The organism is Streptomyces sp. NA02950, from assembly GCF_013364155.1.
Taxonomy (GTDB): Bacteria; Actinomycetota; Actinomycetes; order Streptomycetales; family Streptomycetaceae; genus Streptomyces.
Genome location: NZ_CP054916.1, coordinates 8,018,512 through 8,075,430, shown reverse-complemented (window position 1 = coordinate 8,075,430; position 56,919 = coordinate 8,018,512). Strand labels below are relative to the sequence as shown.

Genomic DNA, 56,919 nt, shown 5'->3' with positions numbered 1-56,919 from the left:
GCGAACCGCGGCCGGGCCTACGGTCATTCCGCGGCCGGGAAGAAGTGCGAGAGAGCCGGGAAGGGAAGCGTCAGGAGAAAGTCATCGAAAGGTCGACAGAAAATACAGACGATCAGGAGAGCGTCAGGGCGGACCCGACGGCGAAACGCCGTGGCCGGGCAGGATGCCGCCACGCAGGAGTTGTTTGCCGATCACCGATGCCCCCCGTCCCATGATCGGTTCTTACAGGCGCTTCAGTCGGTCCCGGCGCACGCCGCTCGGTCATGTCAAGCGCGACTCACGGGGTCCTGGAACGCACCTTTCCTTCATACCGCACACGACGGCATCCGCGGCAGGTATTGCAGAAAAGACGAAGACGCCCTTCCGCTTAACTCGCACCGCTCCACTGGTTTTCCGGCCAAAAACCATCTGTGAATCCCGTCGCGTACGGCAAATAGACTGGGCGGATGCAATCGCGGCAAGGAATCCTGCTCGGCTTCGGGGCGTACTTCATCTGGGGCCTGTTTCCGCTGTACTTCAAGCTCCTCGAAGACTCCGGCACGGTGGAGATCGTTCTGCATCGGTACCTGTGGGCGTTGCCGGTGTGCGCCCTGGTGATGGCGGTGACCGGGGGCCTCCCACAGCTCCGTGAGGTGCTGCGCACGCCACGGCGGGTGGCCCTGCTCGGGACCGCCGCCCTGTCACTGGCCCTCACCTCGGGTGTGTACATCTACGCGGTGAATTCCGGCCATGTGGTGGAGGCGTCACTCGGGTACTTCATCAATCCCCTGGTGACGGTGGCCCTCGGCGTGGTCGTCCTGCGCGAGCGCCCGCGGCGCGCCCAGTGGTGGGCGGTCGGCATCTGCGCCGTCGCCGTCGCCGTCCTCACCGTCGCCTACGGCCGGCTGCCGTGGATTGCGCTGGGTCTGGCCGGTTCCTTCGGCGTCTACGGGCTGCTGAAGAACCGGGTCGGCGGCGATGTGGGAGCACTCGTCGGGCTCACCGTCGAGACCCTGGCGCTGGCCCCCATCGCCGTGGTGGGCGTCGCCGCCTACGCGGCGAGCGGACACGGCACGTTCACCGCGGACCCGCCCTGGCAGGCGCTGCTGCTCGCGTCGGGCGGCCTGGCGATCGTCGCCCCTCTCCTGCCGTTCGCGGCGGCCGCCCGCCGGGTGCCGCTGATCACGATCGGACTCCTGCAATACGTCACACCGGTGCTCCAACTGCTCATCGGTGTCGCCCTGTTCCACGAGTCCATGCCGGCCTCCCGGTGGATCGGCTTCGGCCTCGTCTGGACGGCGCTGTCCGTACTGACCGCGGACGGACTGCGGGCGCGGGCCCGGTCCCAGGCGGCCCGGAACCGAAGCACGGCCCCTGGCGCCCTCTCCGCGCCCTCCGACAAGGACGCGAAGAGGGCGCCGCAGGGCGCTTGAGGCCGGTCGGGATCGCGCCGGTCAGGGGCTCCGCTCACGAACTCTTCGCAGCAGGCTGTCGTAGTCGGCGGCAGGGGATGACATATCAGCTTCGTTCCTTCGGGGGCTGGTTACGGGGTGCTCACGGCGATCACGCGAGCCACCCGTTGATCCGGGCCGGGACGTGCTGTGTCTGGTAACGCCGCACCCGGGAACAGCGGCGCCGCGCACCGCCACGCTCCTCCTGCGAGCCACGGGATTCGGCGCCTACGACATCACCCGGTGGCGGCCGGCCGCTCACGCCACCAGTCGACCGTCGCCTTCACCTGCGCGTCGACGGCGGTGGCGCGTACCGCGAACGCGGCTTCGTAAGTGCTCGCATCCATCACAAACGGCCGGTCGAACTGGTACTGAATCTCCTTCAGTTCGCGGATCAGCGGGGAGAAGAGCCCCGCGACACCCAGCACGGCCGGCGGCAGCCTGCGCACCGCGACCGGCCCCGTTCCCGCCTGAGCGGCGAGGCGGTCGACCATCTCCCGGACGGACAGTGCGGGTTCCGTCGGGACGTGCCAGGCCCGCCCCCAGGCCCGTTCCTCGCCCGCTACCTCGACCAGGGCCCTGGCCACATCGGGGAGATAGGTCCAGCTGTGCGGGGCGTCGGGATCCCCCAGCGTGGAGACCGGCCTGCCGCGCAGCAGGCGTGGCATGACCCGCGCGGCCAGGTGTCCGCCGTCGGTCACCCCGGGCCCGAAGAAGTCCGAGGCACGCACCTCGACCGCCGTGATACGGCCCTGCTCGTGCAGAGCCCGTGCCTGCTCCCAAACGGCGGCGCGCACCCGCCCCTTGGGGCCGGTCGCCGCGAGCGGCAGTTCCTCGGTCATGGGGCCGTCCACCGGACCGTAACCGTAGAGATTGCCCAGCATGACCAGGACGGCCCCGGTCGCCTCGGCCGCCGCGCACATCGACGAGGCCAGCGGTGGCCATCCACTCGCCCAGCGATGGTAGGGCGGCGCGGCACAGCCGTAGATCGCGGCCGCTCCCTCCGCGGCCGCGCTCAGCCGCCCGCTGTCCGTCGCGTCCGACGCGACATGCTCGATACCCGGCTCCGGGCTCCGGCCCGACCTGGTGATGACCCGTACCGAATGACCCTGTTCGACCAGCAGTCGAGCAGTGGCCGCCCCCGCGGGCCCGTACCCTATGACGACAGAGAAGCTCACGGTCGCACACTAGCGCGAGGGCGGGGTATCGCACGGGATCGTCGGCGGTCGCGGCTGACCGTTCGTGGTACATCGCACACGGCAGCACTGCCGAACGGTTCGACGCGCACTGCGCGGCGGGGACGTGGCTGGGAGAAGACGTGCCGGTCGAGGTCCTTGCGGCGGTCGACGGACGCACTCCGGCTTCGTGGCGTGGCGGGAACCCCGGTGGTTCTTCCACCGCGGTGACGGCGCCGCGTTCCTGGGCCGGGCCGGGGCCGCCGAACTCGCGGCGCACCCTGACGCGATGGAGATGCCGCGACAGGAGACGAGCGGTCGGGACCGGGCGTCGGACCGGGCCGAGCACTGTCCCGGCCGCGGCAACGTCGCGTCCGGCGACCGATTGCCTATGAATCAGCTATGAATCGTTCATGCCTCTTCCCGCTTGAACATGAAAGTGACATCCTCGCCGCCCGGATCGGTGCTTCGTTGAAACGTGCTCGAATTGTCCCTTTTCCCAGCGTTGTCGACCTCTCGGGAGAAGACATGGCGTCCGTGGCGCACGAGGGGGATCTTGTCATCGGTGTCACCCCGTTCGGGGAACCGAACGCCAGACTCACGGTGGCGCTCAGTCGCGCCGGTGGGCTCGGAGTGCTCGATCTGGGTGCCGGTGGCCGTCAGGCGCTGGACGCGCTGGAACGCACCCGGAGCTGGGTGGGCGAGGGCCGGTTCGGGGTCCGGGTGGCGGCGGGCTGCCGCCTCGCGCCCGGAGATCTGGTGGTGCCGCCGACCGGCGCGAGTCCGGGTGCGGCCGGTGTTGACACGCGGCCCGTGGACACGGATCCACGGGCCGCCGGTGTGCACGGGCCGCACACGGTGGTTCTCTGTGGGGACGCCCCGTGGGCGGTCGAGGACGTCGCCGGACGCCACCGGGTCCTCGTGGAGGTCACCTCCGCGGACGAGGCCCTCGACGCGATCGCGACGGGGGCCCACGGCCTGATCGCGCGGGGCAACGAGAGCGGCGGCCGGGTGGGCGAGCTGAGCACCTTCGTGCTGGTGCAGCGGCTCCTCGCCGACCCGGAGGTGACCGTGCCGGTGTGGGCGTGCGGTGGCATCGGCCCGCACACGGCGGCGGCCGCCGTCGTGGCGGGCGCCGCCGGGGTGGTGCTGGACAGCCAGTTGGCGCTGCTCGCCGAGTGCGGGCTTCCCGAGGAGCGCGTGGCCGCGATCCGCTCCATGGACGGTTCGGAGACCGTGGTGGCAGGTGGCCACCGCGTCCTGCGGCGGCGGGTGTCCGCTCCCGGCACCCGCCCCCTCCCCGTCGGCCAGGACGGTTTCCTCGCGGCACGGTTCGCCGAGCGCTGGCGGGACACCGCGCGGACGGTCCGGGGCATCACCGATGCCATCCGCCACGCCGGGACTGTCGTCGTGCCAGATCCGGGCGCGGCGTCGCAGGCCGACGGGGTGTTACGGCCCGACCCGGCGTTAGGGCCCGACCCGGCGTTACGGCCCGGCGCGATGCTGCGGCCCGGCGCGGCGTTACGCCCCGGCGCGGTGCTGCGGCCCGGTTCGCCGATGACCCGTACGACCGGGACCCGGCTGCCGCTCGCCCAGGGTCCGATGACACGCGTCAGCGACCAGGCCGGATTCGCGTCCGCCGTGGCCGACGGCGGGGCGCTGCCCTTCATCGCGCTCGCCCTGGCCGGACGCGACCAGGCACGCACGTTGCTGGAGGAGGCCGGGGCCGCCCTGGCGGGGCGGCCGTGGGGCGTCGGTGTGCTCGGCTTCGCGCCCGAGGAGATCAGGAACGCCCAACTGGAGGCCGTACGCGAGGTCCGGCCCAGCCACGCCGTCATCGCCGGTGGCCGACCGTCCCAGGCCATGGCGTTGGAGCGGGAGGGCATCACCACCTTTCTGCACGTGCCATCGCCGGGGCTGCTCGGACAGTTCCTGCGGGCAGGGGCCCGCCGGTTCGTCTTCGAGGGCTCGGAGTGCGGCGGGCATGTGGGCCCGAGGAACAGCTTCCCGCTGTGGGAGGCGCAGTTAGGGGTGATCGAGGACTTCCTCGACGCCACGGATGGCGCGTCGGGCGCGAACGGAGCGGCAGACGCCAACGACGCGGACGACACGGACGACGCGGACGACACGGGCCAAGAGCATCGCATCGAGGTGTTCTTCGCCGGTGGCATCCACGACGAGCGCTCCGCCGCGATGGTGGCCGCGCTGGCCGCCCCGCTCACCCGGCGCGGTGGCGCCGTGGGCCTGCTGATGGGCACCGCCTACCTGTTCACCGAGGAGGCCGTGACGCGGGGCGCCGTCCAGCCGCTCTTCCAGCGCCAGGTGGTCGCCGCCCGGCGCACCGCGCTGCTGGAGACCGCGCCGGGGCACGCCACCCGGTGTGTGGTCAGCCCCTACGCCGACAGCTTCCACACCGTCCGGGAAGAGCTGCGGGAGCGCGGCACACCGGACCGGCGGATGTGGGAGGAGCTGGAGCGTCTCAACGTCGGACGCCTGCGGATCGCCAGCAAGGGGGTCGAACGCGACCCCGGTGGCGCCCTGGTGGCGGTCGGCGAGGACCGCCAGCTCACCGAGGGGATGTTCATGGCCGGGGACGTGGCGGTGCTGCGGTCGGCCATCACCACCGTCGACGCGCTGCACCGCTCCGTCAGCTCGGCGGCGGCGGACTTCCTCGACCGGAGCACGGCCGCGCTCCGCGAGCGTCTGGGCACCGGTGCGCACCAGCGGACCGTGGAACCGGCGCCACCGCCCCTGGACATCGCCGTGATCGGCATGGCCTGCATGTTTCCGCAGGCCCCCGACCTCGCCACGTTCTGGGCCCATGTGGTGGGTGGCGTGGACGCCGTGACGGAGGTGCCCGCCGAACGATGGGATCCGGCCGTCCACTACGGGGCCGCCGAGGATGGCGCCACCAACTCCCGATGGGGCGGATTCCTGCCCCGGATCCCCTTCGACCCGTTGCGCTACGGCATCCCCCCGGCCGCGCTGGGCAGCATCGAACCCGTTCAACTGCTTGCGCTGGAGGCCGCGCGCCAGGCCCTGGAGGACGCCGGATACGGCGACGGATCCGGGCGCGCCTTCGACCGTTCCCGCACGTCCGTGGTATTCGGCGCCGAGTCGGGCAGCGATCTGTCACACGCGCAGACGCTGCGCGCCGTCCTCCCCTCGTACTTCGGCGAGGTGCCGCCCGGGGTGGCGGAGCAGTTGCCCGCGCTCACCGAGGACGGTTTCCCGGGCATGCTCGCCAATGTGATCGCCGGGCGGATCGCCAACCGGCTGGACCTGGGTGGGGCCAACTACACGGTGGACGCGGCGTGTGCGTCGTCACTGGCCGCGGTGGACGTGGCGTGCAAGGAGCTGGTCGGCGGCACCAGTGACACCGTTCTGTGCGGTGGCGCCGACCTGCACAACAGCATCACCGACTACATGCTGTTCTCGTCGGTCCACGCGCTCTCCCCGACCGGCCGCTCACGCACCTTCGACAGCGACGCCGACGGCATCGTCCTGGGCGAGGGCGTGGCGTGTCTGGTGCTCAAGCGGCTGGCCGACGCCGAACGGGACGACGACCGCGTCTACGGTGTGATCAAGGGCGTGGGCAGCTCCAGCGACGGCCGGTCCCTGGGCCTGACCGCGCCACGTCCCGAGGGACAGCGGGCGGCGCTGGAGCGCGCGTACCGCAACGCCCGCGTCTCGCCCGCGGACGTCGGTCTCATCGAGGCCCACGGGACCGGTACGGTCGTCGGGGACCGTACCGAACTCACCGTCCTCACCGAGGTGTTCGGCGCGGCCGGGGCCCGGCCGGGCGGCTGTGCGCTCGGCTCGGTGAAGTCCCAGATCGGGCACACCAAATGCGCCGCGGGCCTGGCCGGACTGATCAAGACGGTGCTGGGACTGCACACCGGCGTCAAGCCGCCGACCCTGCATCTGAAGCGGCCGAACTCCGCCTGGGACAAGGACAGCAGCCCCTTCGCGTTCCCCGCCGATGCCCGTCCGTGGGCGGCCCCCGCCGCCGAACGTACCGCCGGAGTCAGCGGGTTCGGATTCGGCGGCACCAACTTCCATGTGGTCGTGGCGGCCCATGACGGGGGCGCTCCGCCGCCGCAGGGGCTCAGCACCTGGCCCGCGGAGCTGTTCGTCTTCCGTGGCGCTGATCAGGCGGCTGCGCTCCGCGCCGTGGCGGAGACGCTCCGGCTGGCAACGGCGGGCGACACCGCCACCGGGCCGTGGCGGCTGCGCGATCTGGCGCTGGCCGCGTCCCGGCGGTCGGACGCCGGTCACGCGCCGGTGCGGGTGGCGGTGGTGGCCGAGGACGTGGCGGGGCTGACGGCACGCCTGCGCCGGGTGCTGGCGGGTGAGCACGACCCGGCGGCCGGGATCCACGTGTCCGGAACGCCGGAGGCCGGAGGGCCCCTGGCCGGAGCACCGGAGGCCGACGGCTCCGAGTACGGTGGCCGCACCGGCAAGGTGGCGTTCCTCTTCCCCGGCCAGGGCAGCCAGCGGCCCGGGATATTCGCCGCTCACTTCATCGCCTTCCCCGAGCTCCAGCGCCACCTGGAACTCGGCCGCACCCACGCCGATGTGCTCTATCCACCGGCCGCGTTCGACACGGCGGGGAGGGCCGCACAGCGCGCCGCGCTCACCGACACCCGGGTGGCGCAGCCCGCGCTCGGGATGACCGGGCTGGCCGCGTACGACCTGCTCACCACCGCCGGTGTCAGGCCCGACATGGCGGGCGGGCACAGCTACGGAGAGCTGGTGGCGCTCTGCGCGGCGGGAGCCCTCACCCCCCGCGCCCTGCTGGAGCTGAGTGCCGAACGCGCGGCGGCCATCGTGGCCGCCGCGGGCGACACTCCCGGGACGATGGCCGCGGTGACGGCACCGGCCGAGGAGGTCGTACGGGTACTGCGGGACTCCGGGCTCCATGAGCGGGTCGTCCTCGCCAATCACAACGCCCCGCGCCAGGCCGTGGTGTCCGGGCCGGAGGAGGCGGTGGCCAAGGCGGTGCGCGCACTGCGGGACGCCGGACACTCCGCCAAGACCATCCCGGTGGCCTGCGCCTTCCACAGCCCACTGGTCGCGGACGCCTCGTCACGTTTCGCCGGGGCACTGGCCCGGCGGGAGTTGGCGCCACCGGAGTTCCCGGTCTGGGCGAACCGCACCGCCGCCCCGCACGGCGCTGCCCCGGACACCATCCGGGCGGAACTCGCCGCCCAGATCGGCGCTCCCGTGCGCTTCATGGAGCAGATCGAGGCCATGTACGCGGCGGGCGCCCGGGTGTTCGTCGAGGCGGGACCCGGCACGGTGCTCACCCGGCTCGTCGGGGCGATCCTCGGCGACCGTCCGCACCGCGCCGTCGCCTGCGACGGCGCGCGGGAGGCCACCGGCATCGGCGGGCTGCCCGGTTTCCTCGACGCCCTCGCCCAACTGGCCGTTGCCGGGCTGCCGGTGCGGACCGGCTGGCTGTTCCACGGCCGGGACGCCGTGGACGCGGGACGCGCCGATCCGCCGCGCCGGGCGGGTTGGACGGTCGACGGGCAGCTGGTCCGTACCGCCGCCGGTGAACTTCTCCCCGGTGCGCTCGCACCGGCCCGACGTGTCGTGGAGGCAACGGTGAGCCAGGCGGAGCACACGGAGGGCGCGCGAGGCGACCGGGACGCCCTGATCTCCGAATTCCTCAGGACGAGCCGGGAGATGGTCGCGGCCCAGCGCGATGTACTCCTGACGTACTTCGGTGCCACGCCGGACGCCCGGCCGACCGCACCGGACGCCGTCCACGCGCGGGTGCCGACACCGGTGTCGGCACCGGTGACCGCTTCCGCTTCCGTGGACACGCCCGTTCCCGTGGCAGCGCCACCGGAGCAACCACGTCCCGCGCCGCCCGCCGACGGCCCGGCGCCCGCCCAAGAGCACACCGTGGCGGAGGTGCTCCGCGCCGTATCGGAGATCATCGGTGAACGAACCGGCTACCCACTCGACATGATCGAGCCGGATCTCGATCTCGAGGCCGACCTGAGCATCGACTCGATCAAACGGGCCGAGATCGCGGGAGAGCTGGCCCGGCGTCTGGGCATATCCGGTCCGGGGGCTCTCGGCGACGAGGAGCTGGAGGAACTGGCCAAGGCCCGCACGGCGACGGCCGTCGCCACCTGGCTGACCGCCCGCCTCTCCCCCGCCGCCACCGAACCCGCCACCGCCGAGCCCGTCGAGGCCGCCCCCGCCACCGGCGCCAGCGGCGAACCGGCCCCCGTCCCCGGTGCCCCCGTCGCGGAGGCGGCACCGGCCACCGCCACCGGAAGCGCACCCCGACGGTTCCTGCTGCGTCCGGTGCCGCTCGCCGTTCCCGACACCGTCGGCACCGCGCCCGCGCTGCTGTCCGGCACCCGCTTCGCCCTGCTCGGCGCGGCCGACGACGTGGCCGGCGCCCTCTCCGCGCGGCTGACCGAGTACGGCGCCGAGGTCGTGGTGTTCGACGCGGGACACCTGCTGGCCGAAGGCGACGGCCGGATGGACGGAGTCATCCTGCTCGACCCGCTCAGCGGCTCCGGCGCGCCCGTGCTGCCCGCCGCGTTCCCCGTCGTCCGGGCGGCCCTGCGATGCCGTCCGCGGTGGCTGCTGGCCGCCCGCCACGCCGATCCGCTCGACCTCCGTCCGGCCGGGCTGCACGGGTTGTTCCGCACGGTGGCCAAGGAGTACCCCCAGGTCGCGACGGCTGTGGTCGACTTCCCCACGGACGGGACGGCCACCGCGGCCGCCGTCGCCGACGCGCTGCTCGACGAGGTGGCCGCCACGGACCGCACTCCGGTCGTACTGCGCACCGCCACCGGGCGGCAGGGGCTGGAGGCGGTGGAGACCGGGCCGGGGGCGCTGGCCGCAGCGGGCGCGGGCCCCGCGGGCGAGGGTGCGGCGGAGGCCGCGGCCCTGGGGCTCGACCGGGACGCGGTGGTGGTCCTGGTGGGCGGTGGCCGCGGCATCACCGCACGCTTCGCCGCCGCACTCGCGGCCGCCTCCCGCTGTCGGATCGAACTGCTGGGCCGTACCCCCGAACCCGTGGGCCCCGAGGACCCGGCCACCGCCGGGGCCCGGGACGAGCCCGCGCTGCGCGCCGCGCTCGCCGCCCTGGGCGGTGACCGGACACCGGCGACCATCCAGCGTGAGGCGGCCCGGATCCTGGCACTACGCGAAGTGGCGGCCACGGTCGAGGAGTTACGAAGCCTCGGCAGCCGGGTGCGGTACCGGTCGGTGGATGTGCGCGACGCGGGCGCGGTGCTCCGGGCCGTCAAGGAGATCCACACCGACCACGGACGGCTGGACGGGGTGGTGTACGCGGCCGGTGTGATCGACGACCACCTGATCGAGGAGAAGTCCACGGAGTCGTTCCAGCGGGTGTTCGGCACCAAGACGGACGGCGCGAGCACACTGCTGGACGCGCTGGACAAGGTCTCGGCCGAGCCCTCGTTCGCGGTGCTCTTCGGCAGTGTCTCCGCGGTGTCCGGCAACCGGGGACAGGCGGACTACGCGGCGGCCAACGACGCGCTGGAAGCCATCGGGACCCGGTGGGCGGCCCGCACCGGACGCCGGGTGCTGACCGTCCACTGGGGGCCCTGGGCACCCACAGGCGCACACCACGGGATGGTGACCCCGGAGCTGGCGCGCGCGTACGCCCGGCGCGGCATCGCGCTCATCGACCCGGAGGAAGGCGCGCTGGCCCTGCTGCGCGAACTGGCCTGGGGCGACGAGTCCACCCGTGCCGTCGTCCGCACCGCCTCGCGCTGGTGACCGGGGCCGCGGACCGTGCGGCGGACGGGGCTGCCGGGGACGGCCGTGTCCCGCCGGTGGCCATCGTCGGGATGTCCGTGGTGTTCCCCGGCGCCCCCGGGCTCGCCGCCTACTGGCGGAATCTGCTGAACGGCGTGGACGCCATCACCGCCGTCCCGGACGGGCGGTGGGACGCGGCGTTCTACGCTCCGGGCAGCGCGGGTGGCGGTACGGCGGCCGCCGACCGGGTGTACTGCCGACGGGGCGGGTTCGTGGACGAGTTCGCCGAGGTGGACGCCGTACGGTTCGGGATCACGCCGTCCTCGGTGTCCGGCACCGAGCCCGACCAGATGATCGCGCTGAAGGTGGCCGCGGAGGCCCTCGACGACGCGGGCGGCCCGGACCGGCTGCCCGCCCCGGAACGGGTGGGTGTCGTCCTCGGACGCGGTGGCTATCTCACGCCGGGGCTCGCCCGGCTGGACCAGCGGGTGCGTACCGCCCACCAGTTGACGCATACGCTCGCGGAGCTGCTGCCCGGGCTGCGGGACGATGTGCTGGACCGGGTCCGGGCGGCGTTCGTCGAACGGCTGGGGCCCGATCGACCCGAGGCGGCCATCGGTCTGGTGCCCAACCTGGCCGCCTCCCGGGTGGCCAATCGGCTCGATCTGCGTGGCCCCGTGTACACGGTGGACGCGGCGTGTGCTTCCTCGCTCGTCGCCGTTGACCAGGCCGTGGGTGAACTGGCTTCCGGGCGCTGCGACATGATGCTCGCGGGCGGTGTGCACCACTGCCACGACATCACGCTGTGGAGTGTTTTCGCGCAGCTGCGCGCGCTGTCGCCGAGTCAGCGGATCCGCCCGTTCCATCGGGCGGCCGACGGTGTTCTGATCGGCGAGGGCACCGGGGTGGTGGTGCTCAAGCGGCTGGCCGACGCCCTGCGTGACGGGGACCGTGTCTACGCGGTCGTACGGGGCACCGGGGTGGCGGGCGACGGCCGCGCGGCGGGGCTGACCACCCCCGATCCCGATGGCCAGACACGGGCCGTGCGGCAGGCGTGGCGGGCGGCGGGGCTGGATCCGCGGGAACCCGGCGCGATCGGGCTGCTGGAGGCGCACGGCACCGGCACACCCGCCGGGGACGCGGCCGAACTCGCCACCGTGGCCGAGGTCTTCGGAACCAGTGGCGGTGGCGGGGCGGTCATCGGCTCGGTGAAGTCCATGATCGGCCACACGATGCCGGCGGCGGGGGTGGCCGGACTGGTCAAGGCCGCGCTGGCGCTCCACCACGGACAGCTGCTGCCGACGTTACACTGTGACGACCCGCATCCCGCGCTGGCGGCGACCCGCTTCCACGTCCTCGAGAAGGCCGAGCCCTGGGAGGCCGCGCCCGGTGCCGAGGTGCGCAGGGCCGCGGTGAACGCCTTCGGCTTCGGCGGGATCAACGCGCATGTGGTGCTGGAGGAAGCACCGTCGGCACCACGCTCCGCCCCCTCCCCCGCAACCTCCTCCGCTCCGGGCAGTGCCACTGCCGCTGCCACGACCGTGGCCGAGCCCGAGCCGGTGCTGGCGCTCGCCGCCGCCACCCCTGAAGAGCTGGGCGAGTTGCTCGCGGCGGACGACGCCGCGCTGCGTACCGCCGGGTCGGACGGCCACCGCACACCGGGCCGTGCCCGGCTCGGCATCGTCGCACCGACCGCCAAACGGCTGGCCCTGGCCCGGCGGGTGGTGACGGGCGGCCGGGCGTGGCGGGGCCGCGGTGACATCTGGTTCACCCCGGCCCCGCTGCTCGGCGAGGGCGGCGAACGGCACACCGCTGGCGCGCACCACGAGGGCGGCGGTGGTACGGGAACGGGCCGTCTCGCCTTCGTCTTCCCCGGCCTCGAGGCGGAGTTCGCGCCCCGGGTGGACGGCGTCGCCGCGTACTTCGGGCTCGCCGGCGCGGTGGCCCGCCACTCCGCCGGAGCGGCGCGGGTCGGTGATGTGGGCCGCCATGGCGTCGGCGTCTTCGCGGTGGGGCGGCTGCTCGACGGCGCGCTGCGGCGGATGGGCCTGGTGCCGGACGCGCTCGCGGGCCACAGCGTCGGCGAGTGGACGGCCATGGCGGCGGGCGGGCTCTGCTCCGGGGCGGCCGTCGACGCCTTCCTCGACTCCTTCGACCCCGATACGCTCCGCGTGCCCGGCCTGGCGTTCGCCGCTCTGGGCGCCTCCGCCGAGCGGGTGGTGGCCGCCCTGGCGACGCGGCCGTACGCGGGGACGGTGCTCTCGCACGACAACGCCCCGCGTCAGTCGATGGTGTGCGGGCCGCGCGCGGCTGTCGAGGAGTTCGTCACCGCGATGCGCGCCGAGGGGGTCATCGCGCAGTTGCTGCCGTTCCAGTCCGGCTTCCACACCCCGATGCTCGCGCCCTATCTGGAGTCCATCGAGGAGATCGTGGGGCGGTTCGAGCTGCTGACCCCGGCCACCCCGGTGTGGTCCGGGACGACGGCCGCGCCGTATCCGCACACCGAACCGGCGGTGCGCGAACTGTTCCTGCGCCACCTGCTGGAGCCGGTGCGCTTCCGCGCGCTGACCGAGGCTCTGTACGCATCGGGGGTCCGGGCCTTCGTCCAGGTCGGCACCGGGCAGTTGGCCTCGCTCATCGGGGACACCCTCCAGGGCAGGGAGCATCTGGTGGTGGCGGCGGGTTCGGCCCGCCGTGACGGTGTCGCCCAGCTCCGCCGGGTGGCCACCGCGCTGTGGACCGAAGGCGCCCGTGTCGACCCCGCGTTGCCAAAGCCTGCCGTGCTCGGCCGCGGAAAGCCACGGGCCACCGCGTCGCTGCCACCGGTGCGGCTCGACCTCGGCGGCTCCCTGGTCTCCCTCGGCCAACGCGACGCGGCGGCGCTGCGGGCGGAGCTCTCCGCCGTCCGGCCGTCCCCCTCACCGGGCAACGGGCGGACGGCGCCGGACGGCCTCGGGGCCCTCGCCGGGCGCCACCCCGTGGCCGCCGAACTCGACGCGCTGCTGCGCGAGACGGCGGACTCGGCGGCGGAGGTCATCGCCGCGGCCGGCGCCCGACCGTCCCCGGCGCGCAACCGCCCGGTCACGGCACAGGACACCGCACCGGCCGGGTCGCGGCGGGCCGGACAGGACGCGGCCGAAGACACCGGACGGAGCGCGCAGCCCGGCGCGGAGCCCTCCGCGGAACCCGGCGCGGAACGGCAGGTGACACGCACCGTGCTGCACATCTCCACCCGGGCCATGCCCTATCTGCTCGACCACTGCTTCTTCCCGCAACGCCCCGGCTGGCCCGATGAGACGGACCGGCGTCCGGTGGTTCCGGCCACGACGATCCTCCAGCACCTCATGGACGCGGCGGAGCGGGCGGCCCCCGGGCGGGCGGCAATCGCCGTGCACGGAGCGCGGTTCGACCAGTGGGTGGCGGCCGCGCCACCGGTCGAGGTGCCGGTCACCGTGGCCGTCTCCCCCGGCGCTCCCGACCGGTTCGAGGTCGCGTTCGGGGACGGCGCGCGCGGCACGGTTGAGACGGCCTCCGGCCACCCGGCCGACCGTCCCGCACCGTGGCGTACGGACCCCGCCGACGAGCGGGCCCCCGACCACACCGCGGCCGAGCTGTACCACGAGCGATGGATGTTCCACGGCTCCGCGTTCCAGGGCCTCACCCGGCTCACCGCCATCTGCGCGTCCCATGTGCGCGGCACGATCACGGCACCGTCCGCGCCCGGCGCGCTGCTGGACAACGTGGGCCAGCTGCTCGGCTACTGGATCATGGCCACCCGCACCGAGCGCACCGTGGTCTTCCCCGTCGCCCTGCGCCGGCTGCGCCTCTTCGGCCCGCCACCGGCACCGGGCACCGAACTGGAGTGCGTGGTGCGGATCGTATCGCTGAGCGACACCATGCTGGAGGCCGATATGCAGCTTTGGACCGGTGGTGTGGTGTGGGCGGAGCTGAACGGCTGGCAGGACCGGCGCTTCGACAACCACCCCCGTACGGTGGCGGCCCAGCGCTTCCCGCAGCGCAACACGCTGTCGAGCGCGCGGCCCGGCGGCTGGGTGCTGGTCCATGAACGCTGGCCCGACCTGGCGTCCCGTGACCTGATCATGCGGAACCATCTGGGCGCGGCCGAGCGCGCCGAGTACGAGCGCCACGCACCACGCGGCCGCAGACAGTGGCTGCTCGGCCGGATCGCGGCCAAGGACGCGGTGCGGCAGTGGCTTTGGGGGCGCGGGGAGGGCCCGGTCTTCCCCGCCGAGATCGGGATCCGGGAGGACGAACGGGGGCGCCCGTGTGCCATCGGTGTGCACGGGCGGACGGTGCCGGAGCTGGACGTCGCCCTCGCGCACCGGGCCGAGGCCGGGGTGGCGCTGGTGCGTCCCCGGCCACCGGGCGGCCGCGGTGTGCCGGGCGTCGGCATCGGCATCGAGGCGGTCACGGACACCGGCGGACAGACTCCGGTGGCGGAGGGGGAACGGGAGGCGCTGGCCGCGGTGTGCGACGCGACCGGCGTGTCCAAGGACCGGTGGGCGGCTGCCTTCCGTGCCGCACACCGGGCGGTGACCGGGGCGGAGGGGACATCGGCACACGGCCGGCCACCGGAGTCGGTCATGGTCGCGGCGGGACCCGGGTGGCTCCTGGCCGAGGTGGCCACGGCCTCCGGCCCGCCGCGCCGCTACCGGATGCGATGCGCGCAGACGGCGAACCCGCCCGGGTTGCCGATCAGGGACTACGCCGTGGCCTGGACGACCGGCACGGTGGACAACTACGAGGAGAACGCACTGTGACCATCGGTGAGCAGACGGCCCCACCCGTTGCGGACGAGCGGTCCGTCCTCGAGGACATCGCGGGGATGCTCCGGACCATGCTCGACGAATACGGCGTCGACGACATCGAGATCACCATGCAGACCCGCTTCACCGAGGACCTGGAGCTGGAGAGCATCGACCTGGTGGCCCTGGCGGGCAGCCTGGAGGCGCGGTACGGACAACACGTCAACTTCGCGGAGTTCGTGGCCGATCTGGAGCTCGACGAGATCATCGACCTCAGCGTCGGACATCTGGTCCGCCATGTGGCGCAACGGCTGCGGGCCGCCGAAGGGGGCAGCTGACCATGGCCATGGTCCACACCGGCGGCCCCGGTGACGGTATCGAACTCCATGTCCAGCGGCTGCCCCCGCCCGAGGGCCGCCCGGCCGCCACCACCGCCGTGCTGCTGCACGGACTGCTCACCGACAGCCTGGCGAGCTACTACTTCACCGTGGCGCCCGGCCTCGCAGCCGCCGGGATCGATGTGGTCATGTACGACCACCGGGGCCACGGCCGCAGCCGCCGACCGGCCACCGGCTACCGGCTGGAGTCGTTCGTCACCGATCTGGAACGGCTGCTGGACCGGCTGGAGATCGCGGGCCCGGTCCATCTGGTCGGCAACTGCTTCGGCGGCACGGTGGCCTTCGAGTACGTCATCCGCCACCCGGAACGGGTCGCGGGGCTGGTGGCGATCGAGGCGAGACCCGCCACCGCGTCGTGGGCCGTGGAGATCGACGGCATCTTCCGGCGGATGGTCGGCGAACTGATCGAGCACGAAACCGAGTCGATGGCCTGGATCACCGCGCACCGCGGGGCGCACACGGCCCGGCTGGCGCGGTCGGCGGCACGTCTGGTGCGGGCCACCACCATCGCCCGCGACGTACCGGGGAGCCGGACCCGCGGTGCGGAGCAGGTCCGTTCGGTGCGGTGTCCGGTGCTCGCCGTGTACGGCGCCGAGTCCGAGCTCGCCGGGAACGGGGAGTGGCTGGAGTCCGTGCTGCCGCGCGCCCGGTCGGTCGTCCTGCCGGACCAGGGCCACTCCGTCCTGGCCGAGGCGCCGGGCCCGCTGCTCGACCTGCTGCTGTGGTGGCTCCTCGACCCCACTGGCACACCCCCGCTCCCCGTCCCGGCGGCCGGGCTCGCCCGCGGTCCGGTGGCGGCGGGGGCGGAGCTCCGGTGAGCCGGTTCCTGTTCGTGGTGCCACCGCTCGTCGGGCATATCAATCCCACTCTCGGGGTGGGCGCCGAACTGGCCGCACGTGGCCATGAGGTGGCCTGGGCCGGGCTTCCGGAGGTCCTCGGGCCGCTGACCGGGGGCGGGGCGGCCGTCTTCCCCTGCGCGGGGCCGCGGCTCGGCGCGGGCGGCGCCGCCCGGCCGCCGGACATCCGGGGTCCGGGCGCGCTGAAGTTCCTCTGGGAGCGGTTCCTGGTGCCGCTCGCGGAGGAGATGGCCCCGGGGACGGAGCGGGCGGTGGCCCGGTTCCGTCCGGATGTGGTGGTGGCGGACCAGCAGACGGTCGCCGGTGGTCTGGTGGCGGAGCGGATGGGGGCGCGGTGGGCCACCTCGGCCACCACCTCGGCCGAGTTCAGCGGCGCGCTCGACGGGATGCCCAAGGTCGACGCGTGGCTGGAGGGGCTGCTGCGGGTGTTGCGCGGGCGCATCGGGGATCCGCGGAGCACCGCGGATCCCCGGTTCTCACCGCATCTCGTCCTCGCGTTCACCACCGAGGAGCTCGCGGGCCTGGACACCGGACGGGGCGGCGGGCGGATCCGCTTCGTGGGCCCGTCGGTCGCCGCCCGCCCGGCCGAACCGGCCTTCCCCTGGGACTGGCTGGACACCTCGCGCCGGACCGTACTGGTCTCCCTGGGCACCGCCAACGCCGGTGCCGGGGAACGGTTCCTCGCGGAGTGCCGCGAGGCCGCGCGCCGGAGCGCCGGCCGTCTCCAGATGGTGATCGTCGACCCGGCGGCCGCGCCGGATCCGGACACCGGGGCGGACCTCGATGTGCTTGCGCTGCCGTACGTTCCCCAACTTCCGCTGCTGGAACGGGTGGACGCGGTCGTCTGCCACGCGGGGCACAACACGGTGTGCGAGGCCCTGTGGCACGGGGTCCCGCTGGTGGTGGCCCCGATCCGGGACGACCAGCCGGTGGTGGCAGCGCAGGTGGTCGACGCCGGGGCCGGGGTGCGGGTGCGCTTCGGCAGGGCGACGGCATCCCAGCTGTGCGATGCGCTGGACACCGTGCTCCGGCGGCCCGGCTACCGGGGCGCGGCCGAGCGCATCGGCGCGTCGTTCCGCGCGGCGGGTGGCGCCCCGGCCGCCGCCACATATCTGGAACACCTGGCGGAGCCGGCTGCCGGGGACACCGAGACCACCGAGGAGGAGCGATGAGCGACACCATCGAGGGGGCCGACGGGTCCAAGGAGGCCAAAGAAGCCAAGGGGGCCAAGAGGTCCGCACGCGCCGATCGCGCGGCGCTCGTCGCCGCGTTGCGCCCCCGCTACCTGGCCGATGCGGCCCGGGGCACGGAACGGTTCTTCGAGCCGCGCCGCCGCGACTGCCCGTGGTGCGGATCGGACCGGCTGCGGCGGCGGCTGCGCACGGTCGACCGCTTCCAGCGCAAGCCGGGCCGTTTCACCCTGGACGCGTGCCGGGCGTGCGGCCATGTCTTCCAGAACCCGAGGCTCAGCGGCGCGGGCCTGGAGTACTACTACCGGGACTTCTACGACGGGCTCGGGGAACGGGACCTGGGCAACATCTTCGCCGGTCGGGAGAAGACCTACCGGCGGCGTGCCGAACCGCTCAGACACTGCGCCCCGTCGCCACGTAACTGGCTGGACGTCGGTACCGGCCACGGCCACTTCTGCGAGGCGGCCCGCGCGGTCTTCCCCGACACGTCCTTCGACGGACTGGACTTCACCGACGGCGTGGAGCTGGCGAAGCGGTCGGGGCGGGTGGACCGGGCGATCCGCGGCGCCTTCACCGCACTGGCGGAGGAGCTGGCCCAGGGGTACGACGCGGTGAGCATGTACCACTACCTGGAGCACAGCACGGATCCGCGCACCGAGTTGCGGGCGGCACGGCAGGTCCTGCGGCCCGGCGGCCATCTGCTGATCGAGGTGCCCGACCCGCGGTGCCTGTTCGCACGGCTCTTCGGCCGGTGGTGGCTGCCCTGGCTGCAACCCCAGCATCTGCACTTCGTACCGGTGGCCAATCTCCGCGCGGAGCTGACCCGGCTGGGCTTCACCGTGGTCGTGGAGCAGCACCGCGAACCCCACGACACGGTGGACCTGCTGGGCGCCGTGTGGCTGCTGCTGAACGCGATCGCCCCGCCCGAGGACGCCCCGTGGCTGGACCGGCGGCCGGGCCGACTGCGCTGGCTGGCGCGGTGCGCGGTGCTCCTGGCCGGTGTTCCCGCCCTCATCGCGGCGACCGCACTGGACCGGCTGCTGATCAAGCCGATGGCGGGACACCTCCGCCTGTCCAACGCCTACCGGGTCATCGCGCGCCGCGACTGACCCGACGTGTGGCTGCCGTCGGTGGCGTTGACTAGGCTCACGCGCCATGTTCCCACCGCACACACCCTCCCCCGCACCGAATGCAACGGTCATACGTACCGGCCGCCGCGGCGCCATGACCGGGCTCCCTTGTTCCGCCGTCCTCATAGCGCTCGGCGCCGTAGGCGTCCTCGGCGTGGTCCTCGTGGCCACCGGGAATCAGAAGGGAGAGTCGACCGTCGCGGGATACGTGGGGCTGGCCTTCCTGGTGGCGCTGGGCGTCATCGGCATCATCACCTTCATTCCTGTCTGGGCGAATCGCGGCACCAGGATCCTCATCGACCACACGGGCCTGTGGGTCGAACGGAAGGACCTCCGGAACGTCATCCCCTGGCACACCCTCGCCGGAGCGGGCCTCTACTGGAGCAGGCTCGGACGCAAGGGGAGGTTGTACTCCCTGGAGCTGTACCCCAACGGCCCCATCGACCGCGACGACCCGGTCCTCTGGGCCCTGGTCCGCGACGAGGAGCCACCCCGCCCCGCCCTTCCCCGACTGCGCCACCGCCTCCCCCTCGTCGCCGCCGACCAGCGAGCGGTGGTCGCGGCGGTCCAGCAGTACGTCCCGCAGATCTGGCTCGGCGAATCCCAGCGCCCACCGGGCCATATCGGCCGCCCCGACGTCAAGGGCCACCGGGAGCGCACCCGGGGCCGTACGCCCTGAACGACCTCACGTCCCGGCCTACCGGCCGGACACCCCGGAGGCGGCATCGGTCAGTGAGCGCAGGACCGTCGCGCCCACGAGTACAAGCGCGGACACCGGCAGATTCACCCACCGCGACAGGTCGCGCCGCAGGTCAGGGTCCACCTCGATGGTCACCCGGAGGTATCTGGTGTGCAGGGTGGTGACCTTGGCGGACCGGGGCTCGGCAACGTCCTGCTCGCGCTGCAGTGCCGCGCGGTACATGTCCTTGCGCTGAGTCATGCCGCGTCCTGACGCTTGATGAGTTCCTCGGCGAGTTCCATGTACGCCGAGCCCTCGGTCTTCACGGCGCTCCCGAACGACTGGGCGTACAGGTCGAGCCGCGCGATCTGGGTGTTGAGCACGTCGAAACCCCGCTCGCTGAGCGCGTCGCGCGCGTCGGCATCGGGACCGGTGCGGGTGGCGTCGGGGCGGTTGGTCCGATTCAGCAGGACCGCGATACCGGCCGGCGTCGCGCGCAGGGACTGTACGTCGCCCATCTCGGACCGGATGGGCGCCATGCGGTCCAGTTCGATGGGGGCGGGAGTCACCGGCACGATCCACTCCCCCGCGTACCGCATGATGCTGCGGGCGATGCGCGGATGGTCCTCCAACTGCGGCGCGTCGAGCACCACGGCCTGCCGGTTGCCGAGGAAGTCATTCACCCGACGGTGCACATCGCCCACCGGCAAAGCGACCACCGGAAAGGGAAAGCCATCGGCCAATTCGCTCCAGCGCAGGGCGGAGCCGGCGGGGTCACCGTCGACCAGTAGCGGTGAGAAGCCCGACTCATGCAGCGCATGGGCGAGCCACACGGCACTCGTCGTCTTTCCGACTCCGGGCTTGAGGTTCACGAAGGCAAAGCTCAGCGGCACGAGAGTCAACGTAATGGGTGGGATCAAATAATCTTGACTGACACCAGGGCGGAGTCCTGTCGTTCACTCGTACGCAGTCAGAAACCCCTGTTTCGCCTCGGATCGGCCCGGACGGTATCGGGCCGGAAGGTAGGGCATGCTCCTGGTGCAATCGCCCTACCTCCGGCCGGATGAGGCGGCGCTCCCTCCGGCCGCACCCCGAGTGGGGAGTCATGGGTGCGGGCCCCGGTGGTCGGAAGCGCCGGGCTCCGCGAATCAGCGGTCAGCCGCGGCGAGCCCCCTGGATCAGGGCGTCCAGACCATCGGCCCACCGCCGGTCGACCTTCGGGCCTCCTCGGTGCTGGGCTTCGCGTTCTCGCACGGGGCCGGCGCGGAGCCACCGGACATCAGATCCGGGCACAGGCCCGTGCGGTTGTCCGGCCGTGCGGACCCCCTCTGCGGTACGGTCATCGACCGGCCATGAGCCGCCGGCAGGTCATGTGCTTCACGAGCCGGCGACGAGATCTCGCGCTTGAGGATCGTGCCGGTGGGGCTCTTGGGGAGCTCGGCGGCGAACGCGACGATCCGCGGGTACTCCCGCCGGACTTCGGGACGCCGCTCCCGGCGGGCTAGTCAGCGCGCTGCGCCGGAACCGGCGCGACCGCCTCGTGGAACCGGTGGCGGTCGGCCATCTCAACCCGCCTACGGCCACGGCCCGTGGCCCCGTACGCAGGTACCGCTCCGCGAACGCGAACTCAACTGAGCGGCCTTGCGCTTCGTGTGCTTCAGGGCCGGGCACGTTGCGTAACAGGCTGGGCCGCGGACCGGACATCCGCGGCCGGTGCCGGCCTCAGCGCACGGGCGCGCCCGGGCCGAGCGGGATGCCGAGCAGCCACCAGACGAAGAACGGTGCGGTCCACACCACGTCGTGGCCACGTGGAGTCTCCACGCGGGGCTCGGCGGACCGGGACCGTCCTCCGAAACCGGTATGTCGTCCTGCCTGGACCACGAATCGGCCGCCCTTGCCCGGCTCCCTCTCGACTTCTCCCGTCTGCTCCACGACCCCGCACAGGCCACCGCGCCGCGCCACGCAGTCTCCCACCTGGCCGACCGGCCCTCGATGAGCCGCCCTCAGGTCTCCCGCCACCTGCGGACGCCGCGCGACCTGGATCTGGTGAGCACCGAACGCAACGGCCGCTTCGTGCACTACGGGCTCGACCTCGCCGCGGTCGAACGCATCGGCCGGGACGTCGCCACGGCGTTGCGGTACTGAGCGGCCTCACCGAGGTCCGGTGCGGCTGCGTCCCCGAAGGGACGCGGGGAACTGCGCGATCAGCCCCGAGGCAACGGCGGACGGCACCCCGCGGCACTTTCCGCGGAGCACTCAGCAAGTGCCGACTGAGCAAGACGGCTCAGAGCCGGTCATGGGCGTACGACCTCAGAACCATATGCCCGCCGGTCTGTCCGCCCACGGTCGGACGTTCTTCCATCCCGGCGGTGGTTCCGACCCAACTGCCCCATGCGAAAAGCTGAGTGCGTCCCAACACAGTCTGCTCATAAGGACACCGCACGTGCGAAGCAGATCATTAGCTCATGTCCTGGCGGCGAGCACCCTCGCGGCCCTGGTGCCGGCCCTCGCTCCCACCACCGCCTCCGCCGCCGAAAACCCCCTGGGGCAGTACCTCTCGCAGCGGCCCGCGTGGCACCGCTGTGGCGCCAGCGCCCCGGCCTCCTACCAATGCGCCACGATCAAGGTCCCGTTGGACTACGGCCGTCCCGACGGCAAGAAGGTGAACCTCGCGATATCGCGGCTGAAGACCAGCACCGCGGCCGAGCGGCGCGGTGTGCTGCTGGTCAACCCCGGTGGACCGGGAGGTACGGGGGTCGGCATGCCGCTCTCGTTGGCCTCCGAGCTGCCCACGTCCGTGAAGAAGAGGTACGACCTCGTCGGCTTCGACCCCCGGGGCGTCGGCGAGAGCTCTCCCGTCAGCTGTGGCCTGACCGACAGCGAGCAGAACTGGGAACGCCCCTACCGGGCGGAGAAGTTCGCCAAGGACGTGAAGTGGGCCCGCACCTTCGCCGAGAAGTGCGATGCCGAGGAAGGAGACAGACTGCGCCACATCACCACCCGCAACACGGCCCGTGACATGGATGTGATCCGGGCAGCGCTGGGTGAGAAGAAGATCTCGTACCTGGGGTATTCGTACGGAACCTATCTCGGCGCGGTCTACACGCAGCTCTTCCCCCGGCACGCCGACCGCTTCGTGCTGGACAGCGCCGTGGACCCCGCACGAATATGGCGGGGCATGATCCAGATCTGGGCCGAGGGCGCGGAACCCGCCTTCACGAGGTGGAGCAAGTGGACCGCCCAGCGGCACGGCACCTACAAGCTGGGCAGGACTCCCCAGGCCGTCCGCAAGACCTTCTGGGGCCTGGTCGCCAAGGCCGACCGCAAGCCGATCGAGCTCGACGGCCGGAAGCTGACGGGCGACGACATCCGCAGTGGCAGCCGCGCCGGGTTCTTCAGTGTGCGGGAGGGCGCGGAGGCCATCGCCAAGCTCAAGAAGGCGGCCGACCGGACCCCGGCCCGCACCGGCAAGCCGAAACCGCCCAGCCGTCCCACCCAGCCGGTCTTCGGCCGAACCGTGCCCGACGACAACGGCAACGCCGCCTTCTGGACCGTCGTATGCGCTGACACCCGCGCCTGGCCGCACGACCCCGAGCAGTACCGCGACGACGCGGTGCGGGCGAAGGCGGAGTACCCGCTGTACGGCGACTTCGGATCCACCATCAAGCCGTGCGCGTTCTGGAAAAAGAACGGCAGCGAGCCTGCCACCACGATCGACAACAAGGTCGGCGCGCTCATTCTCCAGAACGAGTGGGACCCCCAGACGCCACTGGCCAGCGGTCTCGGTCTGCACCGGCTGATGAAGGGCTCGCGGATGGTCACCGTTGCCGGAGGCCAAGGCCACGGTATCTACGGCTCCAAGTCCTGCGCGGACAAGAGGGCCACCACCTATCTGACCACCGGCGGCCTCCCGGCGAAGGACACCACCTGCCGGGCCCCCGCGCCCCGGCGCGAAGACAGCGGCACCAAACTGCCGCTTCCCACACCCCCGGGGCTCCCGGGCATGACCGGCCGCTTCTGATCCGGTCAGCGTTCAGCGGGAGAGGTGTTGACGTGGGGCTGCCACCGACTGGAGCCCCACGTCACACCCGCGAGCATGGCCACGACCGCCCGGACGGGGAGCGTGAACAGGGCCCAGCAGCCGATGCCCAGCCAGGCGGCGAGGAGGACCGCGAGGGGGCGGGCGGCGAGCCCGGCGGCCAGGAGATCAGCCCCGTCCGCTCCATCCGGGGCAGCGCGGGTAGACACTGCCGTCACTGACGAGCTCCAGCCCGCCTGCGGCGAGCTCCCGCGCGAACTGGGAGCCGTACCGCGGCCGTTCCACGATCAGCGACGGCAGACACAGGCCGAGCACCCCGCGCGGGAGCCGACTGCGCCTCTGGTCACCGGAGGAAGACAGCTCCCTTGCCATGCGGCACGAGAGGGTCGGGTCAGGCCTTGCGCCGCATGCTCTGCCGTGCGGGGTTGCCCTGCTGCTCCGCCTTCGGGTCCTTCTCGTTCTCCTTGGCGCGCACGCCCTCCTCGATGCGGGCACCGAGGGACTTGTCGACGTTCCGCCAGTACTCAAACGCCCGTTGCAGCACCGGCTCCGTGACACCGTTGAGCAGATGCCCCACGACGTTGTCCACCAGCCGGTCACGTGCGGCGTCGTCCAGCACCTCGCGCACCATCGTCCCGGCCTGGCCCCAGTCGTCGTCCTCCGCGTGCGAGACGTAGGCCGTACGTGTGATCTCGCCGTCGGCGTACCAGCTGGGCGGGGTGCCGTAGCGCTCGGTGTCGGCCGCCGGTCCGCCCTTGGAGTTGGGCGCGTACACCGGGTCCGTGGTCTTGCGATAGGCCATCGCCCCGTCCTTGGAGTACGTGTGCACGGGAGCGATCGGCGCGTTGACGGGCAGCTGCTGGTAGTTGCCGCCGATGCGGTGGCGGTGTGCGTCGGCGTACGAGAAGAGCCGGGCCAGCAGCATGCGGTCGGGGCTCGGCCCGATGCCCGGCACGAGGTTGTTCGGCTGGAACGCGGCCTGTTCGATCTCGGCGTGGTTGTCCGTCGGGTTGCGGTCCAGGGTCATCCTGCCGACCTCGATCAGCGGGTAGTCGCCGTGCGGCCAGACCTTGGTCAGGTCGAACGGGTTGAACCGGTAGCCCGGCGCGTCCTCGTACGGCATCACCTGCACGTACAGGGTCCAGCTCGGATACTCCCCGTCGCGGATGTGTTCGAACAGGTCGCGGGTGTGGTAGTCGGTGTCGGCCGCGGCCATCTGGTCCGCCTCGTGCTGGGTGAAGAACTCGATGCCCTGGTCGGTCTTGAAGTGGTACTTGACCCAGAAGCGCTCACCCGTGGCGTTGACCCACATGTAGGTGTGCGAGGTGTAGCCGTTCATATGGCGCCAGCTGCGCGGGATGCCGCGGTCGCCCATCAGCCAGGTGACCTGGTGTGCGGACTCCGGGGAGAGGGTCCAGAAGTCCCACTGCATGTCGTGGTCGCGCAGGTTGCTGTCGGCACGGCGCTTCTGGGACCGGATGAAGTGCTGGAACTTCATCGGGTCCTTCACGAAGAACACCGGCGTGTTGTTGCCGACCATGTCGTAGTTGCCTTCACTGGTGTAGAACTTCACCGCGAAGCCCCGCGGATCGCGCCAGGTGTCCGGGCTGCCGCGCTCGCCGGCGACGGTGGAGAACCGCGTCACCAGTTCGGTCCTGGTGCCGGGCTGGAACAGCGCGGCCTTGGTGTACGCGCTCACATCGCCGGTCACCTGGAAGTGCCCGAACGCACCGCTGCCCTTCGCATGGGGCTGCCGCTCGGGGATGCGTTCCCGGTTGAACTGGGCCATCTGCTCGATCAGATAGGCGTCCTGAAGCAGGACCGGCCCACCGGGCCCGACGGTGAGGGAGTGTTCGTCGCTTTCGACCGGGATACCGGCATCCGTCGTCGTCGGGATACGGTCCGCGTTCGCCATCGTTGCTTTCTCCTTCTTCTCCGGCGCGGGAAGGACACCGGCCCGTACTGAGATCACGTCTCCTCCCGAGTGGCCTCTGGGGGATGGCGTCAAACATGGCCGTGACAGCAGGCGCGTGCGCAACGCACACTACTCTGTGCGGTGTGGAGAACGACGTAGGACACGAGATCGCGGACGCGCTGGGCCTCCTGCTGCGGCGCACCACCCGCACACAGCTGCACAAACGGCTCACCGAGGGCATGGGCGAGGCCGTGGACGAGGTGACGTACCCGGTACTCAGCGCGCTGGCCCGGACGGGGCCCCGCAGTGCGGCCGATCTGGCTCCCGACGCCGGGGTCGATCGCTCCGGCGTCACCCGCCGCGCCTCCCGGCTGGAGGCCGCCGGCCTCATCCGCCGCGAGGCCGACCCCACCGACCGGCGCGCACATCTGCTCGTCCTCACCGAGCAGGGCGAAGCCGCGGTGGCGGAGCTGCGCGCACGTCTGGCGGCCCACATCATGGCCGGCCTGTCCTCATGGCCGCCCGACGAGGCCGAGACGTTCGCCCGCCACCTGCGCCGTTTCACGGTCGAAGGCCCGTTCGCCTAACGGCGCCGACCCCGCCGGACCGGTGCGGTGGCGCCGTCACCGGTCCGGATTTTTAACGGGGCCGCCGCCCGGGGCCGTCAGGGCGGCCGGGGCGCGCGTCTGTCCTCGCGCTGCTCCAACTCCTCCTCGTCGACGAGGAGGAGCATGGGCTTGCCGGGTGTGCCGGGTCGCCGGGAGGGAATTCGACCAGCAGGGTCATGGCGTGTGCACCGTCCGGAACGACGGGTGATTTCGCCTCCTGGATCACGGTGAGCGCAGTCTTCCAAGCCTCGGAACGATGCCCTTGGTCTGCCTGGTCCGCAGAAGGGTGGGCCGTCGGCTCAGATCGCGCCATCACGCCACCTCCGTGTGGGCGCCGACAGGGACCGCCGACCGCGGTCCGGCGCCGAGCGCCGGAGCGGACAGTCGTCGTACGCGACACTACTGCGCCTCCGCACCGGCCGCGCTGCGGACGTCGCGCCGCCGGGCTTACGGTGGTGAAACGGGACGGGTTCCGGTCCGGAAAGCCACCCCAGCCGCCTCGGGAACCCGAACACTCGACGAAGGGTGCGGCGTCATGAAGTACACAGTCCTGGGGGCAAGCGGTCTGATCGGCACCCAGGTGGTCGAGCGGCTGAGAGCGGCCGGACACGAGGTGGTACCGGCGTCGCTGTCGACCGGGGTCGACGTGGTCAGTGGCAAGGGCCTGGAGGAGGTTCTCTCCGGCACCGAAGTGTTGATCAACCTGACGAACTCCCCCGCGTTCGACGCGTCCTCCATCGACTTCTTCGAAACGTCGATGCACACCATCGGGACCGCGGCGGGGCGGGCCGGTGTACGCCACCTGGTGATCCTCTCGATCGTCGGCGTGGACCAGGTGCCCCAACTTGATTACTACCGGGCCAAGTTCGCCCAGGAGAACGTGCTCGCGAACGGGCCGACGCCGTACTCGATCGTACGGGCCACGCAGTTCTTCGAGTTCGTCGAAGCGATCATGTCCTGGACGACCGACGGCGATATCGTCCGGCTGCCTCCCACCCCCGTCCAGCCGATGGCGTCCGCCGACGTCTCCGCCGCGGTCGTGGGTGCCGCCGCCGGCGCCCCGTTGCGGGGCATTCGCAACGTCGGCGGCCCCGAGGTGTTCCCGCTCGACGAGTTGGGCCGCATCACCCTGGGCGCCCGGCCCGACGGCCGTCGTGTGGTCACCGACGACCAGGCGGGCATGTTCGCCGTGGTCACGGGGGACGTACTCACCGCGCCGGAGGGCGCCGACCTGGCCCCCACCTACTACCGGGACTGGCTCAAGCGCCCTTGAGCACCGCCCCAGGCGCTCCAGCGGTCCTGCTGGGGAACCCCAACGGGGCCCGTGCGGCGCGCTGTTGTCCGTGAGCCGATGCGCCGGCCTGAGGGAGCGCGGTGCGTGCCGCTTGTCCGGCGGGTGGCCATCGGGTCGTCGGGGGCGAGGAGCCACCGGCCATGCCCGACGACGCGTTTCCGCGGGATCCACCGAGCCGGATGCGCAAGGTTCCAGGTTGTGGAGTTCACCGGACGCACCGCCGAGCTGTCGTCGTTACGGCGATGGCGCGATGACGGTACCGGCCTGGCCGTGCGGTGGCTGTACGGCCCGGGCTGGCAGGGCAGGCCCCGGCTCGCCGACCGTTTCGCGCAGGAGCCGGCGGATGACGGCCGGCAGGTCGTCACCGCTGCCCATGGGCCAGGGAGCGTGCTCCACCCACCTGCTGTGGCTGTTCAGCAACGCGCTGCTGCATCGCGCCCATGGACGTGGCGCGTCCGGAGCAGCATTCCGCACCCCGCCCGATGTCATGAACCGTACGTCTCGCGGCTGATCTGCCGAGCAGGGCAGGCGGCTGGCGTTCACCGACGAGGAGGCCCCGATCGCTCCGCGATCTATACCCACAAGCGGTAGAAATAGCTTATGTGCGGAATTCCTGGAAAAGTCCGTCGCGGAATTCACCCTTCGCCCAGGACGTGGCGAGTGCTGAGGGGCTTGCACTCCCTCGTGAGCATGCGCAGCCTGGCCGGCCAGGTGTTCCTTCTGCAACTGACGGTCGTGGTGCTGCTCGTCGCCGCCGCACTGATTGCTCTTGTTGTGCAGGTCCGACACGACAGCATGACGGATGCCCGGCACCGGACGCTCGCCGCCGCACAGGCGTTCGCGAATGCCCCGGGGCTCCTGACGGCACTGGACCGCCCCAACCCGACCGCGGTGCTCCAGCCGCGTGCCGAGGCGGCCCGGAAGGCCGCCGGCGTCGACGCCATCATCGTGTACCGGGTGGACGGGATCACCCTCACGCACAGCGACCCGCGTCAGATCGGCAAACACATCATCGGCCCCTACGCGGAGGCGGCGGCCGGCAAGCCCTTCACCAGGACATTCCAAGGATCGCTGGGCCTCTCCGTGGTCTCCGCGGTCCCCGTCAAGGACACCGACGGCTCGGTTGTCGCCATTGTCGCCGCCCCCGTCACGGTCGGGACGGTGCAGCAGGGGGTGAACCGGCAGCTGCCGGTGCTGATCGGGGGCGCCGCCGGAGCTCTGGCCGTCGCCGCGGGCGGGGCGGGTCTGGTGAGCCGCCGGTTGCGACGGCAGACCCACGGTCTGGGCCCGGCCGAGATGACCCGCATGTACGAGCATCACGACGCGGTTCTGCACGCGGTGCGGGAGGGGGTGCTCATCATCGGGGGCGACGGACGGCTGCTGCTGGCCAACGACGAGGCACGGCGGCTGCTGGACCTGCCGGAGGACGCGGAGGGGCGCCAGGTCACCGGTCTCGGACTGGGGGCGGACCTCGCCGGGATGCTGACCTCCGGTCGCCCGGCCACCGATGAGGTTCATCTGGCGGCCGACCGGCTGCTGGCGGTCAACAAGCGGCTCACCACTCCCCGGGGACCGGTCGGCAGCGTGGTGACGCTACGGGACACCACCGAGCTGCTGGCTCTCTCCGGCAGGGCCGAGCTGGCCCGCGAACGGCTGAGGCTGCTCTACGACGCGGGGGTGCGGATCGGGACCACGCTGGATGTCACGCGCACCACCGAGGAACTGGCGGAGGCGGCGGTCCCCCCGTTCGCCGACGTCGTCACCGTCGAGCTCCTGGACCCGGTCCTGCACGGCGAGGAGCCGTCCGACGCGAACGCCGAGATGCGCCGCACCGCCGTCGTCGGCCTGACAGGTGACCCTCCCCTCTACCCGGTCGGCGAGCTGATCCAGTTCGCTGCCCACCACCCCAGCGCCGCGGCGGTGTCCGCCGGCCGGGCGGTCCTCGTGACCGACCTGAGCACCTGCGACGGCTGGCGGGCCCAGGACCCGGAACGCGCCCGGCGTGTCCTGGGCTACGGCATCCACTCCTTGGTCGTGGTGCCGCTCCGGGCCCGCGGGGTGCTGCTCGGGATGGCGCACTTCTGGCGGATGGGCACCTCTCCGCCGTTCGAGGAGGAGGATGTGTTCTTCGCCGAGGAACTGGCCGCCCGGGCAGCGGTGTGCATCGACAACGCCCGCCGGTACACCCGCGAGCACACCACGGCCGTCGCCCTGCAACGCAGCCTGCTGCCGCGCGGGCTGCCCGAGCAGCCGGCCCTCGATGTGGCCTACCGCTATCTGCCGGCCCGGGCCGGGGTGGGCGGCGATTGGTTCGACGTCATCCCGCTGTCCAGCGTCCGGGTGGCCCTGGTGGTCGGTGATGTTGTCGGCCACGGCCTGCACGCGGCGGCCACCATGGGCCGGCTGCGCACCGCCGTTCACAACTTCTCCGTCCTGGACATGCCTCCGGAGGAGCTGCTGGGCCGGATGGACGAGCTGGTGGCCCAGATCGACGCCGAGGAGGCCGACGCCGGGGACGAGCCGGGAATCACCGGGGCCACCTGCCAGTACGCCATCTACGATCCCACCTCCGGACAGGTGTCCGCCGCCACCGCCGGCCACCCGGGGCTGGCGGTGGTCCACCCCGACGGAACCGTGACCTTCCCTCCGGTGCCGGTCTCCCCGCCGCTGGGCCTGGGCGCCGGCCTGCCCTGCGAGAGCACCGAGCTGACGGTGCCGGAGGGTTCCCGGCTGGTGCTCTACACCGACGGGCTGCTCCAGGGGCGCGCTCCGGACGCCGGTCTGGAGGCCCTGCGTGGCGCCCTGGCCGGGCCCGACCGCGATCCGGAGGCCACCTGCGCCGCGGTGATCGAGGCCATGCTGCCCGCCCAGCCCAGGTATGACACCGCGCTGCTGGTGGCCCGCACCCGTCGGCTCGACCGCTCGCGGATCGCCGAGTGGGACGTGCCCCGTGACCCCGCGGCGGTGGCCCCGGTGCGCACCGCCTGCGTCCGCCGGCTGGCGGAGTGGGGCCTGGAGGAGATCGCCCTCACGGCGGAGCTCATCCTCAGCGAATTGATCACCAACGCCATCCGCTACGGCACCGAGCCCATCACCGTACGGCTGCTCCGTGAGCGCACCCTGATCTACGAGGTCTCCGATGGCAGCAGCACATCGCCCCGCCTGCGGCTGGCCAAGGTCACTGACGAAGGCGGCCGCGGACTCTTCCTGGTCGCCCAGTTCACCGAGCGCTGGGGCACCCGCTACACCCCCACCGGCAAAGTCATCTGGGCCGAGCAATCCCTCCACGACGGCGGCCCGCCGACCGCGGAGGGCATGGGCGACCTCCTGCTCGGCCCGGGGGACGACACGGCCTGGTGAGGGTTGGAGCCGCGCGGCGTCGCTCGCGCCGAATCATTCACTCCGGTGACCCGACGTGCCTGCCGCGGCCAGGAGCCGACCGGTGATAGCGCTCGTTCCTGTGTCCCGTCTTCTGGAGCCATCGTGACCGCACCTCGTGCCCGAGCAGCGGCCCTCTGCGGCTGCCTCACCCTCCTGGTGGTCCTGACCGCGTGCGAGGCGACACCGACCGCCCCGCCCGCGAAGCCGTCGGTGGCCACCTCCGCCGACGACATGGGCGGCATGGACGCGCTGATCGCCGCGGCGAAGGGCGAGGGCAGGCTCAACGCGATCGCGCTTCCGCGCGACTGGGCCAACTACGGAGGTCTGATCGACGGCTTCGAGAAGAAGTACGGAATCAAGGTCTCGGTGGCCAATCCGCAGGGCTCCAGCCAGGACGAGATCGACGCCGTGCGGAAGGGTGGGAGAGGTCGCCGTGCCCCCGACGTGATCGATGTGGCGGACACCTTCGCGCGGGCGGCGGCCCGGCGGAACCTGCTGGCGCCCTACAAGGTCACCGCGTACGACTCGATCCCGAGCAGTCAGAAGGACCCACAGGCCCGCTGGGCCAACAACTACGGGGGCTACATCTCCATCGGCTGCAACGCCAAGCGCGTCAAGATCTGTCCCCGGACCTTCGCCGATCTGCTGAAACCCCGGTACAAGGGCAAGGTCTCGCTGGACGGCGATCCGACCCGGTCCGGTGCCGCCTTCGCGGGTGTGTACGCGGCCGCCCTGGCGAACGAGGGGTCGTTCGATGACATCCGGCCCGGTCTCGACTTCTTCGCCAAGCTCAAGAAGAGAGGCAACTTCAACCCCGCCGAGTCCACTTCGGCCGCGGTCGAGAGCGGTCAGACGCTCATCGGCATCGACTGGGACTACGTCAACCTCGCCTACGCCGACCAGTTCCACGGCAAGGGTGTGAACTGGCAGGTCGCGATCCCCTTCGACGGCAGCTTCGCCCAATACTACGCGCTGGCGGTCAACAAGCGGGCGCCGCACCCGGCGGCTGCCCGTCTGTGGCAGGAGTACCTCTTCAGCCCCGAGGGCGGGAACCTCCGGCTCGACGGCTACGCCCGCCCCGTGCTGTTGGACGCCATGGAGAAGGACGGCACCCTCGACGAGGCCGCCGCCGCGAAGCTGCCGACAGTCGAGGGGACACCGCAATTCCCCACGGACGCGCAGTTGGAGAGGGCGAGGGAGATGGTCGACCGAGGCTGGGCGAAGACCTCGGGCTGACAACCCCACCCGGCGGCCAGCGAGCCGTCTCGCCCCGTGTTCATCAGCCTGCGGCCGACCGCGGCCTGCCCGCCCCGCGTTCCGGGGCGGGCATCGACGTACGGGACGGCGGCCGCGGCACGCGGCCGGGGATCAGCCCTTGCGGGTCTTGACCTCTTCGGTGAGCTGCGGGACGACCTCGAAGAGGTCGCCGACCACGCCGTAGTCGACCAGATCGAAGATCGGGGCCTCGGCGTCCTTGTTGATCGCCACGATCGTCTTCGAGGTCTGCATACCGGCACGGTGCTGGATCGCACCGGAGATACCCGCCGCGATGTACAGCTGCGGCGAGACCGACTTGCCCGTCTGACCCACCTGGCTGGTGTGCGGATACCAGCCCGCGTCCACCGCCGCACGCGACGCACCCACAGCGGCACCCAGCGCATCGGCCAGCGCCTCCACCACGGGGAAGTTCTCCGCACCCCCCACACCACGGCCACCGGAAACCACGATCGCGGCCTCCGTCAGCTCCGGACGCCCGGTCGACTCACGCGCCGTACGCGAGGTCACCTTCGTCCCCCTGGCCTGCCCGGAGAAGGAAACACTCAACGGCTCCACGGTAGCCGCGGCCGCGGCGGCCTCCGGAGCGGCCGAGTTGGGCTTGACCGTGATCACCGGCGTGCCCCTGGAGACCCGGGACCTGGTGGTGAAAGCGGCGGCGAAGACCGACTGGCTCGCCACCGGACCCTCCTGACCCGCCTCCAGATCAACCGCGTCGGTGATGATGCCGGACCCGATGCGCAGCGCCAGCCGGGCCGCGATCTCCTTGCCCTCCGCGGAGGACGGCACCAGCACCGCGCCCGGAGACACCGCCTGGTACGCGGCATGCAGCGCGTCCACCTTCGGGACCACCAGATAGTCGGCGAACTCCGGCGCCTCGGCGGTCAGAACCCTGACCGCGCCGTACTCGGCGAGGGTGGCGGCAGTGGCCTGCGCACCGGCGCCCACAGCCACCGCCACCGGCTCACCGATACGGCGGGCCAGGGTCAGCAGCTCCAGAGTGGGCTTGCGGACGGCACCGTCCACATGATCGACAAAGACAAGGACTTCAGCCATGGGAATCGCTCTCCTGCGAAATGCGAGATGTCGGGGGCGGTAGGGACGGCGCGGCTCAGATGAACTTCTGGCCCGCCAGGAACTCGGCGAGCTGCCTACCGCCCTCGCCCTCGTCCTTGACGATCGTGCCCGCGGTGCGGGCCGGACGCTCCGCAGCGGAGTCGACCGCGGTCCAGGCACCCTCCAGACCGACCTCGCCCCCGTCGATCTCCAGGTCCTCCAGGCCCCAGGAGGTCACCGGCTTCTTCTTCGCCGCCATGATCCCCTTGAAGGACGGGTAACGCGCCTCGCCCGACTGATCGGTCACCGACACCACCGCCGGAAGCGACGCCTCCAGCTGCTCGGTGGCCGTATCACCGTCCCGGCGGCCCCTGACCGTGCCGTCCTCGACCGAGACCTCCGACAGCAGGGTCACCTGCGGAACACCCAGCCGCTCGGCCAGCAGCGCCGGAAGCACACCCATCGTCCCGTCCGTGGACGCCATACCGCAGACCACCAGGTCGTAACCGGCCTTCTCCACCGCCTTGGCCAGCACCAGCGACGTGCCCAGCACATCCGTGCCGTGCAGACCGTCGTCCTCCACGTGCACCGCCTTGTCCGCACCCATGGACAGCGCCTTGCGCAGCGCGTCCTTGGCATCCTCCGGACCCACGGTCAGCACCGTGATCTCCGCGTCACCGTCACCGTCGTAGTCGTCGGCGATCTGCAGGGCCTGCTCGACCGCGTACTCATCCAGCTCCGAGAGCAGGCCGTCCACGTCGTCACGGTCGACGGTCAGGTCTTCGGCGAAGTGCCGGTCGCCGGTGGCGTCGGGCACGTACTTCACACAGACAACGATCCTCAAGCTCACGCCGGCTCTCCTCGCTCAGAGTGTCCTAAGAGCGCCAACGTATGGCACTCAGTTCCCTCTGTAAAGGTACGTAGTGCCAAGAGGGTCCTCGCGATGCTACGTTCCCGGCATGAGCGAGGCGGGCGACGTCACCGGGGCACAGAAGAAGGCACCCATGCGGGAGGCGCTGGCCGAGGCGGCGTTCCAGCTGTACCTGGAGCGCGGCTTCGAGCGGACGACCGTGGACGACATCGTGGCGCGGGCCGGGGTCGGGCGGCGCTCCTTCTTCCGGTACTTCCCGTCCAAGGAGGACGCGGTCTTCCCGGACCACGAAAGCTGTCTGGCCGACATGACCGCGTTCCTCGACACCGTGGGCGACGAACGCGATGCGGTCGCCGTGGTGTGCGACGCCGCCCGGCTCGTACTGCGGATGTACGCCGCGGACCCCGAGTTCTCCGTGCAGCGCTACCGGCTGACCCGTGAGGTGCCGGGTCTGCGGACGTACGAGCTGTCCGTCGTGCGCCGCTACGAGCGCACACTCGCCGGGTATCTGCGCCGGCGCTGGGGCGGTGCCGCGCAGGGGGCACTGCGCGCCGAGGTCGTCGCCGCGTCCGTGGTGGCCGCGCACAACAACGGGCTGCGTTCCTGGCTGCGTTCGGGCGGCGACGGCGACGCCGAGGCCGCCGTGGACCAGGCGCTCGATCTCGTACGACACATGTGGGGCGAGGCAGCGCAGCCGTCTGCCCCCGACTCCGCGGAGGACGAGGTCATCGTCATGGTCGCGCCGAAGGGCGCCCCCATGTGGCGCGTCATCCAGCAGGTGGAATCGGCCCTGCGGGACGACTGAATCTCCATCGAATGGCACTCGGTATCTTTATTTCACGGCACTGAGTGTCATACGCTACGGAGACGCCGTGGCCACCGCCCGGCGCGCGCCGTGCGAGTGCGGAGGGCCGAGGGATGTCAGAGATGTCCAGCAGCGGGATCGGCGTCATGACGCCGACGGAAGCCGATACGGGATTCGCCTATCAGCGGTGCCGCTGGTGCGCCACCGCGTCGTTCCGGCGGCTGCTGTGCCCGGTCTGCGCGTCGAGCGATCTGAAGACGGAGCACAGTGCGGGGCCGGGCGTCGTGATGCAGTCCCGGGTCGTTCAGCGCGGCACCGGACCGGTGCGCAGCCAAGCGCTGGTCCGCTTCCCCGAGGACTTCGTGGTGCCCTGCCGGATCATAGGCATCGCACCCCACCTGGTGTGGACGGGCGCCACGGTGCGGCCCGCGCACGGCGCCCGCACCGACGCCGGGGAAGTTGTCTTCGAACTGTGCAACCCGGCCGAGGACAACACCCGGCCTTGACGGCGTCGGGGCACGGGCGGGCGCACCGCTCGCGCCTACGGCCCGCCCCGGGCGTGACTCAGTCGGGGGCGTTGTTCTCCTCGATGGGCGGCATGTAGGCGCGCAGCCACCGTTCGGTCTGGGCGACATGGGCCTCGGCCGCGCCGGCCGCGGCGCCGGGGTCCCGGTCGGCGATCGCCTGGGCCAGCACACGGTGGTCCTCGTCGCTCTTGCGCCGCAGTTCAGGGCCATCGGGGAGGTTGAAGACCTGGTACTTGCGGGATCGGGCGCGGAAGACGGCGAGCAGGGAGACGAGGGTCGGGTTGCCGCCGATCCGGGCGATCTCGGCGTGGAAGCGGTGGTCGAGTTCGGAGGCCTCGGTGGGGTCGTCGGTCGCCTCCATGGCCTCGATCAGGGAGAAGAGCGTCCCCACCGCTTCCGGGGTGGCACGGGCGGCGGCCTTCGCCGCGATATGGGCCTCGAGCACCCGCCGGATCTCGTAGACCTCCAGCAGACCGGTCAGCGGCAGCAGTTCGAGCGTCAGCGAAAGGCTGCCGATGATGTCCTCCGGCCTGAGCGGAGAGACGAAGGTACCGGAGCCGTGGCGCGGTTCGATCACTCCCAGGGCGGCGAGCATCCGCACGGCCTCACGCAATGACCCCCGCGAGACGCCCAGTTCCTCACAGAGGTCCGCCTCGGGCGGAATGCGCTGGCCCGCGCCGAGGCGCCCCGACGCGATCATGTGCCGTAGGCCGTGGAACGCCTTGTCGACCGCTGACATCCGACTCCTCCCTGACGGGACCGACGGCCTCGCCGACCGGCCTCGGTGCACTGTAGCGATTCAGCGGACACCGCCGGTCATCGGAGTCATCAGATGCCTTACAGGCATCGGCCAGAATTCATCTGATGACTACCTATGCACGCCCCTTGTTTGAGCAAGACACCCTGTGCCAGCATGCGGAGTCATCATACATGTCCTGGTCACGATCCGGTCTCTCATAGGTCGGATCCTGTGGATGGGGAGTCATGTGAGCGAGACCGAGGTCACCACCGCGCCGCGCCCCCTGCTGCTGGCCGACGGCCGGCCCGCCGCCCGGGCCTGGTCGCTGGACCCCGCCCTGCGGCATCTCAACCACGGTTCGTTCGGGGCGGTTCCGCTCGTGGCGCAGGAGCGGCAGAACCAGCTGCGCGAAGAGATGGACCGCTCCCCCGTGGTGTGGTTCCCGGCGCTGCCGCAACGCGTCGCCGACGCCCGGGTCGAACTCGCGGCCTTCCTGCGGGTCTCCCCCGGTGACCTGGCCCTGGTGCCGAACGCGAGCGCGGGCGTCAGCACCGTCTACGCCGCGCTCGACCCGCGCCCCGGCGGGGAGATCGTCGTCACCGACCACGGCTACGGAGCCGTCACCATGGGGGCCGAGCGGCTGGCGCGCCGCTGGGGCGGCCGGGTGCGCACCGCCAGGGTGCCGCTGGCCGCGGACGAGGAGCGGGCGTACGAGGCGGTGATGGCCGAGTTGAGCGAGGCCACCGGTCTCATCGTCCTCGACCACATCACCTCCGTGACCGCGCGCCGGATGCCGGTGGACCGGATCGGCGCCGAGGCCCGGCGGCGCGGCATCCCGCTGCTGGTGGACGGTGCGCACGCCCCTGGGCTGATCGCCGCCCCGCTCTCCGGTGTGATGTGCGACTTCTGGGTCGGCAACCTGCACAAGTGGGGCTGCGCGCCGCGCGGCACCGCGGCGCTGGTGGCCAGCGGCCCGCTGCGTGAGGAGCTCCACCCGCTGATCGACTCGTGGAGCGCCGCCGACCCGTACCCCGACCGCTTCGACCAGCAGGGCACGCTGGACGCCACCGGCTATCTCGCGGCGCCGACGGCGCTCGGCTTCATCGAGCACACCTGGGGCTGGGAGACCGCCCGCCGCTACATGGACGACCTGGCCGGCTACGCCGAGCAGGTCGTCGGTGCCGCGTTCGCCGAACTGACCGGTGTCGGCGGCACGGTCGATGTCGGCATGCCGGTCCCCGGTATGCGGCTGGTGCGGCTGCCCGCGGGCCTGGCCGCCAGCCGCGTCGAGGCCGACGACCTGCGCGACCGGGTGGCCGGGGAGCTGGGCGTGGAGGCGGCCTTCACCAGTTTCGGCGGCGTCGGGTACCTGCGGCTGTCCGCACATGTCTACAACACGGCCGCCGACTACGAGTACTTCGCCGAGTCCTGCGTCCCCGTTCTCGGCGAGTGGGCCACTTCGGCCCGCGGGCGCCACGGCGCGCCGTAGCGACGCGCGGCACGCCCCCACCCCCCGTCCCGAAGCCGCTGCCAGCGCGGCCGTCACCCAAGGAAGAGGTCGGCACGATGAAGAGAAGGACGGCAGCTCTCGCCCTCGGCGCAGCCGCCACGATGGTCCTGACCAGCTGTTCCACCATGAGCCCCGGTGAGAACGGAACGGTCACCCTCAATATGGTCGAGAGCCTGACGAACCCGGCCCGGAGCGACCTGATCAAGAACCTCATAGCGGACTTCGAGCAGCGGAATCCCAAGATCAAGGTCAATCTGATCTCACCGCCCACCGAGCAGGCCGACCAGAAGATCCAGCAGATGCTCCAGTCCGGCAGCGGTGTCGACGTCCTCGAGGTGCGGGACATCACCGTCGGCTCGTGGTCGAACAACGGGTGGCTCTACGACATGAAGAAGGACCTGGGGGGCTGGAAGGGCTGGAAGGCCATGACGCAGAACGCCGTCAAGGCCTCCGAGGACACCAAGGGCAGGACCTACTTCGTTCCGTACGGCTTCTACGGACTGAGCCTGTTCTACCGCACCGACCTGATCAAGGACGCCGGCTTCAGCAGGCCGCCGGCCACCTGGGACGATCTGCTGGAGCAGGCCACCGCCATCCATGACCCGGCGAAGCGGCGGTACGGCTACGCCTTCCGCGGCGGCGCCAACGCCAACAGCAACGCCACCGCCGTGATCGAGGCGTACGTCGCCGACAAGGTCGACACCACCAACGGCTACAAGCTCACCAATGGCAAGACCATCTTCTCCGCGCCCGAGGCACTGGACGCCCTCAAGACGTACCTGAAGCTGTTCAAGGAGGCGTCCCCCAAGTCGTCGGTCTCCTGGGGCTACCCGGAGATGGTCGAGGGCTTCTCCAACGGCTCCACGGGCTTCCTGCTCCAGGACCCCGAAGTGATCGCCACCGTCTCGGAGTCCAAGTCGATCGCGAAGGACCAGTGGGACACCGCCCCTCTGGTGGCCGGTCCCGGCGGCAAGACCGTCCAGCCGCTGGCCACCGCCGGGTGGGGGGTCGCAGGCGGCAGCAAGCACAAGGCCGCGGCCGTCAAGCTGGTGCAGTTCCTCTCCCAGGGCAAGGCGTCGACGTCCTTCACCAAGAAGAACAGCCTGGTCCCGATCCTCAAGTCGGCGATCGACGACCCGTTCTACAGGACCGGCCCCTGGTCCAGCTACGTCACCATGACCGAGCACCCGGAAAAGTACCTCAATGTGAGCCAGCCGCGCGGCGTGGCGTGGTGGACCGAGTGGGAGCAGAAGGCCGACGCCGATGTGCAGAAGATGGTGCTCGGCAAGATGTCGCCCAAGGAGCTGCTGGCCGGCTGGGACGCGTACTGGACCAAGAAGTGGCAGCGGGAGAAGTAGACATGCCCGCCGTGTCCGCGATCACGAAGGTGGCGAAGCGCCCTTCCGTCAAGAAGGGCGCCCCGCCCGCTCAGGGACGGGCACGCGGCCGCCGGCGGCGGGAGTTCACCGCGCGCCGCGGCCTGTTGATCGCCGCGTATCTGGCACCGGCCGCCGTCTTCGTGGCGGTCTTCACCTACTACCCGATGGTCGCCGGCAGCCAGATGGCCTTCCGCAACTGGAAGCTGACGGATCTGACCGACACCTCCTGGGTGGGCCTGAAGAACTTCGGTGATGTCTTCGGCGACCCCATCTGGGGAACAATTCTGAGCAACTCCTTCCTCTGGGTGTTCGGCTCGATCGTGCCCCAGCTGGTGATCGGCTTCGCGCTCGCTCTCTGGCTGCGCCGCCGGTTCCGCTTCCGCGGCCTCTACCAGGCGCTGGTCTTCTTTCCCTGGGCGATCTCCGGGTTCCTCATCGGCATCCTGTTCCGCTGGATGTTCAACAGCGAGTTCGGCGTCGTCAACGACCTGCTGCAGAAGGCCGGGCTCATCGACGAGCCCATCGCCTGGCTGGCCGATCCGAAGACGGCGATGATCGCCGTACTGATCGCCAACATCTGGTACGGCGTCACCTTCTTCGCCATCATGATCCTGGCCGCGTTGCAGTCGGTCCCCGACGAGCTGTACGAGGCGGCGGCCCTGGACGGCGCGGGCAAGACGCGCACGCTCTTCCAGGTCACCATCCCCTGCATCCGCACCACCCTGGCCCTGACCGTGCTGCTGCGGATCATCTGGATCTTCAACTTCCCCGACCTGATCTTCGGGATGACGGGCGGCGGGCCCAACAACGAGACACAGATCGTGACCACCTGGATGATCAAGATCACTCAGCAGGGCGACTACGGCAGGGCCTCCGCGCTCGGCCTGCTCGTCGTCGCCACCCTGCTGGTGTTCGCGGTGTTCTTCCTGCTGGCCACGCGCGAGAAGCGAGGGGTGAAGCCATGATCGGCAAACCGACCGCGGCCGGCCGGACCACCCGGTTCGCCTTCCTGGGGCTGTGGCTGGTGTTCACCGTCTTCCCGCTCTACTGGATCGCCATCACCTCGTTGAAGGCGCCCGGCGACATCTTCGCCTTCCCGATCGCGTACTGGCCCGAGCACTTCTCGCTGGAGAACTACCGCGGACTGTTCGGCAAGGCCGACTTCGGGACCTACCTCACCAACAGCCTCATCGTCGCGACCGTCGCCGGCGCGGTCGCCACCGCCGTCTCGATGCTGTCCGCGTACGTACTGGCGCGCTTCGAGTTCCGCACCAAGTCCGCGCTGCTGATGGCCGCCCTGGTCACCCAGATGATCCCGTCCTTCATCGCCCTGGGCCCGCTGTACCTTCTGATGACCGACCTCCAGCTGGTCGACAACCGGCTCGGGCTCATCCTCGTCTACATCGCCGTGTGCATCCCGTTCTGCACGGTGATGCTCCGCGGTTTCTTCGAGAACATCCCGGACGCCCTGGAGGAAGCGGCAATGATCGACGGGCTGTCCCGGTTCGGCGCCCTGTTCCGGGTGCTCCTTCCCGTGATGAAGCCGGGCATCATCGCCGCGTTCATCTTCAACTTCGTCAACTGCTGGAACGAGCTGTTCCTGTCGGTGACGCTGCTGAACAGCGACAGCAACAAGACCGTCCCCACGGCCCTCAACGGGTTCATCTCCAGCTTCAACATCGACTGGGGCTCGATGTCAGCGGCGGCCGTGTTCACCATCGTGCCCACGATGCTGTTGTTCGCCTTCGCCAGTCGCCATATCGTCCAGGGGCTCACCTCGGGCGCGGTGAAGGGCTGAGCCGAGGGGAGAAGTCGAGGTGAAGGGTGGGGACCATGGCCGGGTGCGGATTCAACGGTCCAGGCGGGATCGGCCCTGGCGGTCATCTTCGCGCTGCTCTCACCGGGCGCGGCAGGAGCGGGGACACGCCGCGGTTGTCCCCGCCGTTACCGCCGCCGCTCACCGACGACCGCGGGCGCACGCTCACCCTGCGCGGTTGGAACGTCGAGGACAAGACACACCGCGGCGCCGAGGCGCTGAGCGCCCCCGACATGGCGCGCTTCTACGGTGAGGCCCTCGCCTCCCTGGACCGCTACAGCTCCGGCTGGGCGGGTTATGTGTGGTGCTACGGCGGCGGGTACTGCGCCGTCGGTGAGAACGGCCGCTTCGGCCCCCACAAGGAGCAGACCGCGCGTCCCTTCGCCCCTGCCGTCGCAGGCTCGGTGCGCCGGCAGGGCTATGACCCCGCGGCGCGCACCTACCGCCTTGTCTACGACTCCCCGGGACGGTCCGGCGTCAGCGAGCTGTCCACTCCCCCCACGGCCGTGGGATGGCGGGTGTCGGTTCAGGGCGCGGCGGTGGTCCGGCCGTCTGCCGTGCCGGCGGGAGAGCGGGGCACGGTCCGCGTGCGGACGCGGCCCGGTGGCTCCGGCCAGGTCACGGTGACGGTCTCGGCACGGGAATGAGGCTGCCCCCTGTCCCCGGCCGCGCGCCGATTCCGACTTCTGGCCGGACTTCGTGCGGACACCTCCGCCGGCGGATAGCGTCATGGTCACGGAGAGGGGGGTCCTGATCATGGCAGAACGTGTGATTCCGCCTCGCGTGGTGGCCGCGGAGCGTATCGCCTCCGAGGCGGGGTTCGAGAAGAGTTCCATCCCTGAAGTGGGCAGGCTGCTCAGGCTGGCCGCGGCCGCGAAACCCCACGGGATCATTGCGGAGAGCGGCACCGGCTCGGGGGTGGGCACCGCCTGGCTGCACAGTGGCCTCGGCGCCGGTGCGCGCCTGGTCACCGTGGAGCGTGACGAGGAGCTGGCCCGTCGAGCGGCCGGTGTCTTCGCGGACGACGAGCGCGTCAGCGTGCTCACCGGGGACTGGCGGCTGCTCGAGCGGCATGCCCCCTTCGACGTCTTCTTCTGCGACGGCGGGGGCAAGCGTGACGACCCCCAGGGGGTCGTCGAGCAGCTCGCCCCCGGTGGCCTTCTCATCCTGGACGACTTCACCCCCTCGCCCCATTGGCCGCCTCGGTTCGAGGGCGAAGTGGATGAGCTGCGCCTGTTCTACCTCACTCATCCAGCCCTCGACGCCACGGAAGTACTCACCACACCGGTCAGTTCGGCGGTTGTCGCGGCACGCCGTCTCTAGGGCTCCGGGCCGGGAATGAGGGTGGCTTCCGGCCGTGTTCGGCCGACAGCCACTTTTCCTACCCCCCGCTTCGTCCAGGAGACCTCTCCATGTCAGAGCCAGAGATCGATGCGGTCGTGTTCGATGTGCTCGGCACGCTCGTCGACGAACCCGCCGGTATCCGCGCGGGCATTCGCGCACTCGACCCGTCGCTCGACGATCCCGGGGTCGAGGAGCTGTTGTCGCTGTGGCAGCAGCACATCGACCGCCAGCAACGACTCATGCTCGACGGCGCCCGGCCCTACCTCACCAGCGACGTCCTCGACCGGGAAGCCGCCCGGCTCGTGGCCGACGCCGCCGGAGTCGACGACCCGACCGCCGTAGCGGCGCTGGCCCTCTCAGGCCGCCGGGTCCCGCCGTGGCCCGACACCGCGGCGGGGCTCGCCCGGCTCGCCGAACGGTTCCCGCTGATCGGACTCTCCAACGCGAGCCGGACGGCACTGCTGGAACTCAACGCCCACGCCGGACTGCGCTGGCACCAGGCGCTGTCCGCCGAAGACGTCCGGACTACAAGCCGGACCCGGCGGTCTATCGGCTGGCCGTCACCGTCTCCGGACGACCGCCGGAGCGGCTGCTGATGGTCGCCGCCCACGCCTGGGACCTGCGTGGTGCGCAGGACCTCGGCCTGCGCACCGCCTACGTCGCCCGCCCCGTCGGCGACCCGCCCATCTCCTCGGACCGGTTCGACCTGTACGCTGACGGCCTGGCCGACCTCGCCGACCAACTCGGCAAAGCCGCGTAGCGCACGGCGCCCACCCTGCGACGGTCGGGGTGGGGCCTGGCGGCCATTCGACGGAAGACCGGGTGGAACAGGTTGGGTGTCAGGCCGGGTGGAATACGCACCGGCAGACCGAGAACGTCCACGTACTTCTTCGGGAGGTGGCCACGTTGCATGACGGTGACCAGGAGACACCTCGTGATGAGCAGGAATTCACCCGATCCGCTCCGCACTTCTCCGACCGGATCACGGCCGACGGCCGGGACGGCTGGCCGGTCGAGGGCGGCCGCTATCGGCTGGTGGGCAGCCGGGCCTGCCCCTGGGCCGGCCGGGCGCTGATCTCGCGAAGGCTCCTCGGCCTGGAGCCAGTCCTCTCCCTGGCGATCGTCGACCCCATCCAGGACGAGCGGAGCTGGCGCTTCACCCTGGACGCGCAGGAGAGGGACCCGGTGCTGGGCATCGCGTTCCTCAGCGAGGCGTACGACGCACGTGAGACCGGCTACCCGGGCGGGGTGAGTGTGCCCGCGATCGTCGACATCCCCAGCGGGAAGCTGGTCACCAACGACTACCAGCGCATCACCCTCGATCTCGCCACCCAGTGGACCGCCCTGCACCGCCAGGGCGCGCCGGACCTCTACCCCCAGGAGCACCGCGACGAAATCGACGAGGTGATGGAGGTCGTCTACCGCGATGTGAACAACGGCGTCTACCGGGCGGGCTTCGCCGAGCAGCAGGGCAGGTACGACACCGCGTACCAGCGCCTCTTCGCCCGCCTGGACTGGTTGTCCAAGCGGCTGTCCACGCAGCGGTACCTGGTCGGCGACACCGTCACCGAGGCCGACATCCGGCTGTTCACCACGCTGGTCCGCTTCGACGCGGTCTATCACGGCCACTTCAAGTGCAACCGGAACAAGCTGGCCGAGGACCGGGTCCTGTGGGGTTATGCCCGCGACCTCTTCCAGACCCCGGGCTTCGGCGACACGGTGGACTTCGACCACATCAAGCGGCACTACTACCAGGTCCATACCGACATCAACCCACGGCGTATCGTCCCGCTCGGCCCCGACCTCTCCGGCTGGTCGGCCCCGCACGGACGAGAGGAACTGGGCGGGCGTCCCTTCGGCGACGGCGCACCGCCCGGCCCCGTGCCCGTGGCTGAAAGGGTCCCGAGCGCAGGCCGCATCTCCTGAAAGCACGGTAGCCATGGCCCGCCACCACTCCGGGGGCGGCGCACCGTCGGCCGACCGCTCAGTGGTAGCGCTTCAGCTCTCCCGGCCGCTCGAAGGAGAAACCCCGCGGCCCCGGCTGCCCACCGATCCCTCCGCACAGGCACGGCAACGCCCGTCCTTCGACCAGATCACTGCCGTTGAGAACGGGCCTGCCGTCGAAGCGGCGGCCGGTGGTGCCGAAGAGGTGCGTTCCCCGGCGCAGCCGCAACATCCCCGCCACGACCCGCACCGCCGGAACCGGCAGACCGCCGGATACGAGCGGGACGAGGAAGAAGAGACTCGTCTTCTCCCGCGCCGCAGGGCCGGTCCACAGGGCGACGATCACCGCGGCCTGGTCCGGGTCCGGGATGCTTCCGCGCACGTAGTACGGCTTGGCCACCTGTGTGGCCGTGTAGTGCCAGAGCGCGGCGGCGACGCCACTCTGCGCTCGGGCAAGGCACGGTGGAGAGCAGATCAGCTGTTGATCCAGGACGGGCACTTCCGCATTCCTCCGCAGTAGGCGGTGATGAGGTCAGCGTGCTGAGCGTGACGGCAGGCGCGCCCCGCGCCACCAGAGTGGCACGCGGCGCCAAGCACCTGTCGTCCACCGCGAACGACAACCCGTCGCCCCGATCGGCAGGATCACATCGAGCCGACGGTGTCGGCTCACGACCTAAGGGGCGAACCTGTGATGAGGCAGCAGATGAGGCTCGGACTGGGCGCGGGGGCCATGGCGGTTGTCGGCGCGTTCCTCTTGGCGCCGACGGCGGGCGCCAGCCCGGCCGCACCGGATCACGCACGCGGCACCGCGACCGCTTCGGCGGCGTGCCCCGCGCCGCTTCACGCGTATCAGTACACGAGCTACACCGGTGGCTACAAAAAGTTCTGCACATCGGACATGAAGCTGTCCGACAACCACTTCAACAACGGGGGAAAGGTCAATGATCACATCCGCTCGGTGAAGAACCTCACCCGCGGCTGCTACTGGACCCTGTGGACGGACTACTGGAACCGGGGCCGGAAGAACACCTTCAAGCCGTGGAGCTGGGACGCCAACCTGGCCAACAACAACGTCGGGTACAAGACCAGCTCGCTGTACAAGTGGTGCAACTGACGCCTGATTCCGCCGGGGCGCCTCATGTGGCGTACCACGTGAGGCGCCCCCGTGGCCCACTCCAGGGAGCTGATGCGTGATGCCTGCTCGCCCGGCCACCGCGGCCGCCGTGGCCACCGTGTGTCTGGTCGCCGCTGGATGCTCCGGCGGCGGAGCCGACCCCGCCGGAAGCCCCGGGCGGCACACACCCCGGCCCCCGGCCCCCACACGGGAGGTGAGAAACCTCGTCCTCCCCCTCGACGCCTACACCCTCGACGGCCCTCAGGTGGCACGCATCGTGGTGGCGCAGGACCGTCTGATCGGGTCCTGCATGGCGCGCAGGGGGTTCCACTGGCCCCGGCTGCCCGATCGTGGCGCCGAGTCCTGGCCGAACCGCGGCCGGTACGGGCTGATCGAACCGGAGCCTGCCAAGAGGTACGGCTACCACCCCCTGCCCGATCCCCGCTCCGAAGCCGCCGAGGCCTGGATCACCCGGCGCGAGGGGGGACTCACCCCGAAGGAGCGGGCGGCCGCCTACGGCAAGGACGGCACGTCGGGCTGCGAGAAGCGGGCGGAGCGCGAGTTGCTGCGGAACGTGCCCAAAGTCGACTTCGGTCGGTTGGACCGCATCGCGGAAGGTGCCTACGAGCGCTCCAGACGTCATCCGGACGTGACGAAGGCGTTCGCGCGCTGGAGCGCGTGCATGCGTGCCAAGGGGTTCCGCTACCCGGACCCGATGACGGCCAACAACGACCCCCGGTGGAAAGGGGAATCCCCCTCGGGCACCGAGATCGCCACGGCTCGGAGTGATGTCGCCTGCAAGCACCGTACGTCCGTGGTCCGCATCTGGTGGAGGACCGAGGCCGAACTCCAGAAACGGCAGATCCGGCGGCACGCGACGTGGTTCGCCCGGATCCGCGTCGCGCGCGCCCGCTACCTCGCGAACGTCGACGCGCACGACAACGCCTGAGCGACTGCCACCGACCAGCCCAGGCGCGTCAGGTGAACAACCCTATGTAGGACGAGGCCAGGCTTGAGAGCAGCCAGAACACCCCGTAGGCCATACCGATGATGAGCAGTATCGCCAGTGCGTTGTCTATCTTGCCGACCAGTGTGAGCGGAGGTCGGGGCTCCGGGTCAGGTGAGCTCATTCGCTCAATATACGACAAGAAGTAGGCATGTGCGGAGGCTTGTTGATGTTGCTGCGGCCGCCCGCCCTCACGCGTCCGGCAGCACTCCGGGCCGGAACTTCTCGACGCCGACAACACGGTGGACGTGGTGCGGCTCGATGTAGACCGCCACGCGCACCTCGCCGGGGATCAGCCAGGGGAACGTCTCCGTGCCGAGGTACTTCTGCGCGAGACGGTCCATGACGCGCACGGCCGGCTCTCCCGAAACGAAGCGGACGGCGCGGCCCCGGACCTCCACCCGGTGATACGGGTTCTCGGTGTCCATACAGCAGAGTGACACCCGCGGGTCGCGCCGCAGGTTCTCCTCCTTGACCCGGCCGACCGAAGTGTTGATCACTATCAGGCCGTCCTCCAGATCGGCCCACATCGGTGTCAACTGTGGTGACCCGTCCGGATTCAGGGTGGACACCTGCCAGAACCTGGGTTCATGAAGCCAGGTTCGTGTGATCTCGTCCAGCGTGGCAGCCATGCGGTCTCGCTCCTTTGCTCGTGGACCACACGGCCCAACGCATAAACGATCAACGGGGTTCCGAACCCGGGCGCGGCGGAACGTCCTTGACGAACACGATCCCGTCGTATCCGGCCAGGTGGGCCGGGTCGAGTGGGAAGTAGCCGAAGTAGGGGGACACACGGGGGTCGGGCCGGGAGTCGCCCAGGGCGGTGGCCAGCCGGGGAGTGTCGACGACGCAGCGGTCCTCCGGGAGCGCGTACAGGAGTCCTTCGACGGTGTCCGGTGGCGGGGTGTCCACTCCCTGATGCCGCATCGTGCCGAGAGCCATGGCCAGGAAGGCGTAGTCCTCGCCCAGATGGGCGCCCACGATCGCGCCGGCGCTCCACCACTCCAGCGGCGGCTGGTCCCACATACGCATCGTGCTCTTGTCCCGCTGGAGATGGGCGTTGTGGGCGTGGACCAGTACCGGGCCCCGTTCCACGACGGCGAGGAGGTTGTCGGCCATCATCCGGTCCCGCAGGCTCACCAGCCACGTCATACGGGCCGGTGAGGTGTCGGCCATCCAGTAGTGGTAGTGCAGCAGACCGGTGGCGGTGCGCCCGTACAGGCGCGCCCGGTCCCAGTCGTCCCGCGAGGTCGCCGTGATCAGGTGCGGCGTCTGCACGTCGAGCAGCGCCACCAGATCGTCGGCGAGCAGCCGCAGTTCCCTGGCCTCGGCCGACTGCCCCACGGACTGGGCCGGGTCCATCATCGCGTCGGGAGGGGTCCACCGGTCGTCGGCGCCGAGCAGGCGGTCGAGGGTTTCCGCGGTGCAGGGCAGCAGGTCCGCGTCCACCTGGGCCGCGAGGTAGCCGTGGAGTGCGGTGAGGGCCTGCCGGGGGCTCGCGGCCCCGGTGATCTCCAGCGGGCCGTCGAAACCGGCGAAGCGGACCCGCTCGGACGCGGGCCGGCCGTCGTTGTACGCCCGTAGCCAGCGCACGAGTTCGCGGTTGGCCGCGGACGCTCCCAACCCGTGGCTGAATCCGTGCTCCATGACGTCGTCGAGGGTGCCCGTGCCCGAGGTGACGTAGTCGTCCACGACCAGGCCCAGCACGCAGTCGCTCTCGATCGCGATCGTCCGGTAGCCCTCCTGCTCGACGAGCTGCCGGAAGAGCTCGTTGCGGAGATCGAGCGGAGTGTCCTCGCCGTGGGTGGGCTCGCCCAGAGCGAGCAGCCGCGGCCGGGCCGGGAGCAGCCTCATGATGGCGGCGGCCTCGACGGCATGGGCGGTGTTCTTGATGTCGGTAGCCATGCCTTCAACGGTATCGTTGAACTTTCGATTGAGACTTTCCCGCGATATCGTCAGGCCCATGGGACGGAACCTTCAAAGTAGTGAGCGGCTCAGGCCGGTTGATCTGGCGCGCGGGCACGGTCTGTCCACGCAGGCGATCAGGAACTACGAGGAGGCCGGCATCCTTCCGGCCGCCGCTCGCACCCCCCACGGCTACCGCACCTATACCTCGCTGCACGCGCGGGCCCTGCGCGCGTTCCTCGCCCTGGTGCCCGGCCACGGCCACCGGACGGCGACGTCGATCATGCGGGCGGTGAACGAGGGCGCGGCCGAGGAGGCGTTCCGCCTCATCGACGAGAGCCACGTCCAACTCCTCGACGACCGCCGGACCCTCCAGGCCGTGGAGAGCGCCCTCCGCGACCTGGCGCCCACCACGACGTCCGGACCCGACGCGGCGGTGTCCGCGCCCCGCGGCACATTCATCGGGCCGCTGGCGGAAGAGCTCGGAATCCGGCCCGCGACACTGCGCGCATGGGAGCGCGCCGGACTGGTGCGCCCGCGCCGCGACCCGCTGACCGGGTACCGCGTCTACGACGATGCCGACGTACGGGACGCCCGGCTGGCCCACCAGCTCAGGCGGGGCGGCTACCTGCTGGAGCGGATCGCCCCGCTGATCGCCCAGGTGCGGGCGGCCGGTGGGCTGGAGCCGCTGGAGGGCGCACTGTGCGACTGGCACGGCCGACTGTCCGCCCGCGGGCGGGCGATGCTGACCGGGGCCGCCGAACTGGAGGCGTACCTAAGCCACGAAAGAGCGGCAGACACCTGATTTCTGAGTACGTCTGAGTATGTACCTGAGTATCCGGTCGGATGCGGGGCCCGCCGCGTCCGCCGATTCTTGTCCGCATGAGTGAGACACCGGTCAAGCAACAGAGTACGGCCGCGTTCTACGGTCAGGCCGTCGCCTCCTTCTCCGTCGCCATGGCGGCCACCGCCATCGGCATCTTCCGGCTGAACGCCGACGCCTGGGTCCGTGGCTTCCTGGCCATCGCCGTGCTCTACCTGGTGACCTCGGCCTTCACCCTGGCCAAGGTGATCCGGGACCGGCAGGAGGCCGGGCAGATCGTCAGCCGGGTCGACCAGGCGCGGGTCGAGAGGCTGCTCTCCGAGCACGATCCCTTCGAAAAGCTGTGAGCCGCACCACTGCCGCGCGTGCCACAAGTTAAGCGATCTGTCACGAGCACGTATCCGTCTCGCCGTAGGCATCGACCTGGTGGAGGGGCGGACGTGCGGTTCACCTAGAGTGCCGATCATGTCTCAGCCAAAGATCCTCGAGCCCATCGCCCAGCACCGGCAGTCCACCCGGATGCCGTCCCGACGAACGAAGAAGACCCTGATAGCGGCCGTGGGCATCGGTATCGCCGTCACCCTGAGCGGGTGCAACGAAGACACCGGCAGTGCCACGGACAAGAACACCAAGGCCGCGGACAAGAGCCCCGGCGCCGCGGGGTCGAAGGCACCCTCGGCGGGGTCGTCCCAGTCCTCCGCCCCGGCGAACCCCTCGGACGATCAGCCGTCGGTCGCGGGATGGCAGACGCAGGCCGGACAGAAGCACCACTTCCGCTACGACGTGCCCGCCAAGGCCAAGAAGTGGAAGGTCCTCGAGGAGGCCACGGCCCTTTCCTACACGGACAAGAGCGGCAAGCCGATCGTCGTCATGACCGGAGCGGCCAACTACCGCGAGGGCGGCTGCAAGTCGAGCCCCAACCCGAAGGCACTCGGTGAGGCGGGCAAGGGGCAGCTCGCCACCGTCGGCACCACGGGCGGCGGCAAGGACGGCACCCTCCAGGAGAACGCTCGTAACTGGGCGGGCAACTGGGGCTTCGCCGCGTACGGAGGTGAGGACCACAAGCCCAAGATCAAGGTCACGGAGGCCAAGCCGTGGAAGCACGGCGGTATCGACGGCTACACCGCGACCGCGGAGGTCACGGTCACCCATCGCCCGAGCTCGTGCGTCCCGCCGAAGGCCGTCGTGCACAGCATCGCGCAGAAGCTCCCCGACGGCACGATGCACGGCTGGGTGATCTACGCGGACCAGGGAGTTCCGAACGCGCTGACAGCCGCCGAGATCAAGAAGATCATGGGCACCGTCCGGTCCACGGGCAGCTGACGCCCCTTCGGTCAGGGTCCCTTGTCGCCCGGGCAAGCGGGTGGGTGCGCCACCCGCTTGCCGGGCGGCGGCACCCGCCGCACCCCGGGCGGGCCGCCGCCGAGAGCAAGCGTCTCACCGGCCCAAGCGGGCGGCCTTGATCGCGCGTCGCGCGAAGACATCCTCACGACGGTCTGCCATCTGTCGCAGCGCGTCCTTGCGGTCGCGCGCGGACAGTCGGTCGAGACAGGTGTGACCGAAGAGATGGTCAGTCTCGTGAACAGCCGCAGGTCGACGCCTACCTGGTGGGCGGCCAGACCGGCGCCATCGGCCACATGCATCGCCAGGAAGATGTCGTCGATCAACGCGGACAGTTCCGTGGTGCCGAACGCGACCGCCTCCTGGCACGTGCGGCTCAGGATCTCCTCCCCCACCACCGTGACCCGGCGCAGCGAACCCCGTTCCGCTTCCGGTGGCAGAGCCGGGTAGGGGTCGCGCACGCCCCTGGCGCCTGAGGCAGCGCAACCCCACCGCCGGCGCACCCGCGGAGGAGCGGTTCGGCGAGTTGGCCCGAGGGCTGGAGGACGAGAGCTGGCAGCGATGGCTCGCCCAACGCGATCAAGCGCCGCCGCATGGCGCCACGACGAAGCCTTCAGCGCCATCGCCTACTTGACGCCCGAGGAGATGAGCCGGGTCGCGGACGCCGTCCGACGGGCACTCGCCCCCTACCAGGACCGCGGACAACGCCCCCTGGCGCGGCCCGAGGGCGCCCGTCCGGTGGCCCTCATCACCCGGCTGTTCCCGTTGCTTCCCCACCCGTCGGACGGGACGGACGGGACGGACCAGGCCTGAGTCCGCGCCGCTCGTTACGTCGGGAGTAATCGACGGTGTGACCTCCGATGGACGAGAGTCCTTCCCAGACGCAGCGACACCTCATCGTCCAGGAAGGACACGCCCATGCCGTACTTCGAAGGCTCTGACGGGACAAACCTGTTCTACACCGACTGGGGACAGGGCAGGCCGGTGGTGTTCGTGAGCGGGGCCTGGCTCAGCAGCAGCTCATGGGAGTTCCAGATGCTCCCGCTGTCCGAAGCGGGCCTGCGCTGCGTCGCCTTCGACAAGCGGGGGCACGGCCGCTCGGACTGGGTCGGCCACGGCTTCGACTACGACACGCTCGCCGATGATCTCGCGGCGCTGCTCGAGCACCTGGACCTCCGCGAAGTGACCCTGGTGGCACACTCGATGGGCGGTGGGGAGGTGATCCGCTACCTGTCCCGCCACGGCTATGACCGAGTGAGCCGGGTGGTACTGATGTCGGTCACCGCCCCGTTGATGGCCTGGGCGCCGGACAACCCGGAGGGGATCGGCCAGAACATCTTCGACGCCGTACTGGCGGAGCGGAGCAGAGACCGCCCGAGGTGGATGGCCCAGAACGCACAGGCGTTCTTCGCGACGCACCTGGGCAACAAGATCTCCACCGAGCTCGTGGAGTGGACGGTGCAGAGGTGTCTCGACTGCTCGGCCAAGGCGGCCGTCGAGGTGGTCAAGACAGGGTTTTCCACCGATCTGCGTGAGGAGGCCGTCGCGCTCCAGGTGCCGGCCTTGATCATCCACGGTGACGCCGATGCCTCCGCTCCGATCGATCTCTGCGGGCGGCGGCTGGCCAAGCTGGTGCCGGACAACATCTACAAGGAGTACCCCGGCGCGGGGCACGGCGTCTTCATCACCCACGCTGATGAGCTCAACCAGGACCTGCTCGACTTCGTCGGTGGCACTTCATCCTGAAGCCGCCGGGCGGAACGGCCTACGGCTTCGTCGCCCCGAGGTCCTCGAAGAGCCGTGAGCGCCGGCCGGGGCTGAGGGGCGCGGAGACGGTGTCGAGGGTGCGGCCCGCCTCCTCGTCCGGTCCGGCGGCCAGTGCGGCGCGCACGATGTCCGCCCGGACGGCGGGCGGCAGGGACGGCAGCGTGCGGTGGAGGGCGGTCGCCCATGACCTGGTCACCACAGGTGACCTGGTCACCACGGGGCACGCGCACTACACGCGCGACCCGGACCACCGCGGCTCCCCGCTGCTGACGCTCGCCCCCCCCAGGGGCAGAAGGCCCTCACCCGACCCGGGTCACCGGGCGCGCGCCCTACGCCGCACGCTCTTCGCCGCGCTCCCCGAGAAGGAGACCGCCGCGGCACGGGCCTGTCTGCGGCAGCCGCTCACGGAGCTGGACCGCCACGAGCCCGCCGGCTGACGCGAAGATTCTCTTCGACGGGCGATGAGTTCCGCGGGACAGCGCAGTCCACCCCTACGGAACGCCACAACGAAGAAGGAGACGGCCCGTGTACCAGCAGATGATCTTCGTAAACCTCGCGACGAATGATCTGGAGACCTCGAAGAAGTTCTTCACCGAGCTCGGCTACTCGATCAACCCGCAGTTCACGACGGATGACTGCGCATGCGTCGTCATCAGCGAGACGATCGTCGCCATGCTGCTCACCAAGCAGCGCTACCAGGACTTCACCAGTAAGGAGATCGCGGACTCCACCAAGACCTCCGAGGTGCTTCTCTGTCTGAGCGCCGAAAGCCGGGCCAAGGTCGACGAGCTGGCGGACAAGGCGCTGGCCGCGGGTGGCACGCCCGCCGGAGACCCCCAGGACCACGGCTTCATGTACGGCCGGTCCTTCCAGGACCCCGACGGTCACACCTGGGAAGTGGTGTGGATGGACCCGGCAGCGGTCCAGAGCTGAACCGCCCCCGGACACCCGCACGAAGGCGCTCCGGCCACCCGACGCGGCGGGGCCGCCGGAGCGCCCGCGCCACGGCCCCGCCTCCGCGGCTCAGGGATGCGGGCGGCTCGGCGCGACACCAACCTGTCCGAACAACCCACCGCGCTGCCGATGTTGCGGTCGCGTCGGAGCCCTTGAGCATCAGGGTGGTCTCCTCGACATGGCCGTCGGCGACGAGGCTGCGCACGTGGGTGATGTGCTCCAGGAACTCGGCGCGGTCGGCCCACTCCCCGTCCGTGCGCCGGCGGTACTCCGAAACTGATGCGTGCGCAGCGCACGCTGTCTATCGGAAGCGGGCCCGTCCCACGGCGGCCGCGGCCGTGAGCGGCACCGTCAGCAGCGCGGCCAGCCAGAACAGCGGCCGGTAGGCGTGCGCACCGGCGGCGTGCGCGGTCAGGCCACTGGCCAGGGCGCTGCCCGTGTACAGGGCCACCCCGAACATCGCGACACCCGTCGCACGGGCGGAGGGCGGCGGGACCTCCGTGGCCCACGCCTGGAGGGTGGAGTGCAGGAAGGACCAGCCGCCACCCAGCAGCAGCGCCGTGACGACGAGCGTCGGCACCGACTGATCCCATCCCGCGAGCAGATAGCCCAGCGCCATCTGCGTTCCTCCGGCCACGATGAGCCGTACCGGTGTGCAGCGCCCGGCCAGACGCTTGACCGCCTGCGCCGCCGCCATGGACCCGGCTCCGTAGAGGGCCGCGACCGCACCGGCCACGGCGACGGGCACACCGTGTGCTTCGAGCGCGGGTGCCAGATAGGTGAGGAAGCCCAGCAGGACGGCTCCCTCCAGCAGAGCGACCGCCATGACGTACCACTGTCGGCGCGAGCGCAGCACCACATGGAACGGGGCGAGTGGCGAGGAGGGGCGCTCGCGCGGCGGTTCGGGAAGCCGGCGCAACGCCACGGCCAGACCGCCGGCGAGGAGGCCGGGCAGGGCGAACACCAGCCGCCAGCTGAGGTAGTGGGACATGGCTCCGGCCACGGCGGTGGCCACCGCCGTGCCCAGGGCGAAGGCGGTCATCAGCTCACTGAGCGGGCGCTGCCGCACACCGGCGGGCACGGTGTCACCGATGTACGTCAGCGAGGCGGCGATGGACGCGGCGAAGAAGCCACCGGCGGCGGCCCGTGCGGCGATGAGGGACGGTGCGCCGGGTGCCAGAGCCGAACACAGCGCGGCCAGTGCCGCTCCGGTGAGGGACAACCGCATCACCCGCACCCGGCCCAGCAGATCACCTGCCAGGCCCCAGACCGGCTGCATCAGACCGTACGTCAGGGAGTAGCCACCGGCGGCGAGGACAACGGCGGGCAGGGACACCCCGAGCCGGGACGCGATGACCACGAGCATGGGAGCGATGCAGAAGCGGTCGAAGTTGCTGGTGAATCCGGCGGCGCGGAGCAGCCACAGGGTGGAGGCGGGCAGTGTGCCCACCGGCGGACGGCCGGTGGCGGACGGTCCGGGAACGGGTGGGCAGCCGCCATGTGTCATGTGCGGACGGGATTTCCTCGGCATGCCATCAGCCCACCACCGGACGGGCCGGGGACGGGGCCGCAGACTATTACCATCGCTCACAGCCACGAGCCACGAGCCACGCACCGCGAGCAACGGCAACGACAGCGAACCGGGGGAACTTGCGCCATGAGCGCCGCGCGCACGCCCGCGCCGACCACGCCCCGCCGGGAGCTGGGCGCCTTTCTGCGGTCGCGCCGCGACCGGCTGAAGCCGGAAACGGTGGGGCTGCCGGACACCCCTGGCCGCCGCACACCGGGGCTGCGCCGGTCCGAGGTGGCGGGGCTCGCCGGCATCAGCACGTCCTGGTACACCTGGCTGGAGCAGGGCCGGGTGGGCACCTCCGAGCAGGTGCTGCGGTCGGTGGCGCGTGCGCTGCGGCTGAACTCCGTGGAAACCGCCCACGTGCTGTCGTTCGTCGAGGAGAGCGCACCGCCCACGTGGGCAGCGAGCTGGGCGTCGCCCAACCTGCTGACGCTGGTACGGACGATGGACCCGCATCCGGCCGTGGTCCTGGACCCGCACTGGGATCTGATCGCGTGGAACGCCGGGTACGCGGCTCTCCTCACCGATCCTGCGCGGCTGCGTCCCAAGGAGCGCAATCTGCTGTGGCTGGTGTTCCGTTGGCCCCCGGCTCGGTCCCTGCTGGCGGACTGGGAGCGGGACGCGCGCGCCCTGCTGGGGCAGTTCCGGGCCCGCGCGGCGCGTGTTCCGCAGGACCCGCGGTTCGCCGAGCTGGTCGGTGAGGTGCTGGCCGATCCGCACGCGGCCCACTGGTACGAGCAGCGGGAGACGGCCGGCTATCAGCCCGCGGTGCGCCGCTTCCACCATCCGGTGGCGGGTCCGCTGCGGCTGCGGTACGTGAAGCTGGCCGCCGTGGAGGAGCCCGGCCACCACTTTCTGGCCTATCTGCCCGACGACCCCGCGACCGAGGAAGCGGTACGGATGCTGACGGCGACCGGCTGAGCGACCGGTGCCGGGCGAGCCGTCCGGTCAGGCCGCCGGGGCCGGGGTCTCCGCCAGGAAGTCGGTGAGGTCCCGCACCGCCGGGGTGTCCGCGTGGGAGGCGAAGGCCCGCCGACAGCGACCGAGGATACCGGTGGGGACCCGGTCGAACTGGGACACCGCCCGACGGGCGCTGTCCACGGCCGCGTCGACGTCCCGGAGCGCCAGTTGCGCGTCGGCCACGGACAACAGGTCGCGGGCGACCAGCAGTGGCGGCTGCTCCGGGTCGCCGCCGCCCCGCGGCGGCGTCCGCCGTACGCCGGACAGCAGTGGGGCGAAGTGCTCCAGGGCCCGTTTCGGCTGGCCCGCGTCGAGCCAGGCCCGGGCGGTGGCGATGGACAGCCACGCGTCCCCGACGTTCTGGTAGGGGGCCGCCCCGCCATCCGTGCTTCGGGCCAGGAGCCCGGTGGTGCGGTCCAGGGCCCGGGCGCTGGCGATGAGTTCACCGCACCGGGCGTGGGCGCGGGCCTCCCTGCTGTGCAGGACGACGGCGAGCGAGGGCGGGGGCTCGGGGGCGAGTGAGCGCGCGGCCCTGACGAGGGAGAGCACATCGTCGGGGTCGCCCGCGTCGGCATGGCACCAGGCCAGGTCCGCGAGGCAGACGGCCGTCATGAGGCTGTCGCCCGCCCGGGCGGCGGCGCGGACGGCGGCGAGGTAGTAGCGCGCGGCCCGCGCGTCGTCCCCGGTGCCCTTGCTGACAACACCGCACAGGTGTCCGAGGCGGGCGACAACAAGAAGGAGGCGCGATCCGGTCACCAGGTCGTATCCGCTGTCCGTCACCAATGTCCTGGCCAACTCGAATTCGGCTCGGGCCACTCGGTGCAGCGCAACGGGATTGATGGCCGAGACCAAGCTGTAGAGCGAGGCCGCGCGCTCCTCTAACAGGGCTGCGGTTTCCGGGGTGACGTTGTGGGCATGTATACACGCCGGTACCGGGGGCGGCGGCGGGGCCATGGAGACCATGGCCAGCGTTTCCCGCACGAAGGAAACGAGAGCCGTTCCCGAGACGGCGAGACGGGACCGGCCGTGATAACCGTCCGACCGTTTCGCGTCAGCTCTCGCGCCGCCCGCCCCTCCTCCCCTTTCCTCACGTAAACCGGTGCGCGTGGCGCGCGGCGCGGCGGGTTTGCCGAGATGTAGCCAGTGGGGCCATCCCAGGCGCTGCACCTCTTCCTCGGGCACCTGATGGATATGGGCGATGACGAGCTGGGTGCTGCGGTCGGGCGGAATTCCCTGGGTTTCCCAGCGGGACACCTTCTCCCGGCGTCTTTGCAGTTTCCCGAATCCCAGGGCCTCGTGGGTGTCGGCCACCAGTTCCGCGTAGGAGAGCTGGGTGTCAGCGGTCAGGGCACGCAGCAGGGTGAGGGGATGCCGAGGCCGTGCCATGGTGCGATTCTCCTTCTGGCCTGATGATCTGTAGGTGGGGGGCTTCCACCGCCCTGGGCGAGCGGCGGGTGAGGACTCCTGCCGGCCGTGTGAGGGCCGGTACGGTCAGGCGGGCCGCTGGTGCCAGGCGTCCTCGAAGTTGCGGCGGGCACGGTGCAGCCGGGACCGGACGGTGCCGACCGGCACGGACAGCGTGTCCGCCATCTC

General features: G+C 71.2%; 50 protein-coding genes and 5 pseudogenes (1 of these 55 only partly in view). 36 read left to right on the top strand and 19 right to left on the bottom strand.

What is annotated here, in order from left to right; all coding sequences use genetic code 11:
- Nucleotides 1-446: 446 nt before the first annotated feature.
- A complete protein-coding gene (rarD, locus tag HUT19_RS35110; RefSeq protein WP_176184422.1) occupies nt 447-1,412 on the top strand; it encodes an EamA family transporter RarD in 966 nt (321 codons plus the stop codon).
- Between the two features lie 254 nt (nt 1,413-1,666).
- Here rarD and HUT19_RS35105 read toward each other — a convergent pair whose 3' ends face one another.
- Nucleotides 1,667-2,608, bottom strand: a complete 942-nt coding sequence (locus HUT19_RS35105) for an NAD-dependent epimerase/dehydratase family protein (protein WP_176184420.1) — start codon at nt 2,606-2,608, stop codon at nt 1,667-1,669.
- 64 nt (nt 2,609-2,672) lie between these two features.
- Between HUT19_RS35105 and HUT19_RS44430 the strand changes: the two genes are divergently transcribed.
- The 8 genes from HUT19_RS44430 (at nt 2,673) to HUT19_RS35065 (ending at nt 19,380) form a co-directional block, all read left to right on the top strand.
- Nucleotides 2,673-3,011, top strand: a complete 339-nt coding sequence (locus tag HUT19_RS44430) for a CbrC family protein (protein WP_368661724.1) — start codon at nt 2,673-2,675, stop codon at nt 3,009-3,011.
- Nucleotides 3,012-3,133: 122 nt separating this feature from the next.
- Nucleotides 3,134-10,381 (top strand): type I polyketide synthase, encoded by a 7,248-nt coding sequence (locus HUT19_RS35095; RefSeq protein ID WP_176184418.1) that lies wholly within the window; start codon nt 3,134-3,136, stop codon nt 10,379-10,381.
- A complete protein-coding gene (locus HUT19_RS35090; protein ID WP_303332269.1) occupies nt 10,378-15,141 on the top strand; it encodes a type I polyketide synthase in 4,764 nt (1,587 codons plus the stop codon). The genes HUT19_RS35095 and HUT19_RS35090 overlap by 4 nt, the downstream gene beginning before the upstream one ends.
- Nucleotides 15,142-15,206: 65 nt before the next feature.
- Nucleotides 15,207-15,464: an acyl carrier protein gene (locus HUT19_RS43530; RefSeq protein WP_254886271.1), complete on the top strand. Its 258-nt coding sequence runs from the start codon at nt 15,207-15,209 to the stop codon at nt 15,462-15,464.
- A 2-nt stretch (nt 15,465-15,466) separates the two neighbouring features.
- Nucleotides 15,467-16,342: an alpha/beta fold hydrolase gene (locus HUT19_RS35080; RefSeq protein WP_176184414.1), complete on the top strand. Its 876-nt coding sequence runs from the start codon at nt 15,467-15,469 to the stop codon at nt 16,340-16,342.
- Nucleotides 16,339-17,553, top strand: coding sequence for a glycosyltransferase (locus tag HUT19_RS35075; RefSeq protein ID WP_176184412.1), 1,215 nt, complete (start codon nt 16,339-16,341; stop codon nt 17,551-17,553). Before HUT19_RS35080 ends, HUT19_RS35075 begins: the two co-directional genes overlap by 4 nt.
- Nucleotides 17,550-18,680 carry a class I SAM-dependent methyltransferase gene (locus tag HUT19_RS35070; RefSeq protein WP_176184410.1) on the top strand — a complete coding sequence of 377 codons (1,131 nt, stop codon included), beginning with the start codon at nt 17,550-17,552 and terminating at the stop codon, nt 18,678-18,680. The genes HUT19_RS35075 and HUT19_RS35070 overlap by 4 nt, the downstream gene beginning before the upstream one ends.
- A 115-nt stretch (nt 18,681-18,795) precedes the next feature.
- Complete coding sequence (locus HUT19_RS35065; protein ID WP_254885947.1) at nt 18,796-19,380, top strand: hypothetical protein; 585 nt, start codon at nt 18,796-18,798, stop codon at nt 19,378-19,380.
- An 18-nt stretch (nt 19,381-19,398) separates the two neighbouring features.
- Here the strand turns inward: HUT19_RS35065 and HUT19_RS35060 are convergent, their stop codons facing one another.
- The 3 genes from HUT19_RS35060 to HUT19_RS42350 form a co-directional block, all read right to left on the bottom strand.
- Nucleotides 19,399-19,641, bottom strand: coding sequence for a hypothetical protein (locus HUT19_RS35060; protein ID WP_176184406.1), 243 nt, complete (start codon nt 19,639-19,641; stop codon nt 19,399-19,401).
- The gene (locus HUT19_RS35055) at nt 19,638-20,273 is read right to left on the bottom strand and encodes a ParA family protein (RefSeq protein ID WP_254885946.1); all 636 of its coding nucleotides are present in this window, start codon (nt 20,271-20,273) and stop codon (nt 19,638-19,640) included. The genes HUT19_RS35060 and HUT19_RS35055 overlap by 4 nt, the downstream gene beginning before the upstream one ends.
- Nucleotides 20,274-21,102: 829 nt before the next feature.
- Nucleotides 21,103-21,201, bottom strand: a complete 99-nt coding sequence (locus tag HUT19_RS42350) for an AbgT family transporter (RefSeq protein WP_217712315.1) — start codon at nt 21,199-21,201, stop codon at nt 21,103-21,105.
- Between the two features lie 39 nt (nt 21,202-21,240).
- Here HUT19_RS42350 and HUT19_RS35050 point away from each other — a divergent pair, with 39 nt between their 5' ends.
- Both HUT19_RS35050 and HUT19_RS35045 read left to right on the top strand, forming a co-directional pair.
- The gene (locus HUT19_RS35050; RefSeq protein ID WP_176184404.1) at nt 21,241-21,525 is read left to right on the top strand and encodes a helix-turn-helix transcriptional regulator; all 285 of its coding nucleotides are present in this window, start codon (nt 21,241-21,243) and stop codon (nt 21,523-21,525) included.
- A gap of 298 nt (nt 21,526-21,823) precedes the next feature.
- The gene (locus tag HUT19_RS35045) at nt 21,824-23,401 is read left to right on the top strand and encodes an alpha/beta hydrolase (RefSeq protein WP_254885945.1); all 1,578 of its coding nucleotides are present in this window, start codon (nt 21,824-21,826) and stop codon (nt 23,399-23,401) included.
- Nucleotides 23,402-23,406: 5 nt separating this feature from the next.
- Here the strand turns inward: HUT19_RS35045 and HUT19_RS35040 are convergent, their stop codons facing one another.
- Both HUT19_RS35040 and HUT19_RS35035 read right to left on the bottom strand, forming a co-directional pair.
- Nucleotides 23,407-23,637, bottom strand: coding sequence for a hypothetical protein (locus tag HUT19_RS35040; RefSeq protein WP_176184402.1), 231 nt, complete (start codon nt 23,635-23,637; stop codon nt 23,407-23,409).
- Between the two features lie 173 nt (nt 23,638-23,810).
- Entirely contained in the window at nt 23,811-25,334 is a 1,524-nt protein-coding gene (locus HUT19_RS35035; protein WP_176184400.1) for a catalase, read from the bottom strand.
- A 143-nt stretch (nt 25,335-25,477) separates the two neighbouring features.
- On the opposite strand from HUT19_RS35035, the gene HUT19_RS35030 reads away from it, so the two are divergent.
- Nucleotides 25,478-25,921 carry a MarR family winged helix-turn-helix transcriptional regulator gene (locus HUT19_RS35030; protein WP_176184398.1) on the top strand — a complete coding sequence of 148 codons (444 nt, stop codon included), beginning with the start codon at nt 25,478-25,480 and terminating at the stop codon, nt 25,919-25,921.
- 77 nt (nt 25,922-25,998) lie between these two features.
- On the opposite strand, the pseudogene HUT19_RS43525 reads toward HUT19_RS35030, so the two are convergent.
- A pseudogene (locus HUT19_RS43525) lies at nt 25,999-26,255 on the bottom strand (hypothetical protein).
- Between the two features lie 222 nt (nt 26,256-26,477).
- Here HUT19_RS43525 and HUT19_RS35025 point away from each other — a divergent pair.
- From HUT19_RS35025 to HUT19_RS35010, 4 genes are all read left to right on the top strand, one after another.
- Nucleotides 26,478-27,215, top strand: a complete 738-nt coding sequence (locus HUT19_RS35025) for an SDR family oxidoreductase (RefSeq protein ID WP_176184396.1) — start codon at nt 26,478-26,480, stop codon at nt 27,213-27,215.
- 364 nt (nt 27,216-27,579) lie between these two features.
- Complete coding sequence (locus tag HUT19_RS35020) at nt 27,580-27,747, top strand: hypothetical protein (RefSeq protein WP_176184394.1); 168 nt, start codon at nt 27,580-27,582, stop codon at nt 27,745-27,747.
- Between the two features lie 179 nt (nt 27,748-27,926).
- Nucleotides 27,927-30,596, top strand: a complete 2,670-nt coding sequence (locus HUT19_RS35015) for a SpoIIE family protein phosphatase/ATP-binding protein (RefSeq protein ID WP_176187664.1) — start codon at nt 27,927-27,929, stop codon at nt 30,594-30,596.
- 174 nt (nt 30,597-30,770) lie between these two features.
- Nucleotides 30,771-31,853 carry an ABC transporter substrate-binding protein gene (locus tag HUT19_RS35010; RefSeq protein WP_254886270.1) on the top strand — a complete coding sequence of 361 codons (1,083 nt, stop codon included), beginning with the start codon at nt 30,771-30,773 and terminating at the stop codon, nt 31,851-31,853.
- Nucleotides 31,854-31,985: 132 nt separating this feature from the next.
- On the opposite strand, the gene HUT19_RS35005 is transcribed toward HUT19_RS35010, so the two are convergent.
- Both HUT19_RS35005 and HUT19_RS35000 read right to left on the bottom strand, forming a co-directional pair.
- Nucleotides 31,986-32,948, bottom strand: a complete 963-nt coding sequence (locus HUT19_RS35005; RefSeq protein WP_176184392.1) for an electron transfer flavoprotein subunit alpha/FixB family protein — start codon at nt 32,946-32,948, stop codon at nt 31,986-31,988.
- A gap of 55 nt (nt 32,949-33,003) precedes the next feature.
- Complete coding sequence (locus HUT19_RS35000) at nt 33,004-33,798, bottom strand: electron transfer flavoprotein subunit beta/FixA family protein (RefSeq protein ID WP_176179537.1); 795 nt, start codon at nt 33,796-33,798, stop codon at nt 33,004-33,006.
- Between the two features lie 154 nt (nt 33,799-33,952).
- Between HUT19_RS35000 and HUT19_RS34995 the strand changes: the two genes are divergently transcribed.
- Both HUT19_RS34995 and HUT19_RS34990 read left to right on the top strand, forming a co-directional pair.
- A complete protein-coding gene (locus tag HUT19_RS34995; RefSeq protein ID WP_176187660.1) occupies nt 33,953-34,624 on the top strand; it encodes a TetR family transcriptional regulator in 672 nt (223 codons plus the stop codon).
- 122 nt (nt 34,625-34,746) lie between these two features.
- Nucleotides 34,747-35,130 carry a Zn-ribbon domain-containing OB-fold protein gene (locus HUT19_RS34990; protein ID WP_176184390.1) on the top strand — a complete coding sequence of 128 codons (384 nt, stop codon included), beginning with the start codon at nt 34,747-34,749 and terminating at the stop codon, nt 35,128-35,130.
- Nucleotides 35,131-35,188: 58 nt separating this feature from the next.
- Here HUT19_RS34990 and HUT19_RS34985 read toward each other — a convergent pair whose 3' ends face one another.
- Entirely contained in the window at nt 35,189-35,890 is a 702-nt protein-coding gene (locus tag HUT19_RS34985; protein ID WP_176184388.1) for a FadR/GntR family transcriptional regulator, read from the bottom strand.
- 247 nt (nt 35,891-36,137) lie between these two features.
- On the opposite strand from HUT19_RS34985, the gene HUT19_RS34980 reads away from it, so the two are divergent.
- From HUT19_RS34980 to HUT19_RS34945, 8 genes and pseudogenes are all read left to right on the top strand, one after another.
- On the top strand, nt 36,138-37,379 hold the full coding sequence (locus HUT19_RS34980; RefSeq protein WP_176184386.1) for an aminotransferase class V-fold PLP-dependent enzyme: 1,242 nt from the start codon (nt 36,138-36,140) through the stop codon (nt 37,377-37,379).
- Nucleotides 37,380-37,456: 77 nt separating this feature from the next.
- On the top strand, nt 37,457-38,758 hold the full coding sequence (locus HUT19_RS34975) for a sugar ABC transporter substrate-binding protein (RefSeq protein WP_176184384.1): 1,302 nt from the start codon (nt 37,457-37,459) through the stop codon (nt 38,756-38,758).
- 2 nt (nt 38,759-38,760) lie between these two features.
- Nucleotides 38,761-39,744: a carbohydrate ABC transporter permease gene (locus HUT19_RS34970; RefSeq protein WP_176184382.1), complete on the top strand. Its 984-nt coding sequence runs from the start codon at nt 38,761-38,763 to the stop codon at nt 39,742-39,744.
- A complete protein-coding gene (locus HUT19_RS34965; RefSeq protein WP_176184380.1) occupies nt 39,741-40,577 on the top strand; it encodes a carbohydrate ABC transporter permease in 837 nt (278 codons plus the stop codon). Before HUT19_RS34970 ends, HUT19_RS34965 begins: the two co-directional genes overlap by 4 nt.
- Nucleotides 40,578-40,816: 239 nt before the next feature.
- A pseudogene (locus HUT19_RS34960) lies at nt 40,817-41,242 on the top strand (endoglycoceramidase); the annotation flags it as partial.
- 103 nt (nt 41,243-41,345) lie between these two features.
- Nucleotides 41,346-41,918 (top strand): O-methyltransferase, encoded by a 573-nt coding sequence (locus HUT19_RS34955; protein ID WP_176187658.1) that lies wholly within the window; start codon nt 41,346-41,348, stop codon nt 41,916-41,918.
- 89 nt (nt 41,919-42,007) lie between these two features.
- Nucleotides 42,008-42,699 (top strand): annotated as a pseudogene (locus HUT19_RS34950) (haloacid dehalogenase type II).
- A gap of 146 nt (nt 42,700-42,845) precedes the next feature.
- Complete coding sequence (locus tag HUT19_RS34945) at nt 42,846-43,865, top strand: glutathione S-transferase family protein (protein ID WP_176187656.1); 1,020 nt, start codon at nt 42,846-42,848, stop codon at nt 43,863-43,865.
- Nucleotides 43,866-43,923: 58 nt separating this feature from the next.
- On the opposite strand, the gene HUT19_RS34940 is transcribed toward HUT19_RS34945, so the two are convergent.
- Nucleotides 43,924-44,382 carry a hypothetical protein gene (locus tag HUT19_RS34940; protein WP_176184376.1) on the bottom strand — a complete coding sequence of 153 codons (459 nt, stop codon included), beginning with the start codon at nt 44,380-44,382 and terminating at the stop codon, nt 43,924-43,926.
- A 192-nt stretch (nt 44,383-44,574) separates the two neighbouring features.
- Between HUT19_RS34940 and HUT19_RS34935 the strand changes: the two genes are divergently transcribed.
- Together HUT19_RS34935 and HUT19_RS34930 are read left to right on the top strand one after the other, a co-directional pair.
- Entirely contained in the window at nt 44,575-44,997 is a 423-nt protein-coding gene (locus HUT19_RS34935) for a hypothetical protein (RefSeq protein WP_254885944.1), read from the top strand.
- A gap of 79 nt (nt 44,998-45,076) precedes the next feature.
- A complete protein-coding gene (locus tag HUT19_RS34930; protein WP_176184374.1) occupies nt 45,077-45,946 on the top strand; it encodes a hypothetical protein in 870 nt (289 codons plus the stop codon).
- Between the two features lie 28 nt (nt 45,947-45,974).
- On the opposite strand, the gene HUT19_RS34925 is transcribed toward HUT19_RS34930, so the two are convergent.
- From HUT19_RS34925 to HUT19_RS34915, 3 genes are all read right to left on the bottom strand, one after another.
- A complete protein-coding gene (locus HUT19_RS34925) occupies nt 45,975-46,127 on the bottom strand; it encodes a hypothetical protein (RefSeq protein ID WP_176184372.1) in 153 nt (50 codons plus the stop codon).
- A gap of 67 nt (nt 46,128-46,194) precedes the next feature.
- Entirely contained in the window at nt 46,195-46,635 is a 441-nt protein-coding gene (locus HUT19_RS34920) for a PPOX class F420-dependent oxidoreductase (RefSeq protein ID WP_176184370.1), read from the bottom strand.
- Between the two features lie 49 nt (nt 46,636-46,684).
- Nucleotides 46,685-47,908 carry an erythromycin esterase family protein gene (locus tag HUT19_RS34915; protein ID WP_176184368.1) on the bottom strand — a complete coding sequence of 408 codons (1,224 nt, stop codon included), beginning with the start codon at nt 47,906-47,908 and terminating at the stop codon, nt 46,685-46,687.
- 58 nt (nt 47,909-47,966) lie between these two features.
- Here HUT19_RS34915 and HUT19_RS34910 point away from each other — a divergent pair, with 58 nt between their 5' ends.
- The 3 genes from HUT19_RS34910 to HUT19_RS34900 all read left to right on the top strand — a co-directional run bounded on the left by HUT19_RS34910 (nt 47,967) and on the right by HUT19_RS34900 (nt 50,054).
- Nucleotides 47,967-48,713, top strand: coding sequence for a TioE family transcriptional regulator (locus HUT19_RS34910; RefSeq protein WP_176184366.1), 747 nt, complete (start codon nt 47,967-47,969; stop codon nt 48,711-48,713).
- A gap of 77 nt (nt 48,714-48,790) precedes the next feature.
- Complete coding sequence (locus HUT19_RS34905) at nt 48,791-49,078, top strand: YiaA/YiaB family inner membrane protein (protein ID WP_176184364.1); 288 nt, start codon at nt 48,791-48,793, stop codon at nt 49,076-49,078.
- Nucleotides 49,079-49,196: 118 nt separating this feature from the next.
- Nucleotides 49,197-50,054, top strand: coding sequence for a hypothetical protein (locus HUT19_RS34900; RefSeq protein ID WP_254885943.1), 858 nt, complete (start codon nt 49,197-49,199; stop codon nt 50,052-50,054).
- Between the two features lie 114 nt (nt 50,055-50,168).
- Here HUT19_RS34900 and HUT19_RS34895 read toward each other — a convergent pair.
- Nucleotides 50,169-50,533: pseudogene (locus HUT19_RS34895) on the bottom strand (peptide deformylase).
- Here HUT19_RS34895 and HUT19_RS34890 point away from each other — a divergent pair.
- Together HUT19_RS34890 and HUT19_RS34885 are read left to right on the top strand one after the other, a co-directional pair.
- Nucleotides 50,524-50,885 (top strand): annotated as a pseudogene (locus HUT19_RS34890) (ArsR family transcriptional regulator); the annotation flags it as partial. The pseudogenes HUT19_RS34895 and HUT19_RS34890 overlap by 10 nt on opposite strands.
- Before the next feature lie 105 nt (nt 50,886-50,990).
- A complete protein-coding gene (locus HUT19_RS34885; RefSeq protein WP_176184362.1) occupies nt 50,991-51,818 on the top strand; it encodes an alpha/beta fold hydrolase in 828 nt (275 codons plus the stop codon).
- Between the two features lie 19 nt (nt 51,819-51,837).
- On the opposite strand, the gene HUT19_RS44080 is transcribed toward HUT19_RS34885, so the two are convergent.
- Nucleotides 51,838-51,963 (bottom strand): hypothetical protein, encoded by a 126-nt coding sequence (locus tag HUT19_RS44080; RefSeq protein WP_303332266.1) that lies wholly within the window; start codon nt 51,961-51,963, stop codon nt 51,838-51,840.
- 1 nt (nt 51,964) lies between these two features.
- On the opposite strand from HUT19_RS44080, the gene HUT19_RS34880 reads away from it, so the two are divergent.
- Both HUT19_RS34880 and HUT19_RS34875 read left to right on the top strand, forming a co-directional pair.
- Complete coding sequence (locus tag HUT19_RS34880) at nt 51,965-52,276, top strand: hypothetical protein (protein WP_176184360.1); 312 nt, start codon at nt 51,965-51,967, stop codon at nt 52,274-52,276.
- Between the two features lie 88 nt (nt 52,277-52,364).
- Nucleotides 52,365-52,772 carry a VOC family protein gene (locus tag HUT19_RS34875; protein WP_176184358.1) on the top strand — a complete coding sequence of 136 codons (408 nt, stop codon included), beginning with the start codon at nt 52,365-52,367 and terminating at the stop codon, nt 52,770-52,772.
- 322 nt (nt 52,773-53,094) lie between these two features.
- On the opposite strand, the gene HUT19_RS34870 is transcribed toward HUT19_RS34875, so the two are convergent.
- Entirely contained in the window at nt 53,095-54,300 is a 1,206-nt protein-coding gene (locus HUT19_RS34870) for an MFS transporter (RefSeq protein WP_254885942.1), read from the bottom strand.
- 150 nt (nt 54,301-54,450) lie between these two features.
- Between HUT19_RS34870 and HUT19_RS34865 the strand changes: the two genes are divergently transcribed.
- Nucleotides 54,451-55,287 (top strand): helix-turn-helix domain-containing protein, encoded by an 837-nt coding sequence (locus HUT19_RS34865; RefSeq protein WP_176184354.1) that lies wholly within the window; start codon nt 54,451-54,453, stop codon nt 55,285-55,287.
- A gap of 27 nt (nt 55,288-55,314) precedes the next feature.
- Here the strand turns inward: HUT19_RS34865 and HUT19_RS34860 are convergent, their stop codons facing one another.
- Both HUT19_RS34860 and HUT19_RS34855 read right to left on the bottom strand, forming a co-directional pair.
- Nucleotides 55,315-56,712 carry a hypothetical protein gene (locus HUT19_RS34860; RefSeq protein ID WP_176184352.1) on the bottom strand — a complete coding sequence of 466 codons (1,398 nt, stop codon included), beginning with the start codon at nt 56,710-56,712 and terminating at the stop codon, nt 55,315-55,317.
- A 105-nt stretch (nt 56,713-56,817) separates the two neighbouring features.
- Nucleotides 56,818-56,919: the final stretch of an RNA polymerase sigma factor gene (locus tag HUT19_RS34855; RefSeq protein WP_176184350.1), read on the bottom strand. Its footprint extends 426 nt past the window's final position; only the last 102 of its 528 coding nucleotides appear in the window; the start codon falls outside the window, past its right edge — the gene reads right to left on this strand; its stop codon occupies nt 56,818-56,820.

Excerpts from the sequence above, each read along its gene's own strand:
- HUT19_RS34915 (WP_176184368.1), bottom strand. The coding sequence starts at position 47,908 with ATGGCTACCGACATCAAGAACACCGCCCATGCCGTCGAGGCCGCCGCC.
- HUT19_RS34860 (WP_176184352.1), bottom strand. The coding sequence starts at position 56,712 with ATGGCACGGCCTCGGCATCCCCTCACCCTGCTGCGTGCCCTGACCGCT.
- HUT19_RS34920 (WP_176184370.1), bottom strand. The coding sequence starts at position 46,635 with ATGGCTGCCACGCTGGACGAGATCACACGAACCTGGCTTCATGAACCC.
- HUT19_RS35070 (WP_176184410.1), top strand. The coding sequence starts at position 17,550 with ATGAGCGACACCATCGAGGGGGCCGACGGGTCCAAGGAGGCCAAAGAA.
- HUT19_RS35065 (WP_254885947.1), top strand. The coding sequence starts at position 18,796 with ATGACCGGGCTCCCTTGTTCCGCCGTCCTCATAGCGCTCGGCGCCGTA.
- HUT19_RS34985 (WP_176184388.1), bottom strand. The coding sequence starts at position 35,890 with ATGTCAGCGGTCGACAAGGCGTTCCACGGCCTACGGCACATGATCGCG.
- HUT19_RS35095 (WP_176184418.1), top strand. The coding sequence starts at position 3,134 with ATGGCGTCCGTGGCGCACGAGGGGGATCTTGTCATCGGTGTCACCCCG.
- HUT19_RS35005 (WP_176184392.1), bottom strand. The coding sequence starts at position 32,948 with ATGGCTGAAGTCCTTGTCTTTGTCGATCATGTGGACGGTGCCGTCCGC.
- HUT19_RS34935 (WP_254885944.1), top strand. The coding sequence starts at position 44,575 with ATGAGGCAGCAGATGAGGCTCGGACTGGGCGCGGGGGCCATGGCGGTT.
- HUT19_RS34900 (WP_254885943.1), top strand. The coding sequence starts at position 49,197 with ATGTCTCAGCCAAAGATCCTCGAGCCCATCGCCCAGCACCGGCAGTCC.
- HUT19_RS34865 (WP_176184354.1), top strand. The coding sequence starts at position 54,451 with ATGAGCGCCGCGCGCACGCCCGCGCCGACCACGCCCCGCCGGGAGCTG.
- HUT19_RS35020 (WP_176184394.1), top strand. The coding sequence starts at position 27,580 with ATGACGGCCGGCAGGTCGTCACCGCTGCCCATGGGCCAGGGAGCGTGC.
- rarD (WP_176184422.1), top strand. The coding sequence starts at position 447 with ATGCAATCGCGGCAAGGAATCCTGCTCGGCTTCGGGGCGTACTTCATC.
- HUT19_RS34930 (WP_176184374.1), top strand. The coding sequence starts at position 45,077 with ATGCCTGCTCGCCCGGCCACCGCGGCCGCCGTGGCCACCGTGTGTCTG.
- HUT19_RS35025 (WP_176184396.1), top strand. The coding sequence starts at position 26,478 with ATGAAGTACACAGTCCTGGGGGCAAGCGGTCTGATCGGCACCCAGGTG.
- HUT19_RS34975 (WP_176184384.1), top strand. The coding sequence starts at position 37,457 with ATGAAGAGAAGGACGGCAGCTCTCGCCCTCGGCGCAGCCGCCACGATG.
- HUT19_RS43530 (WP_254886271.1), top strand. The coding sequence starts at position 15,207 with ATGCTCCGGACCATGCTCGACGAATACGGCGTCGACGACATCGAGATC.
- HUT19_RS34995 (WP_176187660.1), top strand. The coding sequence starts at position 33,953 with ATGCGGGAGGCGCTGGCCGAGGCGGCGTTCCAGCTGTACCTGGAGCGC.
- HUT19_RS34880 (WP_176184360.1), top strand. The coding sequence starts at position 51,965 with ATGTCCGCCCGGACGGCGGGCGGCAGGGACGGCAGCGTGCGGTGGAGG.
- HUT19_RS34965 (WP_176184380.1), top strand. The coding sequence starts at position 39,741 with ATGATCGGCAAACCGACCGCGGCCGGCCGGACCACCCGGTTCGCCTTC.
- HUT19_RS34910 (WP_176184366.1), top strand. The coding sequence starts at position 47,967 with ATGGGACGGAACCTTCAAAGTAGTGAGCGGCTCAGGCCGGTTGATCTG.
- HUT19_RS35080 (WP_176184414.1), top strand. The coding sequence starts at position 15,467 with ATGGCCATGGTCCACACCGGCGGCCCCGGTGACGGTATCGAACTCCAT.
- HUT19_RS34905 (WP_176184364.1), top strand. The coding sequence starts at position 48,791 with ATGAGTGAGACACCGGTCAAGCAACAGAGTACGGCCGCGTTCTACGGT.
- HUT19_RS34870 (WP_254885942.1), bottom strand. The coding sequence starts at position 54,300 with ATGACACATGGCGGCTGCCCACCCGTTCCCGGACCGTCCGCCACCGGC.
- HUT19_RS35035 (WP_176184400.1), bottom strand. The coding sequence starts at position 25,334 with ATGGCGAACGCGGACCGTATCCCGACGACGACGGATGCCGGTATCCCG.
- HUT19_RS35060 (WP_176184406.1), bottom strand. The coding sequence starts at position 19,641 with ATGACTCAGCGCAAGGACATGTACCGCGCGGCACTGCAGCGCGAGCAG.
- HUT19_RS35015 (WP_176187664.1), top strand. The coding sequence starts at position 27,927 with ATGCGCAGCCTGGCCGGCCAGGTGTTCCTTCTGCAACTGACGGTCGTG.
- HUT19_RS34990 (WP_176184390.1), top strand. The coding sequence starts at position 34,747 with ATGTCCAGCAGCGGGATCGGCGTCATGACGCCGACGGAAGCCGATACG.
- HUT19_RS34970 (WP_176184382.1), top strand. The coding sequence starts at position 38,761 with ATGCCCGCCGTGTCCGCGATCACGAAGGTGGCGAAGCGCCCTTCCGTC.
- HUT19_RS34925 (WP_176184372.1), bottom strand. The coding sequence starts at position 46,127 with ATGAGCTCACCTGACCCGGAGCCCCGACCTCCGCTCACACTGGTCGGC.
- HUT19_RS34885 (WP_176184362.1), top strand. The coding sequence starts at position 50,991 with ATGCCGTACTTCGAAGGCTCTGACGGGACAAACCTGTTCTACACCGAC.
- HUT19_RS35050 (WP_176184404.1), top strand. The coding sequence starts at position 21,241 with ATGTCGTCCTGCCTGGACCACGAATCGGCCGCCCTTGCCCGGCTCCCT.